The organism is Acidovorax sp. DMC1 (assembly GCF_056314325.1).
In genome coordinates this window covers 57,170-112,571 of record NZ_JBQUYO010000004.1, presented here as the reverse complement: position 1 = coordinate 112,571, position 55,402 = coordinate 57,170, and the positions used below count along the sequence as shown (strand labels likewise).

Here is a 55,402-nt window from a genome sequence, read left to right as displayed (position 1 = left end):
TCAGGACCTGCCTGGCGGCCCTGCAGTCAACCAGCTGAACCTGGCGCCGCCCGTCACCAAGATTGCAGAAGAGCAGCATTTTCTGCACTGGATGATGCTGATCATCTGCACGGTGATCTTTGTTGCAGTGTTCTCCGTGATGTTCTACTCGATCTGGAAGCATCGCCGCTCCAAGGGCGCGAAGGCGGCTAACTTCCACGAGTCGGTGACGGTTGAAGTGGTGTGGACCATTGTTCCGTTCATCATCGTGATCCTCATGGCCTTGCCCGCCACCAAGGTGCTGGTCGCCCAGAAGGACACCACCAACGCCGACCTCACGATCAAGACCACGGGCTACCAGTGGAAGTGGGGCTATGACTACATCACCGGCGAAGGCGAAGGCCTCGCCTTCATCTCCACGCTGGACAGCAGCCACCGTGTGATGTCTGACAGCGGCAACGTCAAGGACGCCCCCGCCAACTACCTGCTCAAGGTGGACAACCCCATGGTGGTGCCGGTCAACAAGAAGATCCGCATCATCACCACGGCCAACGACGTGATCCACGCCTTCATGGTGCCTGCCTTCGGCATCAAGCAGGACGCTATCCCTGGTTTCGTGCGTGACACCTGGTTCCGCGCCGAGAAGATCGGCGACTACTACGGGCAGTGCGCAGAACTGTGCGGCAAGGAACACGCCTACATGCCCATCCACGTGAAGGTGGTGTCCGCCGAGGACTACACCGCCTGGGTGGCCGAACAGAAGAAGAAGGCCGCAGCCAAGCTGGACGACCCCACGAAGGTGTGGGCCCTGGACGACATCCTCAAGCGCGGCGAGAAGGTGTATGCGGCCAATTGCGCTGCCTGCCACCAGGCCAACGGCAAGGGCGCCGGCCCCATCAAGCCACTCGACGGCGCTGCCGTGGTGCTGGATGCCGACCATGCCAAGCAGATCCAGGTCTTGCTCAAGGGCCAGAACAATGGCGCCATGCCTGCATGGGCGCAGCTGAGCGACACCGACATCGCCGCCGTGGTCACCTACACCAAGAACAACTGGTCCAACAAGACCGGCCAGCTGGTGCAGCCTGCTGAAGTTCTGGCCCTGCGTGGCAAGTAATCATCGCCCCATCGTATTGAGGAATTCACCATGAGCGCAGTACTCGACAACCACGGGCACGCTGGCGACCACGCACACGACGGCCACGACCACCATGGCCCCACCGGCTGGCGCCGCTGGGTGTTCGCCACCAACCACAAAGACATCGGTACGCTGTACCTGCTGTTCTCGTTCACCATGCTGATGGTCGGGGGCATCCTGGCCCTGCTGATCCGCGCCGAGCTGTTCCAGCCCGGCCTGCAACTGGTGAACCCTGAGCTGTTCAACCAGCTCACCACCATGCACGGCCTCATCATGGTGTTCGGCGCCATCATGCCGGCCTTCGTGGGTTTTGCGAACTGGATGATCCCGCTGCAGATCGGCGCCTCCGACATGGCCTTTGCGCGCATGAACAACTTCAGCTTCTGGCTGATGATTCCTGCTGCACTGATGCTGGTCAGCTCGTTCTTCATGCCCGGTGGCGCTCCCGCTGCCGGCTGGACGCTGTACGCACCGTTGACGTTGCAAATGGGTCCTTCCATGGATGCCGGCATCTTCGCGATGCACATCCTGGGTGCTTCGTCCATCATGGGCTCGATCAACATCATCGTGACCATCCTGAACATGCGCGCCCCTGGCATGACGCTGATGAAGATGCCCATGTTCGCCTGGACCTGGCTCATCACCGCCTATCTGCTGATTGCCGTGATGCCCGTGCTGGCTGGCGCGATCACCATGACGCTGACGGACCGTCACTTCGGCACCAGCTTCTTCAACCCCGCCGGCGGCGGTGACCCGGTGATGTACCAGCACATCTTCTGGTTCTTCGGTCACCCCGAGGTGTACATCATGATCTTGCCGGCTTTCGGCATCATCAGCCAGATCGTGCCTGCGTTCAGCCGCAAGAAGCTGTTCGGCTATGCCTCCATGGTGTACGCCACTTCGTCCATCGCCATTCTGTCGTTCATCGTGTGGGCCCACCATATGTTCACGACCGGCATGCCTGTGACTGGCCAGCTGTTCTTCATGTACGCCACGATGCTGATCTCCGTGCCCACGGCCGTGAAGATCTTCAACTGGATCGCCACCATGTGGCGCGGTTCGATGACGTTTGAAACCCCCATGCTGTTTGCCGTGGGCTTCATCTTCGTGTTCACCATGGGTGGTTTCACCGGCCTGATCCTGGCCATGGCCCCCATCGACATCCAGCTGCAAGACACCTACTACGTGGTGGCCCACTTCCACTACGTGCTCGTGGCCGGTTCGCTGTTCTCCATGTTTGCTGGCGTGTACTACTGGCTGCCCAAGTGGACCGGCGTGATGTATTCCGAAACTCGTGGTCAGATCCACTTCTGGGGCTCGCTGATCACGTTCAACATCACCTTCTTCCCGATGCACTTCCTGGGTCTGGCTGGCATGCCCCGTCGTTATGCCGACTACCCCATGCAGTTCGCTGACTTCAACGCGATTGCCTCGGTGGGCGCGTTTGGCTTCGGTCTGATGCAGGTGTATTTCTTCCTGGCCGTGGTGTTGCCAGCCATGCGTGGCAATGGCGCCAAGGCCCCTGCCAAGCCATGGGACGGTGCCGAGGGTCTGGAGTGGGAAGTTCCTTCCCCCGCGCCTTTCCACACGTTTGAGAATCCTCCCAAGCTGGACGCCACGGCAACCCGAGTGATTGGCTGAACACCATGTCCATGACCCCAGAGCAAAAGAAGAACAACCTGCGGTTGGCGCTGATCCTGGCGTCCGTGGCGGCGGTGTTCTTTGTCGGGTTCATGGTCAAGGTGGTGTTGCTGTCCCGCTGAGCCACCGGCCGACTCTATGAGCCTGCACCGCGAAAACGCCAAGATGGTCGGCAAGCTGGTCGTTATTGCGGCCGGCATGTTCGCCTTCGGCTACGTGCTGATCCCCATCTACAAGCACATCTGTGAGATGACGGGTATCAATATCCTGTCGCTGTCGGAGCGGCAGGTGCCGGGCAACGGTGTGGCCGGTAAGGACGTGCGCGTACCCGCCAACACCCAGGTGGACAAGTCGCGCACCATCACGGTGGAGTTCGACGCGAACTCGCGCGGACCTTGGGACTTCAAGCCGGCGCAGCGTTCCGTGCAGGTGCACCCTGGTGAGCTGACGACGGTGATGTACGAGTTCCAGAACGTGCAGAACCGCCGCATGGCCGCCCAGGCGATTCCCAGTTACGCGCCCCGGCAGGCCGCTGCGCACTTCAACAAGCTGGAATGCTTTTGCTTCAATCAGTACACCCTGGAGCCCGGTGAAAAGAAAACCTGGCCCGTGGCGTTCGTGATTGATCCGAAATTGTCCAAAGACGTCACCACGATCACGCTGTCGTACACCTTCTTTGAAGTGGGTGGCAAGACACCCGCAGCCCCCGAATCAACGGCTGCAGCCGTGATGCCGGGTGCCAATGCGGCGGCCTTGCAAGGAGCGGGCTCATGAGCGCGCCGCGCGGGCCATCCGCAGACGTGAAGCCGTCGCAACGCAAAGGCTCATTGCTGCGCACGGTGCGCGCGGTGGCATGGTCGCTGATTGGCTTGCGCAAAGGCAGCGAGTACCAGCAAGATGTCGAAAAACTCAACCCGATCCACATCATCGTGGTGGGATTGATGGCAGTTTTTTTGTTGGTCATGGGCCTGATCGGGCTGGTGAACTGGGTCGTGTGAGTGCGTTGGCTGGTTTGTGCGAACAAATACTGAAAACAAAGATTTTGAGAATCAGGAGCTGAAATGAGTGCATCAACCCATGGCGGAACCCCGTACTACTATGTGCCCGCCGAGTCCCGCCACCCGGTGATGGCCGCGGCCGGTCTGTTCTTTGTGATCCTCGGCGCTGGCCAGTGGATCAATGGTCACGACTGGGGCAAATATTCGCTGGCCGTGGGGCTGGTGTGGTGGCTGTTCACGCTGTACCAGTGGTTTGGCGACGCAGTGCGCGAGAGCGAAGGCGGCCTGTACGGTCACAAGATCGACCTGTCGTATCGCTGGAGCATGAGCTGGTTCATCTTCTCCGAGGTGATGTTCTTTGGAGCGTTCTTCACCGCCCTGTGGTGGGCGCGCTCGCACTCGGTGCCTGCGCTGGGCAGCCTGGACAACGCGCTGCTGTGGCCTGACTTCAAGGCCGTCTGGCCCAGCATGGCTGCAGGTGTCACGGCATCGCCCGCCGGCATCATCGAACCCTTCCAGACCGTAGGCCCCTTCTGGCTGCCCACGATCAACACCGCGCTGCTGTTGACCTCGGGCGTGACGCTGACCATTGCCCACCACGCCCTGCGTGAAAACCAACGTGGCAAGACCATCGGCTTCATGTGGGCCACGGTGCTGCTGGGCTTCGTGTTCCTGCTGGTGCAGGGTTACGAGTACTACCACCTCTACACCGACCTGAACCTCAAGCTCAGTTCGGGTGTGTTTGGTTCCACGTTCTTTATGCTCACCGGGTTCCACGGCTTCCACGTGTTCCTGGGTATGCTGATGCTGCTGGTGATCACGCTGCGCCTGCAAAAGGGCCACTTTACGGCCGACAAGCACTTTGGCTTTGAAGGTGCTGCCTGGTACTGGCACTTTGTGGACGTGGTGTGGCTGGGCCTGTACGTGCTGGTCTACTGGATGTAAGCCAGGTCCGGACGCCATCAAAAAAAGCGCCTCGCGGCGCTTTTTTTGTTCTACCGCTCGGTGGTGCGGGTCAGTAGTGGCCTGTGATGGGCGCAGGTTCTCCGGTTGGTGTGTCAAGCCCCAGGGTCAACGGGTGGCGGGCAGCCCGGTGGGCTGGATGTATCCCAGCTGCCAGGCCACCAGAATGCACAAGAACAGCACGATGGACAGCCCCACACGCACCGCCAGCGCCTTGGCCATGTGGTTGCCCTTGCTCTTGTCGTCGCGTCCGTTGCGCATCATGAAGAACAGGGCGGATGCCAGGCTGGCCAAAATGGCGATGAACGCCAGCACTACGAGGTATTTCATGGAGCGCATTATCCTGTGACCCCCCTTCGCCGTCCTGCGGGCCTGCGTTTTTGGCTCATTACCCTGGCTGCCGTGGTGGGCATGCTGGTCACCGCCTCTTTGGGGCGTTGGCAATTGTCGCGAGCCGCCCAGAAAGAGTCGCTGCAGGCGATGCTGGATACGCGGGCCAGCCAGCCAGCCATAGACGGGCGTACGCTGACAGACGCGGCTAGCGCGACTCCCGAGGCGCAACAAGCCCTCGTACACCGTGCTGTGGTGCTGCAGGGGCGCTGGCTGCCTGAACACACGGTGTATCTGGACAACAGGCAGATGCAGGGGCGCCCTGGGTTTTTTGTGCTCACACCACTGCAACTTCCTGGCGATGGCGCTGGGGTGGTGCTTGTGCAACGGGGATGGGTGGCTCGCAATTTCCAGGACCGCACCCAACTGCCTTCCGTGACCACGCCGGCGGATACCGAGGTACGCATTCAAGGCCGTGTGGCCTTGTCGCCCTCGCGGCTGTACGAGTTCCAAGGGGGCGATAGTGCACAGGGGTCTTCCCGCATCCGGCAAAATCTGGACTTGGCAGCGTTCCGCACCGAAACCGGTCTGGCGCTCGCCCCCCTCACGGTGTTGCAGACGGGCCCAGTGGGCGACGCGGGCGATGGCCTGCTGCGCGACTGGCCTGTGGTCGGCGCAGGTGTCGAAAAACACTACGGTTACGCATTTCAATGGTTCGGGCTCTGCGGCCTGCTAGCACTCCTTTATGTCTGGTTCCAAATCGTCCGACGGTTCATTCGCCCGCGCAGCCAGCCTGCCGCCTGAGGCGCGTGCGGAGCACCCGCTGGGGTTGACCGTACACACCTTGCCTGAGGCGGGGGAGGCGGTCGCCACCGCACAACGTGCGCGCCATGGGCGCTGGAAGATGCTGGGCGTGCTGCTGATCTGCGCCGCGCCGGTGGTCGCCTCGTACTTCACCTACTACGTGATCCGCCCGGAGGGGCGGCGCGTTTATGGCGAGCTGATCAACCCCCAGCGCACCGTGCCTGCGCTCACCGCCTCCGCGCTCAATGGCGCGGCCACGCGGCTGGAGTCGCTCAAAGGCCAATGGCTGCTGGTGAGTGTGGCCGGAGGCGATTGCGATCCGGCCTGCCAGAAGCACCTGTACCTGCAGCGCCAGCTGCGCGAGAGCCTGGGCAAGGAAAAAGACCGGGTGGACTGGGTCTGGCTGATCAACGACAACGCCCTGCCACCCGCTGCCCTCACGCCCGCCCTGCAGCAAGCCACTGTCTTGCGGGTCGATCCCAGCGCCCTCAAGGCCTGGCTGGAGCCAGTCCCGGGCCAGCAACTGGCAGACCACCTCTACGTGGTGGACCCGATGGGTAACTGGATGATGCGTTTTCCGGCGGCCATGGACACCAGCGGCGCCGCCAAGGCCAAGCGGGACCTGGAGCGCCTGCTGCGTGCTTCTTCTTCGTGGGACGAGCCGGGGCGGCCGGTCAAGCCATGACCGATACCCAACCGCTGTACGACCTGGCCCCAGTGCTCGAGCTGATGCTGCTCGGCCTGGTGATCGCGCTGGGGCCGCTGGTCTGGGTGTGGGCGCGCAACCGGGGCAGCACGCCCATGCGGCGCCTGCAGGCGCTCACGGTGCTCACGCTGTTCCTCACGTTTGATTTGGTGCTGTTCGGCGCCTTCACACGCCTGACCGATTCGGGCCTGGGTTGTCCCGACTGGCCCGGCTGTTATGGCAGCGCCAGCCCGGTGGGTGCCCGCGCCGAGATTGCGGCCGCCCAGGAAGCCATGCCGACCGGCCCCGTGACGCACGGCAAGGCCTGGATCGAGATGATCCACCGTTACTTGGCGACGGGGGTGGGGGTGCTGATCATTGTGATCACTGTGTCGTCCTGGGTACAGCAACGGCGTGCCCGGCGCGATGGCGGACAGCAGGCGCCGCCGCTCAGCCCCTGGTGGCCCACGGTGACCTTGTTGTGGGTGTGCCTGCAGGGTGCGTTCGGCGCACTCACGGTGACTATGAAGCTCTTTCCCGCCATCGTCACCCTGCATCTGATCGGTGGTCTGGTGCTGCTGGCCCTGTTGTGTGTGCAGGCCGTGCGCCATACCCACAGCGCTCAGGGGCGCTCACCGGTGGCCTTGTCCCCCGTACTGCGCTGGGGGCTGGTACTAACGGCCCTGCTGCTGGCCCTGCAAGTCGTGCTGGGCGGCTGGGTCAGCACCAACTATGCGGTGCTGGCATGCACCACCTTCCCCACCTGCCAGGGCAGCTGGTGGCCCGCCATGGACTTTGCGCAGGGCTTCCAGATCTGGCGCAAGCTGGGCCTGCTGCAAGACGGCAGCCACATCAGCTTTGCAGCGCTCACCGCCATTCATTACGTGCACCGCCTGATGGCCTATGTGGTGCTGCTGGCACTGGGCCTGGTGGCCTGGCGCTTCCATCGCAATGGCGTGTTGCCTACGCAGGCCCGGTGGATTGGCGGTCTGGCCTTGCTGCAGCTGGTGACGGGTTTGTCCAACGTGGTGCTGGACTGGCCCCTGGTGGCCGCGGTGTTGCATACCGGCGGCGCCGCTGCCCTGGTGGTGGTGCTGACCTGGGCCCTGGTGTCCAGCCGCGCGGCACCTGCGCCCCAAGAGTTTTCCGCGCCCACGGGCGCATCGAGAGTATCTGCATGAGTGTTGCCCCCTCCGCCGTTGCTGCGCCGCCCTCGCGGTTCCAGCAGTTTTATGCGCTGACCAAGCCCCGCGTGGTGCAGCTCATCGTCTTTTGTGCGCTGATTGGCATGGTGCTGGCCGTGCCCGGCCTGCCCAACGCTGCGCAACTGGCCCACATGGCGCTGGCGTGCCTGGGCGTGTGGCTGGTGGCCGGTGCTGCGGCCGCGTTCAATTGCATCGTCGAGCAGGGTATCGACGCCAAGATGAAGCGCACCGCTTGGCGTCCGACGGCCAAGGGCGAGCTGTCCAATGCGCAGACGCTGCTGTTCTCAGCCGTACTCTGTGCCGTAGGTTCCGCGCTGCTGTACGTCTGGATCAACCCGCTGACCATGTGGCTCACCTTCGCCACCTTTGTGGGCTATGCGGTGGTCTACACCGTGATTCTCAAACCCCTCACGCCCCAGAATATCGTGATCGGCGGCGCCTCCGGGGCCATGCCACCGGTGCTGGGCTGGGCGGCCATGACCAACGATGTGGGGCCCGAGGCGCTTATCCTCTTCCTCATCATCTTTTTGTGGACGCCGCCGCACTTCTGGGCACTAGCCCTGTACCGGGTGGAGGACTACCGCAAGTCCGGCCTGCCCATGCTGCCCGTCACGCACGGCAACGAGTTCACGCGGTTGCAGGTGTTCCTGTACACGCTGATCCTGCTGGCCGGGTGCATGATGCCGTTCATCTATGGCATGAGTTCCTGGATCTATCTGGCTGCCGCCGTGCTCCTCAGCCTCGGTTTTTGCGGGTACGCGTTCGCGCTGTGGCGCAATTATTCGGACGCTCTGGCCCGTAAGACCTTCCGCTTTTCCCTCATCCACCTGAGCGTGCTGTTTGCGGCACTGCTGGTGGACCACTACGTGCTGTGATGACCTCCATGCAGAAACGAAATGCTCTTCAATTGATAGCTGCTAGCGCACTGTCTCTCTGCGCTACAGGCCTCCTGGGCGCATGTTCCGAGAAAAAGGCCGAATTCCGGGGTGTGGACGTCACCGGCGCTGAATACGCCCGCGACATTCCCCTGACCGACCACAACGGCCAACCCCGCCACATCAAGGACTTTGCCGGCAAGGTGGTGGTGGTGTTCTTTGGCTACACCCAGTGCCCCGACGTGTGCCCCACGTCGATGCAGGAGCTGGCCGAGGTTAAGCAGATGCTGGGCAAGGACGGCGACCGCCTGCAGGGTATTTTTGTGACCGTAGACCCGGAGCGCGACACGCCCGAGGTGCTCAAGGCCTACATGGCCAATTTCGATCCAAGCTTCCTGGCGCTGTATGGCACGCCCGAGCAGCTGGCTGCCGTGGCCAAGGACTTCAAGATTTACTACAAAAAGGTCGATGGCAAGACGCCCACCAGCTACACCATGGACCACTCGGCGGGCAGCTACGTGTACGACCCTGCAGGCCGCCTGCGGGTCTACAACCGCTACGGCAGCGGCGCGCAGGCCCTGGCGGCCGATGTGAAGGTGTTGTTGGCCGAGGCCGGGGGCTAAGCCCCAGCCTCTGGGTGACCCGTGGCCTGTGCCAGGCCGCCGTGTCGCGGGCCGCTGTGCGGCCCCGCATGAGCTGGCGCCCTAGGGCCTTATTCGGCCTTGATACCGCGCATCGCAATCACGCCGCCCAGCAGATTGGTGTCGGCCTTGATGCGGTTGGCCAGGCCTTCAGGCGACGAGCCCACCGTCTGCCACCCTTGCTGGAACAGCTTGCTGCGCACATCCTCGCTGCGGGCGATCTCGCTGAGCAGCGCGGCCAGCTTGGCCTGGATGGGTTTGGGCATGGTGGAGGGCGCTGCGAAGGCGTTCCAGATCTCCAGGTTGAAGTTGCTGATGCCAGCCTCGGCCAGGCTCGGCACATCGGGGGCCAGCGGGCTGCGTCCGGACGAGGTCACACCGATCGCGCGCAGCTTGCCTGCACGCACCTGGGCCTGGGCCAGCGCCGGGGGCAGCAGCGCCATCTGCAACTGGCCGCCCAGCATCGCGTTGGCCACCTGCGGATAGCCGGGGTAGGGCACATGCACGGGGTTGATGTTGCTGCGTGCCTTGAGCAGTTCGGTGCCGATGTGACCCACCGTGCCCACGCCCGGCGTGCCATAGCTCCACTTGTCCCCCCCGTTGCGTGCGGCCACGAAGAAGTCCCGCGCCGTGCCGTTGGCGGCCACGCCAGGCTGGTTGACGGGTGCGGTCAGGATCAGCGGCGAGGTGCCGATCAGGCTCAACGGTGCCAGGTCCTTGATCGGGTCATACGGAACGGCCGGGTTCAGCAGCTTGGCAATCGTCATGTTGCCGTTGATCATCAGGCCGATGGTGTGGTCGTCACGGGCCTTGGCTACTGCGTCGGCGCCAATGTTGCCGCCTGCACCCACCTTGTTGTCCACGATCACGGGTTGGCCCAGGGCCTTGGACAGGGGCTCCGAGAACGTGCGCGCCGTCAGGTCAGGTGACGAACCGGCCGGAAAGCCCACGATGATCTTTAGCGGCTTGGTCGGCCAAGCCAGTGGTGCGGGCGCCGTAGCAGCAGCCTTGACGTTGTTCTGCGCCAGCGCCCAGGGGGATGCGGCAGCCAGGGCGATCAACAGCGAAGCACGACGGGAAACACGGCCGGTAAGGGCGGGACGTGAGGGCATGGGGTGCAATCTCCTTGAAGAATATTCGGGGGCCCAAACGACGCGGGGCCCCAGAACTGGGGCCCCGCGAGGCAACTTCTGCAGCCGGGGATATTAACCCCGCTGCCCGGCCCGGTCAGGCGTATTCGGCCAGGGCCTTTTTCATCTTCTTCATGGCGGCCACTTCGATCTGGCGAATACGCTCGGCGCTCACGCCGTACACGGCGGCCAGGTCGTGCAGCGTCATGCCGCCGCTGCCATCGTCGTTGACCTTGAGCCAGCGCTCTTCCACGATGCGGCGGCTGCGGTCGTCCAGGCTGGCCAGGGCGTTGGCAATGCCGTCGGTGGCCAGCGCGTCGCGCTGGCGCGACTCGATCATGGCCGTGGGTTCGTGCGATGCATCGGCCAGGTAGGCAATGGGGCCAAACGCCTGCTCGCCGTCATCGGCCGGGGCCGGGTCCAGCAGCACATCACCACCCGCCATGCGAGTTTCCATTTCGATGACTTCTTCGCGCTTCACGTTGAGCTGTGCGGCAACGGCGTCGATCTCATGGTCCGACAGGGTGTCACGGTGCGTGGCAACATCAGCGGCCGACGCGTCGGCCTTGAAGCCCTGCTTCATGGAGCGCAAGTTGAAGAACAGCTTGCGCTGTGCCTTGGTGGTGGCCACCTTGACCATGCGCCAGTTCTTCAGGATGTATTCGTGGATCTCGGCCTTGATCCAGTGCATGGCGTAGCTCACCAGGCGCACACCCTGGTCGGGGTCAAAGCGCTTGACAGCCTTCATCAGGCCCACATTGCCTTCCTGGATCAGGTCGCCATGGGGCAGGCCGTACCCCAGGTACTGGCGTGCAATCGAGACCACCAGACGCAGGTGCGACATCACCAGCCGGCCGGCGGCGTCCAGATCGTTGTTGTCCTTGAGTTGGCGTGCGTAGGTCTGCTCTTCTTCGTGCGTGAGCAGGGGCAGTCGGTTGACAGCCGAAATATAGGCGTCCAGGTTGCCCAAGGGGGGCACCAGCGCCCAGGGATTGGCGGGTGCCAGAGACATCGTCGCGGTTCCAGATTGAATGTTCATTCCGGGAATCCTTTCCTCTAAGCCATCATATTAGCACTCTCTCTGATTGAGTGCTAAGCACGGAGTTCCCGTCGGGTTGCTCATTGATACCGTTTGATATTTTCTGAGTCAAATCGGCATCAAGTGTTAGTGGAGAATGCCTTTGAAGCTATCAAAAGCATAGTAATCCACTCTCCATGAGTCGCCTTCAAACGGTCAGGTCCACCTGCTGCACCGTGCCCACGCTGCCGTCTTCCCGCAGATAGGCGCTGGTGGAGCGCACGGTGCCCAGGCTGGCGTTGTCGGCGGTGCGCAGGGCAAAGGGGGTGGCAACGGCGTGGGTGGAGAGGGCGCCCACGCCCACGTCGGCCAGGGTGCGCAGGTTCCCAGCCCCATCGGCGCCATCCGCCGATGGGGTCCACACCTGCAGTTGCTGAAAGACCGGGTCGGCCTCGTCAATCCAGCCGTTGCCGTCGCTGTCATAGACGGCCAGCTCGGCAAAGCCGTTGCCGGTGCCGGGGCCGAACAGCTCCCGGCCGTTGTCGATGCGGCCGTTGTGGTTCAGGTCCAGGGCCAGGTAGCCCCGGTTGCCTGCGAGCAGGGGCACGTTGTCGGTCTGGCCGTCACTGTCCAGGTCAAACGCGAAGCGCAGGTCCTGCAACTGCGCGGCCGAGCCGTCGAAGTTGATGACCAGCGGGTCGACCGCTGCGGCGTCTCCAAGGCGCAGGCTGAAGGACGATGCCTGGCGGTAGCTACGCTGCATGTCCAGCTGCAGGCTGAAGCGGATTTCCTGCCCATCGGCAGTGCGCACCATGCCCTGGGCGGTGAATTGGGTGCTTTCGGTTTCTACGACCACCTCGCGCTGCTCCACCAGCAGGCCCCACACGGAACGCGGGCGACCTGCCTCGGCCGCAGGCGTGGTGGCCGGGCGGCTCGCGGGCAAGGAGGGTGGGGACGGTACGGGTTCCGTCTGGCCGGTGTACACCCGCACCTGTACGCCCGTCATGCGGGCAATCAGGTCGCGGATCATGGCCAGCTGGGGTGTCAGTCCTTCGTCCGGGCTGCTGTCTGTATCGGTGGCCATCGCCGCGTCGGCTTCCCGGGTAGCGCGGGCCAGGCGCGCGGCGCTGGAGATATGGACGGCGGGGGGCGGTCGGGTGAGTCCCGGGGCGCTGGCGGGGCGGCGATCGCCCACCCAGGCCTCCATGCGGCTGCTTTGGGTGTGCACGCGGCTGGCCACATGCTGGGCCTGCATCTGCAGGGTGGACGATTCAATCTTCATGGGACACCTCCACGGTTTCCACGCAGAGATATCGACGCCACAACACAGGAACTTGAACGGCGCCTGGCCCGTTTCCATTCGTCGCTGGTGCCCCCTGGCGGGCGTGGTCGCGTCTCAGCCTCCCTATACGCCCTGCCGCACCCGGTTTTCAAAGTCTTCCAGCGTGAGCGGGCGGCCAAACAAGTAGCCCTGAAAGGCCTGGCAGCCGTGCGCCAGCAGAAACTGATGGTGGGCGGTGGTTTCCACCCCTTCGGCGATGACGGACAGGCCCAGGCTGCCGGCCAGCGCGATGATGGAGCGGGCGATGGCCGCGTCGCTGGCGTCCAGCAGCACGTCGCGCACAAAGCCCTGGTCGATCTTGATCTGGTCGAGCGGCAGGCGCTTGAGGTAGCTGAGCGACGAGTACCCCGTGCCGAAGTCGTCCAGCGAAAACCCCAGGCCATGGGCCTTGAGGGCGCGCATGGTGGCGATCACGCTGTCCACGTTGTCCAGCAGCAGGCTTTCGGTCAGCTCCAGCTTGATCTGTGCGGGGTTGGCGCCGGTCTGCCGCACCAGGGCCAGCACCTGGGCCACAAAGTCGTCCTGCAAGAACTGGCGCGCGCTCACGTTGATGGCCAGGCTCAGGTGCGCAAACAGCGGGTCTTGCTGCCAGCGGGCTTGCTGGCGCAGGGCGGTTTCCATGACCCATTGGCCCAGCGGCAGGATCAGGCCCGACTCCTCGGCCAGCGGGATGAACTCTGACGGTGGCACCATGCCCTGCACCGGGTGCTGCCAGCGCACCAGGGCCTCTGCGCCGGTCACCCGCCCCTGGCTGTCCACCTGCGGCTGGTACAGCAGCAGGAACTGCGAGCGTCGCAGGCCGTTGTGCAGCTCCGTCTCCAGCAGGGCACGGCGATTCACGGACTCTTGCATTTCGGGATCAAAAAAGCGCAGCGTGTTGCGTCCGGCATCCTTGGCGCGGTACATGGCCATGTCGGCCTGCTTGAGCACCTCGTCGACCGAGTCGCGCTGGTGGGTGAGCAGCGTCACGCCAATGCTGGCTGTGAAGTGGTGCTCGTGCCCCGCCAGCTCGTACGGCTGGCGCAACTGCGCCAGGATCAGCTCGCCCAGCGTGCGCGCCTGCGCGGCGGCCTCGGGGGCGTCGCTGCTCAGGTTCTGCAGCACCACCACAAACTCGTCGCCCCCCAGGCGGGCCACGGTGTCCTGCTCGCGCACGCAGCTGCGCAGGTGCTGGGCCACGTCCTTGAGCAGCAGGTCGCCCACCTCGTGCCCCCGGGTATCGTTCAGGGTCTTGAAGTTGTCCAGGTCCACAAACAGCACGGCCGTGGTCAGGCCTGATCGGGCACCGTTGACCAGCACCTGCTGCAGCCGGTCCACCAGCAGGCGGCGGTTGGGCAACTGGGTGAGCGCGTCGTAAAACGCCAGATAGCGGGCCTCGTCCTCGGCGGCCTTGCGGCCTGAGATGTCGATGTCGATGCAGAACATCTCGGGCGGGTGGCCTGGTACCTGGATGTAGGCATGGCTGGAGAACACGTGCACCGGCGTGCCGTCTTTGCGCTGCAGCTGCAGCTCGCCCGCCGGGATCACCTCGCCGGTGGCGAACATGTGCTGCATGTGCGCCCGCACATCGTTGCGCATGGGCGGGGGGATGATGAGGTCGAGCAGATTGGCACCGATGGCCTCCTCGGCGGTGTAGCCGTACAGCTGTTCGGACGCCTGGTTCCAGTAGCTGGTGGTGCCGTCCTGCAGGTAGCCCTGTACCGAGATGGACGGAATATTGCGCAGCAGCGAGCGAAAACGCAGTTCCGACTCGCGCAGCGCACTTTCTGCCTGCTTGCGCTTGGTGATGTCGCGGGCCAGAAACACCACGGCCGCCTGGCCGCCCACCTGCACGCCCAGGGGCTGGGTGCGCCCCTCAAACTGGCGCAGCCCTGACAGGATCTGCATTTCATATTCCACGCTGTGGGTCTGGCCAGACTGCAGCGTGTCCCGGATGAGCTGCATGAACCGTTCGGCCTGCTCGGCGGGCAGCACGTCGTGCAGCCGCTGGCCCACCAGCACCGGGGCGCTGGCCACTAGGGCGGAGTCGTTGGGGGACAGCACCTCGACATACCGGCCCTGGGCATCCAGCACCAGCAGCACATCTGGGATGGCCTGGGTGATGGCATGCAGGCGCGCGGCCGTGCCCGTCAGCGCCCGCTCGGTGGCCATGCGCTGCTCCACGTCGTGCAGCAACAGGCCCAGCACCACGGTGGCGGGGGTGAAGGTCAGCAGATAGGGCAGGGCCAGCGTCTGGTTGATGCGCTGCACGGCCTCGGGGGGCAGCAGCTGGAACAGCGCGATCACCGCCGTGTGCAGCAGCAGCCCGAACAGTGCCAGAGTAACGGGCTCCACACCCAGCCGCCCCCGGGCGCGGCCCACGCGGTACACCAGCCCCATGGCGGTGCACAGCCCGATCACCATCAGCCCCACCTCGGCCCCGGCGCCCCCCAGCCACAGGCGGCCGGTGGCCGCCATCAGCGCCGCAATGCCCGCTACCAGCGGGCCGCCAAACAGGCCGGCCATGCTCAGCACCACCGAGCGTGCGTCAAAGATCACGCCTGGCATCAGCACCACCGGGGTGAGCATGCCCACTACGCAGATGCCGCCGAAGATCAGTCCCGAAAAGACCTGGCCCACCCACGGGTGCTGGCGCCAGACGCGGATATTGAACCCGTGCAGAAAGCACAGCGCCAGTAGCAGCGCAACGCCTTTGACCAGCTCAATGAACATGGGCCTCCGTGCTTTCCAAGGGGAAAGCCCATGATGGAGGAAACGTTGCGATCCGTAAACGTGTAAATGGCCCCGGATGGGGCCATTTCTAAGGGGAAGGTTGTGTTGCTGAGGCTCAGCTCAGCAAGGCCTGGGCAAATTCGCGGGCGTTGAAGGTTTCCAGGTCTTCGAGCTTTTCGCCCACACCGATGAAGTACACCGGGATGGGGCGCTCCTGCGCGATGGCGGCCAGCACGCCGCCCTTGGCCGTGCCGTCGAGCTTGGTGACGATCAGGCCGGTGAGCTGCAGCGCGTCGTCAAACGCGCGCACCTGGGCCAGGGCGTTCTGGCCGGTGTTGCCGTCAATCACCAGCAGCACCTCGTGCGGGGCCGTGGCGTCGGCCTTGGTGACCACGCGGCGGATCTTCTTCAGCTCTTCCATCAGGTGCAGCTGCGTGGGCAGGCGGCCGGCAGTGTCCACTAGCACCACATCCTTGCCGCGCGCCTTGCCAGCGGTCACGGCATCAAAGCTCACGGCAGCGGGGTCACCGCCTTCCTGGCTCACGATCTCGACCGTGTTGCGGTCAGCCCACACACCGAGCTGCTCGCGCGCAGCGGCACGGAAGGTGTCGGCGGCGGCCAGCAGCACGGCGGCACCTTCGTCTGCCAGATGTTTGGTGAGCTTGCCGATGGAGGTGGTCTTGCCCGCACCGTTCACGCCGGCCACCATGATCACGGTGGGGGTGTGCTCGCCAATCACCAGGGCTTTTTCGAGCGGGCGCAGCAGGTCGGCCAGTGCATCGGCCAGCAGGCCCTTGACGGCCGCAGGGTCGGTGGTCTTGCTGTCTTTCACGCGGCGCTTGAGGTCCGCCAACAGGTGCGTGGTGGCCTTCACACCGGTGTCGGCCATCAGCAGAGCCTCTTCCAGCTCTTCATACAGCGCGTCGTCAATCTGGGTGCCGGTGAAGACGGTGGCAATGCTGCTGCCGGTCTTGCGCAGGCCCGCCTTGAGGCGGTCGAGCCAGCCTTTGCGCTCGGGCGCCGGGGCAGGGGGGGCAGCCGACACGGCGGGTGCGGCCACGGGCGCAGGCGGTGGCGTGATGGGCGCGGGCGGGGTCACCGGCGCGGGTGCGGCAACGGGAACCGGGGGCGCGACGGGGGGGAATGCTGGGCTTGCGGCGACTGGACCAGCGGCCGGTATGGTGACTGCAGGCGCGGCAGGGGGCGGTGTGACGATCGGCGCCACCGGTGGCATCGCCACGGGCGCCGGAGCGGGCTCGATGGCGGGCGCGGGTGCGGCGGGGTGCGGCGCAGCGGGCTCGGGGGCTTTGCTGCCAAACGGGTTGCGCAGCCAGCCAAAACCGGCCGGGGCGGGCGCCGCCACGGGCGCGGGTGCGACCGGCGCAGGGGCGGTAGGGGTCGCCACGGGCGGCGTGGCGGGTGGGGTCGGCGCTACGGGCGCCTCCACGGCGGGCGCCGGCGCGCCTACCGGCTGGGCCGGGACGGGCGCATCGGTGGGGGCGGGCGAGGGAGCGGGCTTTTTCTTGAAAAAACTGAACATTGGCGGGTTCTTAGAATCTCCCCATTCTATGAAACGCGCTTTCACCCTTCTGGGCCTGCTGGCCTGCCTCTCGTCCGGGGCTGCCTTTGCTGCCACCACCCCGGTGTCTCAACCCTCCAGCGCGCCGTCTGCCACGGCTTCGGGCGCGCAGCAGTTCACCCTCAAGAATGGCATGCAGCTCATCGTGCAGCCCGACCGCCGCGCGCCGACGGCGGTGCACATGGTCTGGGTGCGTGTGGGCTCGATGGACGAGGTGGACGGCACCTCGGGCGTGGCCCATGCGCTGGAGCACATGATGTTCAAGGGCACCAAGACCTTGCCGCCGGGCGAGTTCTCGCGCCGCGTGGCGGCGCTGGGCGGGCGGGAGAACGCATTCACCAGCCGCGACTACACCGGCTACTACCAGCAGATCCCGTCCAACCGGCTGGAGGACGTGATGAAGCTCGAATCGGACCGGTTTGCCAACAACCACTGGCCAGACGAGGAGTTCAAGAAAGAGATCGAGGTCGTCAAGGAAGAGCGCCGCCTGCGCACCGAAGACCAGCCCCGCGCCATGCTGGCCGAGCAGTTGTTTGCTGCCACCTTCAACGCGTCGCCCTACCGCCGCCCCATCGTGGGCTGGATGAGCGACCTGGACGCGATGACGCCCGACGACGTGCGCGCCTTTCACCGCCAGTGGTACACCCCGACCAACGCCGCCGTCGTGGTGGCAGGTGATGTGGATGTGGCCCAGGTGCGTGCGCTGGCCGAGAAGTATTACGGCAGCCTGCCCGTGCACGCGCTGCCTGCGCGCAAGCCGCGTACCGAGCCCGAGCAGAAGGGCCTGCGCCGCATCGCCGTCAAAGCCCCGGCCGAGCAGGCCTACGTGGCCCTGGCCTTCCGCGCGCCCAGCCTGGACCGCGTGGACAACCTCACCGACGAAGACCGCGACGCCCTCGCGCTGATGGTGCTGTCGGCCGTGTTCAACGGCTACGACGGCGCCCGGCTGGACCGCGCACTGACACAGGGCCCCAATCGCGTGGCCGACAGCGCCAGCAGCTCCGCCATGGTGACGGGGCGCGGCCCCAGCCTGTTCATGCTCAGCGGCGTGCCCGCTGCGGGCAAGACCGCCCAGCAGGTCGAAGACGCGCTGCGCGCCGAGGTGACCCGGGTGGCGAAGGAGGGGGTGAGCGAGGCCGAGCTGAACCGCGTCAAGACGCAATGGATCGCCTCCACCGTGTACGAGCGCGACTCGGTGATGAGCCAGGCGCAGGAGCTGGGCGGCAACTGGGTGCAGGGCTTTCCGCTGGACGCCAACGAGCGCCTGCTGGCCCTGCTGCGCACCGTGACCCCGGCGCAGGTGCAGGCCGTGGCCGCCAAGTATTTTGGCGACGACCAGCTCACCGTGGCCACGCTGCTGCCCCAGCCGCTGGATGCCCCCCGCGCCCGCCCCCAGTTGCCTGCGGGTGCTGTCATCCGCTGAACCCGCCCTGCGGAAACTGCCCATGATTACTATCAAAAACATAGCTGTCCGTGCTTTATGCACTAGCGCTATCGCCCTTTTTTCTTCCAATTCGGCCTGGGCGCTGCTGCCCATCCAGCACTGGACGGAGCCCAATGGAGCCAAGGTCTACCTGGTCGAAAGCCCGGTCATTCCCATGGTGGACGTGCAGATCGACTTTGACGCCGGCACGCGCCGCGACCCGGCGGGCCAGTCCGGCTTGGCCAATGCGGTGGCCGCCATGGCGAGCAAGGGCGTGAAGGCCGGGCGCGATGCGAGTGCCGAGCCGGCGCTGGACGAAAACGGCCTGGGCGAGGCCTGGGCCGACCTGGGCGCCAGCTTTGAAGCCAATGCCGACAACGACACGCTGCACTACGTGCTGCGCTCGCTGACCGACCCGCCGCTGCTCGAGCGCGCCGCACGCCTGGCGGCCCGCCAGATTGCCGAGCCCATGACGACCGAAGACGTCTGGCAACGCGATCGCGCCCGCTGGAGCGCCAGCCTGAAAGAAGCCAACACACGCCCCGCCACCGTGGCCAACCACGCGTTTGCCGCTGCGGTGTATGGCAGCCACCCCTACGGCGTGCGCACCACCGAAGAGACGCTGGCCCGCATCGGCGTGGCCGACATGCAGGGCTTTCACGCACAGTACGTGGCCGCCTGCCGCGCCAAGGTCAGCATCGTGGGCGCTGTATCGCGCGCCCAGGCGCAGACACTGGTGGCCACGCTGCTGTCGCGCCTGCCTGCCACGGCAGGCTGCGCACCGCTGCCGCCCGTGGGCGAGGTGGCGGCGCTGACGGCGCCTGCCGAGAAGGCCATCCCATTTGCGTCGGCCCAGGCCCATGTGCTGATCGGCCAGCCGGGCTTCCAGCGCCGCGACCCGGACTTCCTCGCACTGCTGGTGGGCAACCACATTCTGGGCGGCGGCGGTTTTGTCTCGCGCCTGACCCACGAGGTGCGCGAAAAGCGCGGCCTGAGCTACAGCGTCTACAGCTACTTTGCCCCTGGCCTGCACGCCGGGGCCTTCACCGTGGGCCTGCAGACGCGCCCGGACCAGGCCGCCCAGGCCGTGCAGGTTTCGCGCGACGTGATCGCCCGCTTCGTGGCCGAAGGCCCCACCGAGGCTGAACTGCGCGCCGCCAAGGACAACCTCATCGGCGGCTTTGCGCTGCGCATCGACAGCAACAAGAAGCTGCTGGGCAACGTGGCCAACATCGCCTGGAACGACCTGCCGCTGGACTATCTGGACCAGTGGGCCAAAAAGGTCGAGGCCCTCACGGTGGCCGACGTGCGCACCGCCATGGCCCAAAAGCTGCAGCCCGACCGCATGGTGACCGTGGTGGTGGGAGGCAAGCAGCCATGAGCCGATCCACCCTGCGCGGCAGCGCCATCACCGCCGAAATCCGCAAGGCCCAGGCCGCCGCCGCTACGGCCCCCGTGGACCCCAAGGCCGCCAAGAAAAACGCCAAGGACAAAGCGGCGGCGGCCGCCCCCAAGGGCGCGGGCGAAATCCGCATCATCGGCGGGCAATGGAAGCGCACCCGCCTGCCCGTGGCCCAGCGCCCCGGCCTGCGCCCCACGCCCGACCGCGTGCGCGAAACCCTGTTCAACTGGCTGGGCCAGGACCTGAGCGGTTGGCGCTGTCTGGACGCCTTTGCGGGCACGGGTGCGCTGGGGCTGGAGGCCGCGTCGCGCGGCGCCGCATCGGTGCTGCTGGTGGAAAACGATGCGGCCCTGGTCGCCCAGCTGCAGGTGCTGAAGGCCAAGCTGCAGGCCAGCGCCGTGCGCGTGCAGCGCGGCGACGGCGTGTCTGCACTGAAGCAGGCCACACCCGCCGGCCTGGACCTGGTGCTGCTGGACCCGCCATTCGATGGCCCGTTTTTTGAACCCGCCCTGCAGGCGGGCGCCCAGGCCGTGGCGGCCGGGGGCTTCATCTACCTCGAAGCGCCCCGCGCGTGGACGGACGAGGAACTGGCAAAACATGGCCTGGTGCTGTACCGGCACCTCAAGGCCGGTGCGGTGCACGCGCACCTGCTGCAGCGCGGCTGAACACCTTGGCGCTGCAGACCCAGGGCGGGTGTTCCCCGCGTTTGCGCTGGCTGCTGGGGCGCTGATTTTTGGGGAAAATCGCCTCAAGCGCCGGTGTTGTATGTGCTGGATGCTATTGTTTTTGCGGCGACTGGCTGCTGTCGACGGGGCCAGCCTCCGGTATCACCACCAACTGCAGCGCGCCACCTTCGAGCGCGTAGCTGAAGGTGTAGTGGCCCGGTGCCAGCGTGGCCTGGCCACCGGGGAAGGACTGGTCGGTGACATGCGTGAGCTGGCGCTGGCCGATCTGGATGCGGGTCTTGCGGTAGTGCGCCAGCGTGGCGGGCAGCGCGTGCCTGCGGCTGGTGTCGCCGGGCAGCAGCGGGCCCAGGTCCACATTGGTGCCCTGCTGCGGCAGGCCCTGCCAGACATGGGTGAAGGCCTCCTGGCTGCTGTTGCGCACGCGCAGCCACACGTGGGCGCTGCCTTGCGCGCGGGTAGCGGTGGGGCGCAGCAGTGGCGCCAAGGCGGCAGCCAGCAGGGGCAGGCGCTGCAGCAGTGCGCGGCGCATCATGGCGAATCCTTCAGGCTCTCCAGGTCGTTGGTGAGCACGCACACGCGGGCGCGTCGGCGCTCCAGCGCCGCACCGCCAATGTTCAGCGCGGCCGAGCTACCCTGTTCGGCAAAGATGGCGCTGTCCCACTGGCCCTGGGCGGTGTCAAACGCGAGCCAGGCGCGCTGGGCGGCCCGCAGGGTGTCGCGCCGGCCGGGGCCCGCGGCCTTGAGTACCTGGGCGTAGATGCGGTTCAGCTCCTTGTCCCACGCGGCGTAGGCCGCGTTCTGGGCGTCGATCAGGTCCACCGTCACACCGCCGCTGCGCTCGGAGGCGGCGCCCAGGGCCTTGTCGATGGGGTGGGCGGTGCGCTGGCCGCAGAAATGTTCGGCGGCCTGGGCGGCCTGCGGGCCAGAGGCCAGCAGCAGGAAGGTGGTCAGCAGCGCAAGTGCGGTGCGATTGAGGTTGCGGAGGCGGTGGTGATGGTAGTGGTGCATGTGGGTGTGTCCCTCGGGGTCCGCTGTTGTGCTGGCTTAGAGCGGCTAACAAAACTCTTCTGGCGTCGTTGCTGTGTCTTGTCGTACTACTCGTACTGCCTGCGACACAGCGCCTAGCCAGAACCGCTTCGCTGAGTTTTGTTAGCCGCTCTTAATCGCTTGGGTCTATCCGTTGCGGCGTTGTCCGCTCATGCCCCCACCCACAGCAGCGCCGCCAGGGTGGACACCAGCGCCAGCACGGTGAAGGCGACCACCGCGCCGCCGCTGGCCGCTGCCACGCTGGCCACGGTGGACCAGCCGCGCGCCTGGCACCAGTTCGCCAGGTGGCGGGCCATCCACAGCGCGGCGAGCCAGCCCAGCACCAGCAGCACGGCCAGAGTGACCAGCAGCTTTCCGCCCTGGGTGGAGTTCATGCCGTTGCTGCCCAGCAGTGCCGTGAACAGGAAGAACAGCGCGGGCAGCAGGTTGGCGGCACCTGCGATGAGCAGGGTGACGGCGGTGGATGACATGGATGGGACAGCGGCTTATTCGGTGACGGCGTAGCTCAGCACGTCCAGCGACTGCGTGTCCTTGGGGTTCCACGACAGGGCGGCCGCACGCGCAATGACCGTATAGGTTTTGCCTTGTTCCAGCTTGCCGCCGGGCTGCAGTGCGGCGGTGCGCGGGTCCACATAGAGCATGGTGGTCAGGCCTTCAGCACTGCGCAGCAGCACGGGCTGCTTGCCGCTTTGGACCTTTGCGTCGTTGACCCAGGCGGCCTTGTTGCCAGAGGGAGGGTTCAGGCTTTCCACGGTGCCTGACAGGCGCACGATCTTGCGCCACACCTTGCTGTCGTTGGGGTTGGTGACCTTGCCGTTCTCGGCAGCGTCTGCCTTCTGGATGTCGCCTAGCGACTGGTAGGCGATGGTCCAGTCGGCGCGGCTGGTGTCGCGGCGGATGTGGTCGGCCGCGAGCATCAGGTTCTCGGTCCAGTTGCCGCAGGCGTTCTTTTTCTTGCACAGCGCCCAGGCGGTGTTCATCCAGCGCTTGAGCTGCTCGGTCTTGTCATGGCTGCCCATCTCCAGCGCCACGCCCGCGCCCAGCACGGCGGCGGCCTGGTTCTGCTCGGGCGCCACCACCAGCACGGCGCCGTTGCCCACGTCGAGCTTGCCCACGCGCAGCTGGCGCATCATGGCGTGCGCGTAGTCCTCGGCGCTCTTGCCGTCCAGGTCCTTCACCAGCAGGGTGACGATCTCCACGCCCGTCTTTTGCGCATGCTCGTACATCTGCTTTTCAAATTGGGCGCGGATGGCCGGGTCCAGGATGCCGAACTCGTCGTAGATGAACTGCGTGCCCTTGGACGGGATTGCGGCCACGTCGACCTTGGGCAGGGTTTCGGCGGCGGCAGCTGCCAGGGCCGGGGCCGGCGCCTTGGCCGCAGGGGTGGCTGGCGTGGGGGTGGACGCAGCCGTGGGTGCTGGGGCCTTGGCCACTGGGGTAGCGGGCGCCTGCACTGGTGATGGCGCGGCAGGCGCCGCCGCTGCCGTGCGCACCGGCAGCCCGCCGGAGCATTGTGGCCCGCCGCCCTGCAGCTCGCAGGCTTCCTTCCAGCCCGACTCGATGGCGGCCAGGCGCTTTCTGCGGCCGGGGTGGGTTTCGCCGTCCTTCTCGGGGATCAGCGTGGCGATGGCGCGCTGGGCGTCGGCCAGCGGCGCGCCCATCTTGTAGAGCACAAAGCCGCTGAACTTGTCGGACTCCAGCTCGATGGGCGGCTGGCTGCCGCCGGGCACGATGGTGTGGCCCGAAAGGTGGTGCCCGATCTCGTGGGCCATGATGCTCACGGGCGCCCAGTTGTTGGACTTGGTGGCCTCGATCACCTGGCCCATGAAGGCCGGGTTGTAGGCAATCACGCGGCGTGGCACCTGGTCGGGCCCTTGCATGATCACGGCGGCCGCGTTGGGCACCTTGCCCTCCACCACCACAAAGTTGGCGGGCAGGCCGGTGTATTTCATGATCTCGGCCACCACCTGCTTGCCGGTGCCGCCGCCCTTGGACAGGTCGGGCGGTGAAAACGCCAGCGGGCTGCCGTCGTACGAGCAGGCCTGCAGTGTGGCGGCGAGGTCGGCCACCAGCTGCGCCTTGCTGGGCTTGGCCACGGCGGCGTTCTTTTGGGCCATGGCAAGGCCGCCTACGGCCAGGCCGACGAGGGCGCAGCAGGCCAGGGCGACGGGGCGCAGTTGGCGTAGGTGGGGCAGGTGGGGCAAGGAGTGGCGAGACAAGGTCATGGGCAGGGGCCTTTCATGCGACGCTCGGCGCCGCGCTAGGAATAAAAGAGACAAAAACAGAGAGAAAGAAGTCAGACCACCAGCGCCGCCACGCGCAGCACGCGCTGGGCCAGTTCGGCCTGGCCCCGGGTGCCGGTCTTGGCATACAGGCTGGCCAGCTGCGATCGCACGGTGGGCATCTTTACTTGGCGGGTGTCGGCCATTTCGCGCGGTGTCATGCCTTGCAGCAACAGGGGCAGCAGGGCCGCTTCGGCAGGGGTGAGGCCGTAGAGCGCGCTGCACACCGACACGGTGGCGCCCGCGTGGGGCGGGGTTTCGGGCACCAGGATGAACTGGGCCAGCGCCTCGCCAGTGGCGGGGGCCGTACCGCCGCGCAGGGGCGCGGCCAGGGCCACCAGCGTGGCAGGGGCCCCGGGGTGCTGGGGCTGCAGCCGGGCAGAGACGGGTGTCTGCGTGCTCAGGCTGGTGCCCAGCAGCGGCACCAGCGCGGGGTGGATCTGTGCCAGCTGCAGTGGCTGGCGCGCCTGCCAACCTGTGGCGCTGTGCAGCAGGATGCGGCAGGCGTCCTCAATGCCCAGCCATGTACGGGCGTGTTCGTTCAGGTAGCGCAGCTCACCCCGGCGGTTCACGTGCATCACGCCCAGGGGCAGCTGGTCCAGTGTGCGCTCCAGCGCGCTGGTGTGGCGCTGGGCCTGCTGCAGGCGGCGCTGGGCGCGCATGAGGCTGCGCACCCAGGGCGTGGCGGCGCGCAGGCGGGCAAACTGCTCGGGCGTGAACTCGCTCTGGCCCAGGTCGTTGTACATCGCCAGCACATGCATGCCGACCTCGGGCGAGGCCTCGACGATGCTGTTGACCATGGCATCAATGCCCAGGGGCTTGAGGTAGTCGGCATAAAACGCGCCCCGGCGCAGCGCCGGGGTGCTGACCAGCTGCTGGCTGAGCGAGCCGCCGCGCGCCAGTGCGGCACCCTGCTGCCGTTCCAGCGCCTCGCTCCAGGCGTCGCAGCCCTGGATGAGCTGGGCGTAGCGCGCCAGAAAATCGTCGGGCATGCCCCACTGGTAGGCAGCCAGCGGGTCGTCCGAGCCGGGCAGGGGGCAGAACAGCACCACCTTGTGGCTGCCCAGCGCCTCGCCCAGGCGACGCAGCAGGCGCTCCACCATGCCGGGCTCGCCCAGGGCCTCCAGGCTTTCGGCCATCAAGGCCTCAAAACCTGGGATGCCCGGGTGTTGCCCCATGCGCTGCATATCCCACTCCTGACCGGCCAAGGCGGCCTCCTTTTCGCTGATTTGGTTGAACTGCGGCGGATCGTAGGTGCGTTGCCGCCAGGGCAACATCATTCAGGTGAAGGATGTGGTGGCACTCCGACACACAATCGTGAACTGGTTCACATTTTTCAGCGGGCGCCGGGTGGCTCAGCCGCCCATCTGCCAGAGCACCAGCTCCACCACGCCCCGGGCATAGAGCTGGGTGGCCTGCCACTTGAGCCCGGCAAACAGCGCCCCGGCCAGCAGCAGCCAGCCCGCGTCGCGGCGCGGGTCCAGCAGAAAGAACTGCCGCAGCGCCAGCATGAACATCAACGTCTGCAGCGCCGTCATGTACCAGGGCGACCACTGCTTGTGCCACTTGAGCAGCTCCGGCGAGTGCGCCAGCACCAGGGGCAGCTGGTTCACCATCTGCAGCGCAATGAACACCGCCTGGCAGTACAGCGCCAGCGCCAGCAGCTCCGCCATGTTGTAGCCGCGCCGGCGGAACACCAGCCACATGCTGGCAGAAGCCGCCACCGCCCCCAGCGAAAATGACCACTTTGAGTACGCAGTCACCAGCGCATACATGCGCTGCGCGGCCTCGCTGGGCAGCTCGGGCCGCAGGTAGTCGGTTTGGCCCAGCACGATCAGCAAAAAGCCGATGGACAGGAACAGCAGCGTGAGCGGGTGCGGGTGGTCCTTGCGCTGCCCCAGCACATACTCGCGCGCCATGGTGCCGGGCTGCGGCAGCACCCTCAGCGCGTTGCGGATAGTGCTCCACTCAAACCACCGGAACCGCTCCCAGGCCTCCTTGCGCACCATGCGGGTACCCATGCGCGCGGCCTTTTTCTGCCCACAGTGCGCGCAAAACGGCCCCGTGAGCGGCGCACCACAGTTGAGGCAGGCCGAGGTGTCGAACAGGGCGTCGTGGATCGGGACGGGGGGGGTGGGTGCAGAGGTCACAGGCTGGGCATACCGTGCAGCAAAACGGGCTGCGGATGGTAGGCCGCGAGCCCGCGCCTGGCATCGTTCAGGTGGACGATGCGGCGGCCGGGCGGGGTGGCATCCGGGTTCATGTTGCACTGCACTGCATAATGCGCGCACGCGGCCCGGCGGGCCCTGCGGGGAGCGCCCCGGGGGCCGGGGCCAACGTCAATCGCCAGACAGGAGACAACCAGCCATGGCCCAGAACGTGCTCGCCGTGTACCCCGGAACCTTCGACCCCATCACCCTGGGCCATGAAGATGTGGTGCGCAGAGCCACCCAGTTGTTTGAACGTGTGATCGTGGCCGTGGCGGCGGGCCACCACAAGAAGACCCTGTTCTCGCTGGAAGAACGCATCGACATGGTGCGCGAGGCCGTGAAGATGTATCCCCAGGTGCAGGTCGAGCCCTTCTCGGGCCTGCTGCGCGACTTTGTGGTGTCGCGCGGCGGCAAGGCCATGGTGCGCGGCCTGCGCGCCGTGACGGACTTTGACTACGAGTTCCAGCTCGCGGGCATGAACCGCAGCCTGATGCCGCAGGTCGAAACCGTGTTCCTCACCCCCAGCGACAAGTACCAGTTCATCAGCAGCACCTTTGTGCGCGAGATCGCGGTGCTGGGCGGCGAGGTGACCAAGTTCGTGTCGCCTTCGGTCGAGGAGCGGCTGGCAGTCAAGGTGCGCAGCCTGGCAGCGCCGGGCGGCTGAGGACACGTCCGAAACGCTCCAAGAGCCGCACTTGTGGCTCTTTTTTGCCGGTAGCGATAGTGCAATATGCCTGGGCTGCTATCAAAATCGTAGTTTATAGATCGTGTGGCCTCAGTCCATGGCGGGCGGTAGCCTCTCCGCAATGGCGTGTGCCTGCGCGCGCAGGGCCTCCAGCATGGGCACGACCTCGGGCAACGGTGGGCGGTACAGCGGCAGCAGCGCCGTCACGCTGAACGGGATGGAAAACGCCAGCCGCCGCAGCACCAGTCGCTCGCTGGCGGCTGCCAGGGCGGTGACCGGGTTGACGATGGCGATGCCCAGGCCCTGCTCGACCATGGCGCACACTGCGGCGGCGCTGTGGGTCTCCACGCGAAGCGTGCGCTCCACGCCCGCCTCGGCAAACCGGGCGTCGATCAGGCGGCGGTAGGGGTCTTCGGCCGAGAGGCTCACAAAAAACTCGCCCGCAAAGTCGGCCAGGTCCAGCACCGGCTGGTGCGCGAGTGCGTGGCCTGCGGGCAGCACGGCCACCTCGTCCAGCGTCAGCAGCACCTCCGCCCGCGCGCCGGGCGGGGCGGTGGTCTGCTCGCACAGGCCCAGGTCAAACCGCTGGGCGCTCATCCATTCTTCGAGCAGGGGCGATTCCTGCGGTGTGACCGATAAGCGCGTTGTGGAGTGTGCCTCGGGGTGCGACTGCATCAGCCGCGCCGCCGCGCCCGGCAGCAGCGCATGGGCCAGCGCGGGCAGGCACAGCACCGACAACTGCACGGCTCCCGACCGGCCCAGCGCCACGGCCCGGTCCACCACACGCTCCAGCCCCTGCCAGGACCGCTGCACCTCATCCCACAGCGCCAGCGCCCGCGCGTTGGGGCGCAGGCGACCCTGCACGCGTTCAAACAGCGCATAGCCCAGCAGCGACTCCAGCCGCGCCAGCTCGCGGCTCACAGTGGGCTGCGAGCTGTGCAGCAGGTCGGCCGCGCCGGTGGCGCTGCCTGCGGTCATCACGGCGCGGAAGACCTCGATGTGGCGGTGGGTGATGCGGTGGGTGGTACGGTAATTCAGTGGGGGCTCGGTCATGCCAGTCATGCACAGAGCATATCCATATTGAATGGATGGCGTAAATCAAAGCATTCGACTGAATGCATGGATGGCGGCATCATCCGCGCATCGTTCACGCTGAGAGCGGCTAACAAAACTCTTCTGGCGTCGTTGCGGTGTCTTGTCGTACTGCTCGTACTGCCTGCAACACAGCGCCTGGCCAGAACCGCTTCGCTGAGTTTTGTTAGCCGCTCTTAGTACCCTTGGAGCCTCCCCATGTCCAACCCCTTTTCGCCCGCCCAGCTCTGGGCCCTGGCCGACCAGTTTGGCACCCCGCTGTGGGTGTATGACGCGGCGACCATCCGCCAGCGCATTGCGCAGGTGTCCAACTTCGAGACCATCCGTTTTGCCCAAAAGGCCTGCTCCAACATCCACATCCTCAAGCTCATGCGCGAGCAGGGCGTGAAGGTGGATGCGGTTTCGCGCGGCGAGATCCTGCGTGCGCTGGCGGCGGGTTATGTGGCGGGTGGCGAGCCGTCGGAGATCGTGTTCACCGCCGACCTGTTCGACGCCGCTACGCTCGACTGCGTGGTGGAGCACGGCGTGCCGGTCAACGCGGGCTCCATCGACATGCTGCACCAGCTGGGCGCGCGTTCGCCGGGCCATGCGGTGTGGCTGCGCATCAACCCCGGCTTTGGCCACGGCCACAGCAACAAGACCAACACCGGCGGCGAGCACAGCAAGCACGGCATCTGGCACACCGACTTGTCTGCGGCGCTGGCTGCGATCAAGCAGCATGGCCTGAAGCTGGTGGGTCTGCACATGCACATCGGCTCGGGCGTGGACTACAGCCACCTGCAGGAAGTGTGTGGCGCCATGGTCAACCTGGTGCGCACGGCGCATGCGGCGGGGCATGACCTGCACGCCATCTCGGCGGGCGGTGGCCTGTCCATCCCCTACCGCAGTGGCGACCCGGTGGTGGACACGCAGCACTACCACGGCTTGTGGGACGCCGCACGCCAGCAGGCCGAGGCCATCGTGGGCCACAAGCTCGGCCTGGAGATCGAGCCCGGCCGCTTTCTGGTGGCCGAATCGGGCGTGCTGCTGGGCCAGGTGCGCGCCACCAAGAACGCGGGCAGCAACCACTTCGTGCTGGTCGATACCGGCTTCAATGAACTCATGCGCCCGTCCATGTACGGCAGCTACCACGCCATGAGCGTGCTGCGCCGCGACGGCTCCACGGCCGCCGAGCAGCCCACGGTGGTGGCAGGCCCGCTGTGCGAGTCGGGCGACGTGTTCACCCAAGGCGACGGCGGCGTGGTGTTGCCGCGCGACCTGCCCGCCGCCCAGGTGGGTGACCTGCTGGTGATCCACGACACGGGCGCGTACGGCGCCAGCATGTCCTCCAACTACAACACGCGCCCGCTGATTGCCGAGGTGCTGGTGGACGGCGGCGGCCAGGCCCGCCTGATCCGCCGCCGTCAGACGGTGGACGAGCTGCTGGCGCTGGAGCTGGGGCTGTAATCCCGGCCGCAGCGCTGGCCTCCTACGCTGTGGGGTGGATCTGCCACAGGTCCGGGTAGGTGAGGGCCTACGGGTTTGGGGTGCAAAGCCGGACAAGGGGCGGCCGGGGTGAGAAATACAGTGAAACCACCTGAACTTCTCACCCTTTCAAGGAGATCCCCATGCCTCTCATTGCCTGGCTACTTGGCGTCCCGCTGTCGGTTGTGCTGCTGCTGATGTTGTTTGGGGTGTTCTGAACCCGCATCCTGGCGCGCATGGCATTGACGCCGCCAAACAAAAGGCCCCTGTGGAGTTCCGCAGGGGCCTTTTGTCTTGGGGGATCAGTAGGGGTCACATCAGCTCGGAGGCCGGCCCGCGCCCCATCAGCGTGACAACCGCGTCGGCCGGGGTGAGCTGGCCATCCAGCAGCGCTACCACCGCGCGGGTGATGGGCATGTCCACCCCGAGCGCTGCCGCCCGCTGCGCCACGGTGCGCGCGCTGTAGACGCCCTCCGCCACATGGCCCAGCGACTCGACGGCCTGCGGCAGGGTCTTGCCCTCGGCCAGCAGCATGCCCACGCGCCGGTTGCGCGACAGGTCGCCCGTGGCGGTCAGCACCAGGTCGCCCAGGCCCGACAGGCCCATGAAGGTATCGGGGCGCGCGCCCAGCGCCAAGCCCAGCCGCGTCATCTCGGCCAGGCCGCGCGTGATGAGTGCTGCGCGGGCGTTCAGCCCCAGCGCCAGCCCGTCGCACAGGCCGGTGGCAATGGCCAGCACGTTTTTCACCGCGCCACCCACCTCCACGCCCACGATGTCTTCGTTGGCATACACGCGCACGCTGGGGCTGTGGAAGGCACTGACCAGCGCATCGCGCACCTGCGCATGGGGGCTGGCTGCCACCAGGGCGGTGGGCTGGCCCAGCGCCACTTCTTGCGCAAAGCTGGGGCCGCTGAATACGCCCGCTATCAAATTGGGAGCTATCTGCGCTTGTATTTCGTGCGCTAGCAGCCCAAAAGATGCCGGATCGGCCCCCGCAGGCACGGCTTCAAAACCCTTGCACAGCCAGGCCACCGGCGCGGCGCAGCCGTGCAGGGCCTGCAGCATGCCGCGCAAGGCGGCCATGGGTGTGGCCACGATGACGAGGTCGGCCCTGGTCCACAGCGCAGCAAAGTCGCCATGGGCCAGAGTGAGGGAGGGGGGGAGGGTGATGCCGGGCAGGTAGCGCGCGTTGTGCCGCTGCGTCTGCATCTGGGCCGCCTGGGCGGCATCGCGCGCCCACAAGGTGACGGCATGGCCTGCGGGGTGCTGGGCGGCACTCATGGCCACCGCTGTCCCCCAGGCTCCAGCGCCCAATACTATGATTTTCATAGCTGTATGCGCTTATTCATCCAGCACTACAGGCATAAATGCCTGTGAATGCTTACTGCGTGATGATGGGCGAAGCTTGGCCAGCAGCCTGGGCTTGCTGTTGCTCGTACATGGCCTGGAAGTTGATTTCGGCCAGGTGCACGGGCGGGAAGCCAGCGCGGTTGATCAGGTCGGCCACGTTGCCGCGCAGGTAGGGGTACACGATCTGGGGGCAGGCGATGCCCATGATGGGGCCCATCTGGTCCTGGGGCACATTGCGGATTTCGAAGATGCCGGCTTGCTTGGCTTCGACCAGGAACACGGTCTTGTCCTTGATCTTGGTCTGCACGGTGGCCGTGACGGCCACTTCAAAGATGCCTTCGGCCACGGGGGTGGCTTCCACGCCGAGCTGGATGTCCACGCTGGGCTGCTCTTGTTCGAGCAGGATGGCGGGGGAGTTGGGTTGCTCCAGCGACATGTCCTTGAGGTAGACGCGCTGGATCTGGAACACGGGGTTTTCTTGGTCGGCCATGGTGAAGTCTCTTTGCTCTTACGAAATTGCTAGCAAAACAAAACCCGCCGGGGAGCAGCTCCCGCAGCGGGCACATGGGGCTGCATTATGCAGCGCCCGAAGAGGTGGTCAGGCGCCGAGCAGGAGCATCAGCTCGCCACGGCTGTCCAGTGCCACCAGGTCGTCGTGGCCGCCCACGTGGGTGTCGCCGATGTAGATCTGCGGCACCGTGCGGCGGCCGGTGATTTCCATCATGTGGCTGCGCGCGGCGGGGTCGGTGTCGATGCGGATCTCCTCGATCTGCTCCACGCCCTTGGACTTGAGGATCTGCTTGGCTCGGATGCAGTAGGGGCAGACGGCGGTGGTGTACATCTTCACGGGTTGCATGGCGAACCTTCCTCTTTCTTCCTGTGGGACTGAAAAACCAGTCGCAAGACTAGCGCTGAGCGAATAACTGGGGGCGGATCAGGCTTTTTCCACAGGCAGGCTGGCTTCGCGCCAGGCCTTCATGCCGCCGGCCATGGCCTGGGCGTTGTCATAGCCCAGCTTTTTGGCAATGCCGACAGCGCGATTGGCGCGGGCGCCGCTGGCACAGACCAGCACCACGGGCAGGGCCTTGTTCTTGACCACAGTGGGCAGGCGCTCTTCCAGTTGGGAGACGGGCACGTTCTTGGCGCCGGTGACGTGGCCGGCCGCGAATTCCTCGGCTTCGCACACGTCGATGACCACCGCTTTTTCGCGGTTGATGAGCTGCACGGCGCGTGCGGGTGTCAGCGAGCCGCCACTGGCGTTCTGCAGGACCGGCCACAGCAGCATGCTGCCCGAAGCCAGTGCAACGAGGAACAGATACCAGTTATCAATAATGAATTTCACGAAGCTTCCTTGGGTTGGCGAACCGCGTAATTCTAGAATGCCGGGTTTGGTCTGCTTTTTCTTTAGCCCGTATTTCCTGGGGAAACCATGTACAAGCTCGTTTTGATCCGCCACGGCGAATCCACTTGGAACCTTGAAAACCGCTTCACCGGCTGGACTGATGTGGACCTCACGCCCACTGGCATCTCCCAGGCCATGTCGGCCGGCAAGCTGCTCAAGGCTGAGGGCTACGAGTTCGATCTGGCGTTCACCAGCGTACTCAAGCGCGCTATCCACACTCTCTGGTACACGCTGGACGAAATGGACTGCACCTGGCTGCCCGTGGTCAAAGACTGGCGCCTGAACGAGCGCCACTATGGCGCCCTGCAGGGCCTGAACAAGGCCGACATGGCCAAGCAATACGGCGACGAGCAGGTGCTGGTGTGGCGCCGCAGCTATGACACGCCGCCGCCCGCACTGGAAGCCACCGACCCCCGCAGCGAGCGCGGCGACCGACGCTACGCCGGTGTGGCTGCCGAGAACGTGCCCTTGACCGAGTGCCTGAAAGACACCGTGGCCCGCGTGCTGCCGTTCTGGAACGAGGCCATGGCGCCCGCCATCCGTTCGGGCAAGCGGGTGGTGGTGGCTGCGCATGGCAACTCTATCCGCGCGCTGGTGAAGTACCTGGACAACATCTCCGAGACCGACATCGTGGGCCTGAACATTCCCAACGGGATTCCACTGGTATACGAACTGGACGCCGACCTCAAGCCCATCCGTCACTACTATCTGGGCGATGCCGAAGCGGCGGCCAAGGCTGCAGCTGCCGTGGCATCGCAGGGCAAAGCGTAAATCGCAGGTAAAGAGCGGGGAAAACCCCGCTTATCCCCGCCAAAGTGAGCGTCCATGCGGAACTGCGGCGGGTTTGGCCCTTCCAAGGTGTATATTGGTTTCGAAGCGGTAAAAGGTGTTGTATGGGCCACAAACTCAAGATTGCAGGATGGGTATCGGTAGGTGTGGTGGCGGGTGCGCTCACCACGGTGTCACTGCAAACGGTGGCGCGCGGCGCCATGACACCGCTACCACTTGAGGAAATCCAGCAACTCTCCGCCGTGTTTGGTCTGGTCAAGACCGATTACGTCGAGCCGGTGGATGACAAGAAGCTCATCACCGACGCCATCTCCGGCATGGTGTCCAGCCTGGACCCTCACTCCCAGTATTTCGACAAGAAGTCTTTCAAGGAATTCCGCGAGGGCACGTCCGGCCGCTTTGTGGGCGTGGGCATCGAGATCACGCAGGAAGACGGACTGATCAAGATCGTGTCGCCCATCGAAGGCTCTCCTGCCTTCCGTGCTGGTCTCAAGACCAACGACCTGATCACCAAGATCGACGAGACCGCCGTCAAGGGCTTGGCGCTCAATGACGCCGTCAAGCGTATGCGCGGCGAGCCCAGCACCAAGGTCACGCTCACCATCTTCCGCAAGGACGAGAACCGCACGTTCCCTGTCACCATCACCCGGGAAGAGATCAAGACCCAGTCCGTCAAGGGCAAGGTGATCGAGCCGGGCTACGCCTGGATCCGCCTGTCTCAATTCCAGGAACGCACGGTGGACGACTTTGTGCGCAAGGTGGAAGAGGTTTACAAGCAGGAGCCCAACCTCAAGGGCCTGGTGCTGGACTTGCGCAACGACCCGGGCGGCCTGCTGGATGCCGCCGTGGCAATCTCTGCGGCCTTCCTGCCCGAGAACGTGACCGTGGTGACCACCAACGGCCAGCTGGCCGACAGCAAGGCCACCTACAAGGCCGCGCCCGACTACTACCAGCGCCGGGGCGGCGGTGATCCGCTCAAGCGCCTGCCTGCATCCCTCAAGTCGGTGCCTCTGGTGGTGTTGGTCAATGAAGGCTCTGCCTCCGCCAGCGAAATCGTGGCGGGCGCATTGCAGGACCACAAGCGCGCCACCATCATGGGCAGCCAGACTTTTGGCAAGGGCTCGGTGCAGACCGTGCGGCCTTTGGGCCCTGACACCGGCATCAAGCTGACCACTGCCCGTTACTACACCCCCAGCGGCAAGTCGATCCAGGCCAAGGGCATCGTGCCCGACGTGATGATTGACGAGTCGGAAGAGGGCAATATCTTCGCCGCCCTGCGCATGCGCGAGGCGGACCTGGACAAGCACTTGAACAGCGGCCAGGGTGAAGAGAAGAAGGACGAGGCCCGCGAGAAAGCCCGCGAGGAAGCCCGCAAGCGCATGGAAGAAGAGGCCAAGAAGCCTGCGGCCGACCGCAGGGTGCCCGAGTTTGGCTCCGACAAGGACTTCCAGCTGGTGCAGGCCCTCAATCAGCTCAAGGGCCGCCCTGTGCTGGTCAGCAAGACGCTGACAGAGCGCAAGGAAGAAAAGAAAGAGAATTGAGCCTTTCGCGCTCCGACCCCGGGCTGGATTTCGCGAGGAATCCAGCCTTTTTCATGTCTGCCTGTTTCACCGTTGATTTTTTGGCCACTGCCGGCCAGCCTTCCCATGACCGATGACCAGCTCCTGCGCTATTCCCGCCACATCCTGCTCGACGAGGTCGGCATCGAAGGGCAGGAGCGGGTGCTGGCGGCCCATGCGCTCGTCATCGGCGCTGGCGGATTGGGGTCGCCCGCTGCGCTGTATTTGGCATCCGCTGGTGTGGGGCGCATTACCCTCGTTGATGACGATGTGGTGGACCTGACCAACCTGCAGCGCCAGATCGCGCACACCACAGCCCGTGTGGGCACTCCCAAGGTCCAATCGGCAGCGCAGGCCATGGCCGACATCAACCCCGAGGTGCAGGTCACCTCCCTACAGGCCCGGGTGGATGCTGCGGCTTTGGACCGCCTGGTGCGCGATGCCACAGTGGTGCTCGACTGCAGCGACAACTACGTAACCCGCCAGGCGATCAATGCGGCGTGTGTGCGCCACCACAAGCCGTTGGTAGCCGGCGCTGTGATCCAGTTTGACGGGCAGATCACGGTGGTGGACCCGCGCGATGCGCAGTCGCCTTGTTATGCCTGCATCTTCCCGCCCGACGCGGAGTTCGAAGAAGTCCGCTGCTCAACGATGGGGGTGTTTGCACCGCTGGTGGGTGTGGTGGGCGCGATACAGGCGGCCGAAGCGCTCAAGCTCATCGCGGGGGTGGGGCAGTCGCTTGCGGGTCGGCTGCTCATGCTGGATGGCCGGGCCATGGAGTGGAACACCATGCGGGTGCAGCGCCATGCCGACTGTCCGGTATGTGTTGCGCGGTAGGACTCTTCCTACATGGCCAGCGTGCTGTGGCTGGCAGAATCCGGCGGACAGAGGCCTTAAATTCAAGGCTAGGACAGCGCGATCTGCACTGTCCGTACAGATGGACCCGCCCGTGAAACTGCGCACCTACATTGTTGAAGACAACGCCACCATCCGCGAGAACCTGATTGGAACCCTGGAGGAGTTGGCGTCTGTCGAAGCAGTGGGCGTGGCAGAAACGGAAGACGAGGGCACGAACTGGCTCTCCACCCACCCCGAGGCATGGGACTTGGCCATCGTCGATCTGTTCTTGCGGCAAGGCAGCGGGCTGGGTGTGCTGGCGGCTTGCCGTACGCGTCGGCCGGGGCAGAAGATGGTCGTGCTCAGCAACTATGCCACGCCGGATGTGCGCATGCGCTGTGCGCAACTGGGCGTGGATGCGGTGTTCGACAAGTCCAACGAGATCGATGCCCTGGTGGACTACTGCGTGCAACACAGCAGCGTGTCCCACGCCATGGGCGCCACCAGCAGCGGCGGAGCGCCAGCTGCTTCATCAGGCGCGGCGCAGTGACACCACCCGCCGCCGCGTGCGTAGTTGCATGCGGTGGTCGCGGTGTTTGTTTTTCTTCCCTTTTTTGGAGTGCGGCAGGTGGCCTTGCCCGGGCCCTGCGAGGCAGCAGGGCGCAGGCAGGCGAGGCGATGTCAGTCGATCAGGCGATTCTTGAGCGCGTAGTAGGTCAGGTCGCTGTTGGACGACAGGCTCATTTTTTCCATCAGGCGTGTGCGGTAGGTGCTCACCGTCTTCACGCTCAGCGAGAGCGACTTGGCAATATCCCCCGCCGTCTCTCCCTTGGCCAGCTTGAGAAACACCTGGAACTCGCGCTCCGACAGCTGCTCATGCGGCGGCGCGTCGTCCTTGCGGTTGAGTTGCTGCGCAAGCAGCTCGGCAACGGCAGGCGTCAGGTAACGGCGGCCCAGCGCGATGGTGCGGATGGCTTCCACAATTTCCGACGGCTCGCACTCCTTGTTCAGGTAGCCGCTCGCGCCCTGGCGGATCAGGTTGATCGCATAGTGTTCTTCGGGGTACCCGCTCAGGATCAGGATGCCCATGTCAGGCGCCTTGGCGCGCAGCATGGCCAGGGCATCCAGCCCGCTTTGGCCGGGCATCGACAGGTCCATCAGCAGTACATCGATTTCCTTGTTGCGCACCAGGTCGATGGCCTCACGGCCGTTGGCAGCTTCGCCCTCGACCCGAAGGTCCACATGCTCGGACAGGAACTGCTTGAGCCCGGAACGAACAATCGCATGGTCATCCACAATGCCGATCTTGATCATTGATGCTTCTTTCGAGGCGGCAGCCACAGACTGCCGGTGTGTGTTGAAGTCCAGATGCCCCATCGTGTCATGGCACGGCAGGGGCGTCAAAACGGTAGTCGGTCATTATCCAGAATAAGCGTATGAATCTCCAAGAAAACACCCGGCGTTGGTTACCAAAAGTCCGACAGATGGCCTTGAGCCTGCCCATGGCGCTGCTGGCGGCCATGGTGCTGGTGGGCATCAATGAAACGGGGCACATGCGTTCGCAAGATGCGGTGGAACAACTGGCCCAAGGACTTACCACACGGTCTGATGTGAACAAGCTGTTGCAGAGCATGCTGGACGCAGAAACCGGCCAACGCGGCTATCTGCTCACGGGCAATGAAACCTACCTGGAGCCCTACGACAAGGCCGTGGCCACCGTGCAGACCAATCTCGACAGCCTGCGCATGCGATTCATGGATGCGCCTGCAGACATGCAGGAGTTTGCGCTGCTATCGCGGCAGATATCGCGCAAGCTGGCCGAGATGGAATTGAGCTTGCGCCTGCGCCGCCAGGGCAACGAAGACGCGTGGAAGTTCATCCTCAACACCGATGTGGGCAAGGAACACATGGAGGCGATCCGCCAACATGCGCAAGAGCTCATCGCCCGCAGCGACAAGCGCCTGCAGCAGGGCCGCGAGCAGATCGAGCAGTCGCTGATGCTGTCGCGCATCGGCATTGCCACCGTCACCGCCATCGGCCTGCTGGCCTTTTACATGTACCTGCGCCAGACGCAGGCAGTGCAAACGGTGAACCTGCGCGAGCAAGAGGTGCTGGAGCGCGAGCGCGACCGTCTGGAGGGCCTGGTGCGGGACCGCACCGCCACGTTGTCTGAGCTGGCCAACCACCTGCAGCAGGTGCGGGAAGAAGAGCGCGGCCATCTGGCGCGAGAGCTGCATGACGAACTGGGCGCGTTGCTGACGGCCGCCAAGCTCGATGTGGCGCGCCTCAAGTCCAAGATCGACGCCACCGCACCCGATGTGTCGGAGCGGCTCAAGCACCTGACGGAGACGCTCAACAGCGGCATTGCGCTCAAGCGCCGCATCATTGAAGACCTGCGGCCTTCGTCCCTGTCGAACCTGGGGCTCACGGCCGCGCTGGAGATCCTGACGCGCGAATACGCCGAGCGCGCGGGCATCGACGTGGAGACCAGCCTGGAGCCGGTGCAATTGCCCGATGCAGCGCAGCTTACGGTGTACCGTATGGTGCAGGAGGCGCTGACCAATATCGGCAAGTACGCCAAGGCCAGCAAGGTACTGGTGTCGGTGCACGGCTACCCCACCCATGTGGCGGTGCAGGTGCGCGACGATGGTGTGGGTTTCGACCCGGGCACCGTCCGCCCCACCTCGCACGGCTTGGCTGGCATGCGCCACCGGGTCGAGGCGGCGGGTGGGCGCCTCACGCTCACCTCGCGCCCAGGGAACGGCACGCTGCTATCGGCTGTTTTGCCGCTGCCGCGCAATGCCTCAGATACACGCCGCGACGCCGCTGCGCACGACGCCTGAAAGCCAGGCTTGCGGCTTTTCCCATCCCTATTCTTTCCCTCTCGCCGCGATGCAAGGCAAACCGGGTACGGCCATCACGGGCACAGGGCGCTGCACCTGGGCCGCAGTGTCGCCCTGCGCGGCGCAGCCGTCGGTATCTGCCCGTGCGTGCCGTCCTACACCACCCCCACTGCGCCGCCGACACGGGGGCGCGCCGCACACCGGCATTCAGGGCTGCGGGCGATACCTACAGTTGACCCCAGGCGCTGAGGTTTTGGCGCCACCCGATCTGCCGGCAAGCCGGCCACCCATAAGGAGATGGAAATGTTGCACTACGCAGTTGTTTTTCTGGTGATCGCGCTGATTGCAGCCCTCTTCGGTTTTGGCGGTATTGCTGCCGGCGCCGTGGGCATCGCAAAGATTCTGTTCTTTGTGTTCGTGATCATGGCCGTGGTCACCTTCGTGCTGGGTCTGCTCAAAAAGGGGTAAGCCTGGCCTGACGGCCCGGCCTTCGACCCACCCCCTCGCGCATTCCCCTTTTGCATATCCCAAGGAGTTTTCTGATGAGCCTTCAGACCGCAACCGACAAAGTGACGACGGGCGTTCGCAACCTCACCGATGACGTGCTGCAAAGTGCCCAAGAGGCTGTGCAGACCACGCGTGCTGCCGCAGACCAGTCGCTCGATAAGGCCGAAGCCAGCGTGCGTGCCCTGCGCCGCCAGGCAGACCCCGCCATTGACGACCTGGCGGCCCGTGCCCAGGACCTGGCTGCCCGCAGCATTGACTACTGCGCCGAGACCAGCGCGCGTGCACGCCGCCAGATGCAGCAGGCCGCAGAGGCTACCAGCAAGTACGTGGCCGAGCAGCCCGGCAAGTCGCTGGTGATCGCCGCCGCATCGGGTGCCCTGCTGGCCACCGTGGCGATGTGGATATCGCGCCGCCGCGATGCATACTGAGCGTTGAAGGTGGGTGATGCTGGCGTTCATCCGCCGGTGCCCCGCCAGCGCTGATTTTTTGGCCCCTTTCCCACAGTCCGCCGGTCGCGGAGGGTGCAACAGACCGGTGGATTGAATATGTCCCAGCACCCGCGTTCCCAACCATTCTTGAACAAGGAAAACACCATGAAATACGCACGTGCCCTCGCTTTCGCCGCAGTCGCTGGCATCACCATCGTTACGGCCACGGGCTGCTCGGTGGCTCGCGAACAGCAGACTGTAGGTTCTTATGTGGATGACGCCGGCATCACCGCTGCCGTGAAGGCCAAGATGGCCGAAGACAAGAACGTGTCCGCCACCTCCATCAGCGTGGAAACGCTGAACGGCACGGTCCAGCTGTCGGGCTTTGCCAAGTCACAGACCGAAAAGAACCAGGCTGAAAACATTGCCCGCAACACCAAGCACGTGCGCGAAGTGCGCAACAGCATCGTTGTGCGTCCCTGACCGGACGGGGCTTGCGCCACGCGCATGGGCCTAGCGCTCACGCCCGATGGCGTTACCCCCTGAAGCAGGCTCCGGGCATATCTCGGGGCCTGTTTTTTTGTGGGCTCCTCCGGTGCTGTGTCGGGAGAGCCTGCGCTTGGTTCACTCTCATTGCCCCGACCCACGGGGTATAAGCTCCACACCATGCGGGTATTCAATTGCGACCATTGCGGTCATCTGGTGTTTTTTGACAGCGTGCAATGCCTGCATTGCGGCAGTGCGCTGGCGTTTTTGCCCGATGCGCTGACCATGGCCGCGCTGACCCCTGCGCCGCAGGACGGTGCCGACCTGTGGCGCCGCCGGGGCAGGCAGGGGGGCGCTCATTCCAGCGGGCGCCTGTACCGCATGTGCCGCAACCACACGGACCACCAAGCCTGCAACTTTGCGATACCCGTCCACGATTTCACAGAGCTGTGTGTGTCGTGCCGCCAGACCCGCGTGATGCCCGACCTGTCCGAGCCTGCGAACATGGGGCGGTGGATGCAGATCGAAGCCGCCAAGCGGCGGCTGTTCTACAGCCTGGCCCGCTTGGGGCTGGAGCCTGCGCCCGGCGGCACGAGCCCGGTGTTTGAATTTTTGGCGGAGGTGCCGGGCGGCCCGCCCGTGCTGACGGGCCACAACAATGGCACCATCACCCTCAACGTGGCCGAGGCCGATGACGATGAGCGTGCGCGCCGCCGCATCGCGCTGGGTGAGCCCTACCGTACGCTGATTGGTCACCTGCGCCACGAGTCCGGCCACTTCTACTGGGACCAGCTGGTGCGCGATGGCGAGCGGCTGGATGACTTTCGTCAGATGTTTGGTGATGAGCGCCAGGACTATGCAGCGGCCCTAGAGGCCCACTACGCCAAGGGCAATGACGGCAACGACTGGGCCGACCACCATGTGAGCGCCTACGCCGCCGCCCACCCCTGGGAAGACTGGGCCGAAACCTGGGCGCACTACCTGCACATGATCGACCTGCTGGAAACCTCGGCCAGTTATGCCACCGAGGTCACCATCCCTGGCATCTACGGCCCGCAGCGCAGCAGCGCCATCGACCCCTTTGCCAGTCCGGCGCCCGACTTTCAGTCCATGGTGCAGCACTTGGTGCCGCTGACGCTGCTGCTCAACAGCCTCACACGCAGCCTGGGGCAGCCTGACGCCTACCCGTTTGCGCTGGCGAGCGCGGTGCTGGCCAAACTGCGCTTTGTGCACGACATGGTGCGCGAAGCCGCCTTGCGGCCAGCTCCTGTGGCAGCTCCGGTCCCCGTGCCGCCAGCCGCACCTGCTGCCCATCAAGGGATCAAAAAGAATAGCAAATCAGCCAATAAAGACCGGCGCTAGCAGGCGGTTTGGCTTAAACTCGGCGGCCACGCCGTCCGCAGGGCCTGAAAACGGCCTGGAACTTGCTTGAGGGCTTGCAGGAGATTGGCTCTCATGCAGAAGTTCGACGAGATGGTTACCTGGCTTCCCCTGGCCGGCCTGGACGGTGCGGCAGGCTGGGCGGGCAGCGATGTCCGGCCCCACTATGCGCGGTTTGCGCAATGGCTGGCGCGCCAGAGCGCCGAGTCCATGCAGGCGCGCCGCGCCGAGGCCGAGGTCATCTTCCGGCGCGTGGGCATTACCTTTGCCGTGTACGGCGCCAAGGACGAGGACGGCGCAGGCACCGAGCGGCTCATCCCCTTTGACCTGATCCCGCGCATCATTCCGCAGCAGGAATGGGCGCACATGCAGCGCGGCCTGGTGCAGCGGGTCACGGCGCTCAACCGCTTCATTCACGACGTGTACCACGGCCAGGACATCCTGCGCGCCGGCATCGTGCCCGCCGAGCAAATCCTGCGCAACGCCCAGTTCCGGCCCGAGATGGTCGGCGTTCATGTGCCGCTCGACATCTACTCCCACATCAGCGGCATCGACATCGTGCGTGCGCCGGATGCGTCGGGCGAGGGCGTGTACTACGTGCTGGAAGACAACCTGCGCGTGCCCAGCGGCGTGAGCTACATGCTCGAAGACCGCAAGATGATGATGCGGCTGTTCCCCGAACTGTTCGCACAGCACCAGGTGTCACCGGTGGCGCACTACCCGGACCTGCTGCTGGACACACTGCGCGCCAGCGCCCCGGCCGGCGCGGCCGACCCGACCGTGGTGGTGCTCACGCCCGGCATGTACAACAGCGCCTACTTCGAGCACGCCTTCCTCGCGCAGCAGATGGGCGTGGAACTGGTCGAGGGGCAGGACCTCGTGGTCAAGGACCAGTTTGTGTACATGCGCACCACGCGTGGGCTGCAGCGGGTGGATGTGATCTACCGCCGCGTGGATGACGATTTTCTCGACCCCGACGTTTTCTGCCCCACCTCCACCCTGGGCTGTGCGGGGCTCATGGCCGCCTACCGGGCAGGCAATGTCGCCATCTGCAACGCCGTGGGCACGGGCGTGGCCGACGACAAATCCATCTACCCCTATGTGCCGGACATGATCCGCTTCTACCTGGGGGAGGAGCCCATCCTGCAGAACGTCCCCACCTGGATGTGCCGCAAGCCGGATGACCTGCGGTACGTGCTGGACCACCTGCACGAACTGGTGGTGAAGGAAGTCCATGGCGCGGGCGGCTACGGCATGCTGATTGGCCCTGCAGCCACCCGGGCCGAGATCGACGCTTTCCGCGCCGCAGTCATCGCCAAGCCCGACGGCTACATCGCCCAGCCCACGCTCAGCCTCTCCAGCTGCCCCACCTATGTGGACAACGGCATTGCACCCCGCCACATCGACCTGCGGCCCTTTGTGCTCAGCGGCCAGAAGGTGCAGATGGTGGCGGGCGGCCTCACGCGCGTGGCCCTCAAGGAGGGATCGCTGGTGGTCAATTCGTCGCAGGGCGGGGGCACCAAGGACACCTGGGTGCTGGGCGACCAGCCTGCGGCAGCGCAGGCCTCGTCCCTGCCCACGCAAACACAAAGCCAAGGGAGGGAATGACCATGCTGAGCCGTACTGCCGATCATTTGTTCTGGATGGCCCGTTACACCGAGCGGGCAGAAAAGCCCTGCGCAGCGGGGCTTTCGAAAAAATACGGCAAGCGTGTGCAACACGCTCGGGGTTCTCTGCCCTCGTCCAAGAAGGAGATCACATGCTAAGCCGCACCGCCGATCATTTGTTCTGGATGGCCCGTTACACCGAAAGGGCAGAGAACACCGCCCGGATGCTGGACGTCAATTACCAGAGCGCGTTGCTGCCCCAATCGACCGAGGTCGCCACCCTCGGCTGGCAGGGCTTGCTGTCCATCAGCGAGCTGCTGCCCGCCTACACCGCCCAGCATGGCGAGGTGACGCCCGTCAAGGTGCTCGACTTCATGGTCAAGGACCCGAGCAACCCTTCGTCCATCGTGGCCTGCCTGCAGGCCGCGCGCGAGAACGCGCGGGCGGTGCGCGGGGCGCTCAACACCGAGGCCTGGGAGATCCAGAACCAGACCTGGCTTGAAGTGAACCGCCTGATTGCGAGCGGTGCGTTGGAGCAGGACCCTGCACGGTTCTTCGAATGGGTGAAGTTCCGCTCGCACCTGTCGCGCGGGGTGACGGTGGGCACCCTGCTGCAGGACGAGGCGCTGCACTTCGTGCGGCTGGGCACGTTTCTGGAGCGGGCCGACAACACAGCGCGGCTGCTGGACGTGAAGTTCCACGCGGTGCAAAGCGACTTCAGGGGCGCGGCCGCGGCGCAGGACCAAGACTATGACTTCTATCACTGGAGCGCCATCTTGCTCAGCGTGTCGGGCTTCGAGACCTACCGCAAGGTGTACCGCGATGTGATCACCCCCGAGCGTGTGGCCGAGCTGCTGATCCTGCGGGCCGACATGCCCCGCTCGCTGCACGCCTGCATGAAGGAGGTGCTGGGCAACCTCGACATGCTGGCCAGCGGCCAGTCGGCCGAGACCCAGCGGCACGCGGGGCGGCTGCTGGCGCACCTCAGGTTCGCGCGCATCGATGAAATCCTGACCCATGGCCTGCACGCCTACCTCACCCAGTTCCTGGAGCGGGTGAACGACCTGGGGGCGCGGATCAGCCGGGACTTCCTGGTGCCTGCGGCGGTGTGAGGGGTGCGTCTGACGCAGTCAGTGCAGCGGCCGCAGCACTAGTGGCCGCGGCTTCGGGCACCGGCTCCACCGTCACCCCCACCTGCAGCACATGGTGGTCGCCGCCGTGGATCACACCGCGCAGCGGCGACACATCCGAAAAATCGCGGCCGATGGCTAGCGTCACATAGTCCTCGCCCGCCGGCCGGTCGTTGGTGGGGTCCAGGTCAAACCAGGCGTTCTCGTTCTGCGCGCTGTCTCCACCATCCGCTGAAGGCGACCACACCGACACCCAGGCGTGCGAGGCATCGGCGCCCACCAGCCGGGGCTGTCCGGGCGGGGGCTCGGTCAGCAGGTAGCCGCTCACATAGCGGGCTGCCAGGCCCAGGCTGCGCAGGCAGCCAATCATCACGTGGGCAAAGTCCTGGCACACGCCCCGGCGCAGCCGCAGCGATTCGAGCGCGGGCGTACCCGCATCGGTGGCGTTGGCGGTGTAGGCAAAGTCGGCATGGATGCGCGACATCAGGTGGCTGGCGGCCTGCATCAGCGGGCGGCCTGGCGCAAAGCTCTCGGCGGCATAGGCCGCAAAGTCGGCGTGCCGGGGGATATAGGGCGAGGCAAAGCTGAACTCGGTGGCCGCGTGGTAGGGCTGGCCGCGCCGGTAGCTCAGGCGCTCGCGCACGGCCTCCCATGGCTCGCCGGGCGGTGCGGCGGGCACGGGTCGGGTCTCCAGCAGGCTTTCGGCGCGTACCCGCAGTTGCTCGTGGGTGAAGGGCAGGCTGAAGAACGTGCGGGTGTTGCCAAACACGTCCTGCACCATGTTGCACTGGGTTGGGGCGGGGTCCACCTGCAGGCTGTGGGTTAGCACTCGCTGCACCATGCCGGTGCGCGGGCGCAGATGGGCCATGTGCTGGGCGTTCTGCACCGTGGGGGTGTAGTGGTACACCGTTTCGTGGATGACGCGCAGCTTCATGGTCAAGCTCCTACGCTGTGCCGCAACGCATCGATGGAGTGGGTGAAGTAGCGCGTGGCTAGCACATCCGACAGTCCCAACACACCCCGCACACAGCGGCCCAGATACTCCTCCAGCGCGGCATGGCGGCCCTCGGCATCCTGTGTGCATAGGGCCACCAGCGACAGGTCGGAGGCCTCGGGGATGCCCATGGCGGCGGATTCGCCGGGCGTGCCCGCAGCCGCTTCGATCTTGGCAATGCGCCCGCGCAGCGTCTGCGCCACCCAGGCCAGCGAGCGGGGGTTGTCGCGGTCGATCACCAGCAGGTCCAGCAGCGCGGGCATGTCGCGCCGCTGCTGGTACTGCGCGTGGAACGTGATGGTGCTGTCAAACAGCGCCACCATGGCCTCAAAGCCGCCTTCATCGTGCACGGCGCCGGTCTGCAGGCCGCTTTCCAGTGCCGAGGCCAGAAAGCCCAGGCGCTCCAGATGCCGCCCGATGGACAGCAGGCGCCAGCCGTCGTCGCGGGTCATGCGGTCGGTCTGCTGGCCGGTCATGGCGGCGGTGTGGCCGCTCAGCACTTCCAACTGGCGCAGCGCATCCAGCGGCGAATAGTCGCCGTCGTCTTCGGCCCCGGTGCGGGGCGCAAAAAACTCCGCCTCGGCCCGCACGATGAGGTTCCAGTGCTCTTGCGACAGGCGGTCGCGCACGGCCGATGCGGCGCCCAGAATGCCGCGCAGGTTGAAGCCCACGCTGGTCACCTGAGCGGGCTGCGTCAGCCCGGCGATCAGCGAGCGCTCGAACACGCGCCGCGCCTGCCCCGCCGCCGGCACCGTGGGCAGCACCAGCCCCTGGCTCACTCCCATGGCGCTGAGCCAGGCCAGCAGCGGTTGCGAGGTCTGGTCCTCGCCGTTCAGGCATTGCAGCGTGATGCGCGCCAGGCGCGTGACGTTCTCGGTGCGCTCGGTGTAGCGGCCCAGCCAGAATAGGTTTTCAGCCGCGCGGCTGGTCACCTGGCGGCTGCGCTGCACCACGGCGGGCGCGGCCTGGTTGTGGGCCAGCAGCGTGGTGGTGTCCACGGGGCCATCGGTTTGCACCCACACATCGGCGCTGCTGCCGCCGCGCTGCATGGACGTGATGCCGCTGTCGCCTTGGGCCAGGCGGGCCAGCCCGCCCGGCAACACGCGCCAGGAGCCCGGGCCATCACACACTGCAAACACGCGCAGCATCACCGAGCGGGGGGCGATGGGGCTGCTATTCGGCGCGGCATCCTCCGTGTCCTTCGTGCGCCAGGTGGGCATTTGCGACAGCGGCAGGTGGGCCTGCACGGTGTATTCATCGCCCTGCGCTTCGATGCGCGCAGACCACTGCATCAGGTCTTGCGCCGACAGCGCGCCGCCCAACACAGGCACGCGCTGCGCCATGGGCCAGGTGGGGCGGATCACGCTGTGCGCGAGCTGCGGCAGCACCGCCTGCATGGCCGAGCGTTCGCCACACCACCAGGTGGGCAGCGACGGCAGGGCCAGCTCTTCGCCCAGCAGGTGGCGCGACAGCGCGGGCATAAAGCCCAGCAGCGCCGACGATTCGAGGAACGCCGAGCCCGGCGCATTGGCCACCAGCACGTTGCCCGCGCGGATGGCCTGTAGCAAGCCGGGCACGCCCAGGCGCGAGTCGCTGCGCAGCTCCAGCGGGTCTAGAAACTCGTCGTCCAGGCGCTTCAGGATGCCGTGCACCGGCTGCAGGCCGTGCAGGGTCTTGAGGTACAGGCGCGCGTCGCGCACCGTAAGGTCGTTGCCCTCCACCAGCGTCAGGCCCAGATAGCGCGCCAGGTAGGCATGCTCAAAATAGGTCTCGTTGTACGGGCCGGGCGTGAGCAGCACGATGCGCGCATCGGCCCCCGCAGGGCTCATCTGCCGCAGCCCGTCGAGCAACGCGCGGTAGGTGGCGGCCAGGCGCTGCACATGCATCTGGCTGAACGCCTCGGGGAACAGGCGCGAGATGAGCAGCCGGTTCTCCAGCAAATACCCCAGGCCCGAGGGCGCCTGCGTGCGCTGCGTGACCACCCACCAGTCGCCCTGCGCATCGCGCGCCATGTCGAACGCGGCGATGTGCAGATGGGTGCCGCCCACGGGCTGCACGCCGTGCATGGCGCGCAGGTAGCCGGGGTGCCCCTGCACCAGGGCGCTGGGCAGCAGGCCGCTGCGCAGCAGCTCCTGCGGGCCATACACGTCGGCCATCACGCGGTCGAGCAGGCGGGCGCGCTGCAACACGCCGCGCTCGATGTGCGCCCAGTCGCCCTGCGAGAGGATCAGCGGGAACAGGTCCACCGACCAGGGCCGCTGCGGGCCGTCGGCATCGGCATAGACGTTGTAGGTGATGCCGTTGTCGCGCACCTGGCGCTGCAGGCTCTGCATGCGCCGGTCCAGGTCCTGAAAGCCCTCAGGGCCCAATTGATCAAAAAATTGGGCCCAGGCGCTAGTGATGTTTGGGTTGTTTGCTATTGATTGAGAAGTTGATGCTGCGGTGGCCGTGCTGGATGCGTCCGGCACACGGGCACCCCGCAACTCGTCAAAATGCCCGGCCGCCGCTGCAGGCGCCAGCGCAGCCGCCCATTGGGCCGCGCTGTCGGAAGGGTCGGGGGGGGGAAGGCTGTCGTTGAGATGGTTCACTGCGCTCGATTTTCGGGCATTTGGTCTCGGGCACTCTGCGGGTTACCTGCAGCGTCGAAACTGGCGCGGCCCAGGCCAGGGACGCCGAGCAAGGGCCGTCCCGCAGCGAGGGCGTCGTCCCCCTTCAAGGGGGAAGGCGCCGCAGGCGACTCAGGGGGTGGCTTTCCTACGGCCGCATCTTGCGCCGCAGATCCAGCGTGAACGGAAACTCCCGGCTGCCCGGCAGCTCAATCGTCGCAGGCGGCACCGCCAGCCGCCCCGGCGTGTGGCCCATGCGCGAGAAGCGCGCCAGGCGGCGGCTTTCGGCCTCGTACGCGTTGACCGGGAAGGTGTCGTAGTTGCGCCCACCCGGGTGCGCCACGTGGTACTGGCAGCCGCCCAGCGACCGGTTCATCCAGGTGTCCACGATGTCGAACGTGAGCGGAGCGTGGGCGCCAATGGTGGGGTGCAGGGCCGAGGGCGGGTTCCAGGCCTTGTAGCGCACACCCGCTACAAACTCGCCGGTCGTGCCCGTGCTTTGCAGGGGCAGCGGCTGGCCGTTGACGGTGACCACATGGCGGCTTTCGTTCATGCCCGTCACGCGCACCTCGATGCGCTCCAGCGACGAGTCCACATAGCGCACGGTGCCGCCCGCAGAGCCTTCTTCGCCCATCACATGCCAGGGCTCCAGCGCGTTGCGCAGGGTCAGCTCCACGCCCATCGATTGGACGGTACCGACCATGGGGAAGCGGAACTCGAACTGCGGCGCAAACCAGGCGGGGTCGAACGCATAACCTGCGGCGTTCATCTCGGCCACCACGTCGTGCATGTCCTGCTGGATGAAGGTGGGCAGCATCCAGCGGTCGTGCAGCTCGGTGCCCCAACGGGCGGCGGGGGCGCGGTAGGGCGCCTTCCAGAAGCGCGCAATCAAGGCGCGCAGCAGCAACTGCTGCACCACGCTCATGTGGGCGTGGGGCGGCATCTCAAAGGCGCGCAGCTCCAGCAGGCCCAGGCGGCCGGTGCTGCTGTCGGGCGAGAACATCTTGTCGATGCTGAACTCGCTGCGGTGCGTGTTGCCGGTCACATCCACCAGGATGTTGCGCAGCGTGCGGTCCACCAGCCAGGGCGGCATGTCCTGGCCATAGATCGCGCGGTTGGCCTCGATCTCGCGCAGGGCGATTTCCAGTTCGTAGAGCTGGTCGTTGCGGGCCTCGTCCACACGCGGCGACTGGCTGGTGGGGCCAATGAACAGGCCGCTGAACAGGTAGCTCAGGCTCGGGTGGTTGTGCCAGTACAGCAGCAGGCTGGCCAGCAGCTCGGGCTTGCGCAAGAAGGGCGAGTCCGCCGGGGTGGCGCCGCCCATCACAAAGTGGTTGCCGCCGCCGGTGCCGGTGTGGCGGCCATCGGTCATGAACTTCTCGGCCGACAGGCGGGTCTCCCACGCGGCTTGGTAAAGAAACTCGGTGTGCTGCACCAGCTCCTTCCAGTGGCTGGCGGGGTGGATGTTCACCTCGATCACGCCGGGGTCGGGCGTCACGGCCAGCACCTTCAGGCGTGCGTCGCGCGGCGGCGGGTAGCCTTCCAGCACGATCTTCATGCCCAGTTCTTCGGCCGTGGCCTCGATGGCCGCCAGCAGGTCCAGGTAGTCCTCCAGGCGCGCCAGCGGGGGCATGAAGACGTAGAGCACGCCGTACTTCTCACCCACCTTCTCGGCCTTGGGGCCGCTGGCGCGGCGCGGGTCGCGCACTTCCACACACAGGGCAGTGCGCGACAGGCCTGCGGCCGACTGGAACTTGCCCGGGGGCTGCATGCCCGCATGCGGGTCGGGCTGCCCGGCCTGGCGTGCGTGGTCGCCGCCTGCGGTGCCTTGCACCACGCGGCGTGCTTCGCCCGGTGCGGTGGCGCCCGCCAGGTAGGGCAGGTCACGGTCGCCGGTGACGGGGCCCGCTGGAAGGGAATACCGCGCCCGCAGCGTGGTCGCAGCGGGCAGCGGGCCTTGGGGTGCGGTCGGGTCTTGCGGGATCAGGTGCTCGGTGTCCGACGCCTTCACCCAGGGCAGGGCGTCCAGCGGCAGGCGGTAGCCCATGGGCGAATCGCCGGGGATCAGCAGCATGCGGTCGTCGCGGAAGAACCAAGGCCCCGTGCTCCACGCGCTGCCCGCCCCGACGCCCGCCTGCAGCGGCAGCACATAGCCCACCACGCTGTCGAGCTTTTGCTCAAACACGCGGCGCAGGCGGGCGCGCTCCAGCTCATCGTCCAGGCGCGCGTCGAACGGGTCCACGTTGATGGGCAGGCGCCGCTCGCGCCACAGGTAATAGAAGGTGTCTTCGTAGCCCGGCTGAATGTAGCGGTCGGTGATGCCCAGCTTGCGCGTGAGCGTACGCACAAAACGTTCGGCGTCGGCACTGGTGTAGTGCGATGGGTCACGCTCGTCGGCAAACAGCGCGGGGTTCTGCCACGCGGGCTGGCCGTCGGCGCGCCAGCAGATCGACAGCGCCCAGCGCGGCAACTGCTCGCCGGGGTACCACTTGCCCTGGCCAAAGTGCAAAAAACCGCCCTGGCCGTATTCGGCGCGCAGCTTGTGCGTGAGTTCGGTGGCAAAGCCGCGTTTGGTGGGGCCCAGGGCATCGGTGTTCCACTCGGGCGCGTCGCGGTCGCCCACGGCCACAAAGGTGGGCTCGCCACCCATGGTCAGGCGCACATCGCCTGCTACCAGGTCGGCGTCCACCTGCTCGCCCAGCGCCAGCACGGCCTGCCACTGGTCTTCGGTGTAGGGCTTGGTCACGCGGGGGGATTCGTAAATGCGCGTCACGCGCATCTCGTGACTGAAGTCCACCTCGGCCTTGTCCACGCCGCCTTCAATCGGCGCGGCCCCCGAGGGCTGCGGCGTGCAGGCCAGCGGGATGTGGCCCTCTCCCGCCATCAGGCCGCTGGTGGCATCCAGGCCAATCCAGCCCGCGCCGGGCAGGTAGACCTCGCACCAGGCGTGCAGGTCGGTGAAGTCGTGGTCGGTGCCACTGGGGCCATCTAGCGCCTTCACATCGGGGGTCAGCTGGATCAGGTAGCCCGACACAAACCGCGCCGCCAGCCCCAGGTGGCGCAGCAGCTGCACCAGCAGCCAGCCCGAGTCGCGGCACGAGCCGCTGGCCTTTTGCAGCGTCTCCTCGGGCGTCTGCACGCCGGGCTCCAGGCGGATCAGGTAGCGAATGTCCTGCGACACCTGCTGGTTCAGCTTGACCAGAAAGTCCACTGTGCGCCGTTTGCTGCGGTCGATCTTGTCCAGGTACGCCTGCACCAGCGGCGTCATCGGCTCGGTGGCCAGGTAGGGCGCCAGCTCCTGCTGCACATCGCTGCTGTACTTGAAGGGGATGTGCTCGGCCTCGGGCTCCAGGAAGAAGTCGAAGGGGTTGTAAACCGCCATCTCCACCACCAGGTCCACCGTGACCTTGAACTCGCGCGTCTTCTCCGGGAAGACGAGCCGTGCCTGGTAATTGGCAAACGGATCCTGCTGCCAGTTGATGAAGTGCTGCGCGGGCTCGACCTTGAGCGAGTACGAAATCACATTGCTGCGGCAATGGGGCGCAGGCCGCAATCGGATGGTCTGCGGCCCGAGGCCGACCAGCCGGTCGTATTGGTAATGCGTGACGTGGTGGAGCGCGGCGTGGATGGGCATATGCAGGCCATGCTAGCAAGTCCCGAGCCATCGCGGGCAACTATTCCGGGGGCGGTGACAAGCGGCCATCGGCTGTTCACAATGTGCGGTCCGTGCCCCGCTGCTGGGGCTGTCTGCATGCTTCTCATCGTGCACCAACTTGGTGATGCCTCTTTTCATCCATGTCCCACTCCCCCAACTTCTGCTCCTGCCCGGTCTGGCCGCCGATGAACGCATGTGGCGCGGCGTGCTGCCGCTGCTGCCCGCCGCGCTGCGCCCCGAGGTCGCCACCGCCCACCAGGATGTGAACCTGCATCGCATCGAGGACTTTGCCGCACGGCTGCTGGCACAGCACGCGGGGCCGCTGGTGCTGGCCGGTGCGTCGATGGGCGGCATGATCGCCATGGAGGCCGCGCGCCAGGCGCCGCAGCGGGTTGCGGGGCTGGCCTTGCTGGGCACCACCGCGCGACCCGAGACACCCGACATGCGCGCCCTGCGCGAAGGTGCCATCGAACTGTTTGAACAGGGCCGGGTGCGCGAGGTCATCGAGCCCAACGTGGCCCTGGCCTTCCACCCCGTGAACGCCGCCAAGGCGGAGCTGGTGCAGGCCTATCTGGACTTTGTGCTGGACGCGGGCCCCGACCACCTGGTGCGCCAGAACCGTGCCGTGATCCACCGCCCCGATGCGCGCTTGCACCTGCCTCAGGTAGCTTGCCCCGTGCTGGTGGTGTGTGGCGCAGCCGACCAGCTCACGCCGCCCGAATGCTCGGCAGAGATTGCGGCGCTGGTGCCCGCTGCCGAACACCACCTGCTACCCGACAGCGGCCACATGCTGACCATGGAGCAGCCGGAGGTGGTGACCGGCTTGCTGGTGCAGTGGCTGGGCCGCAATGGATGGATTTGATCTAGTGCTTGAGGTTTTTTTGGCCGCTACCGCGCGATGGGTAAGCTCTGATAGCTATTGAATTAATAGCTAATCAAAACTCCAGGTTGTCAATCAACCGCGTGCTGCCCAGCCGCGCAGCACCCAGCGCCACCAGCGTGCCTGCCGCATCCTCGGCCGTGGCGGGCAGCAAGTCGGCGCGGCGGCGCACCGTGAGGTAGTCGGGCGCCCAGCCCCGCGCGCGCAGCGCGTCCTGCGCCTGGGCCTCCAGCGCGCTGCGGTCGCTGGCATCCAGCCACTGCTGCGCCAGCCGCTTCAGGGCCTGCGACAGGGCCACGGCCTCCTGGCGTTCTTCCAGGCTGAGGTAGCCATTGCGCGAACTCAGGGCCAGCCCATCGGCCGCGCGGCAGGTTTCGCCCGCCACGATCTCGATGGGCAGCGCAAACTGCCGCACCATGTGGCGGATCACCATGAGCTGCTGGTAGTCCTTCTTGCCAAACACGGCCACGCCACCGGTGGCGCCCAGCACGCAGGCAAACAGCTTCATCACCACCGTGCTCACGCCCACAAAAAAGCCGGGGCGGAAGTGGCCTTCGAGCATGTCGGCGAGCTGCGGGTCGGGGTGCACCTTGAAGGTCTGGGGCTCGGGGTACAGGTCCGCCTCGCGCGGGGCAAACAGCACATCGCAACCAGCGGCCTGCAGTTTTGCGCAGTCGGCCTCCCATGTGCGCGGGTAGCTGTCAAAGTCCTCGTGCGGCAGAAACTGCAGGCGGTTCACAAAGATGCTGGCCACGGTCACATCGCCCAGGGGTTGGGCCTGGCGCACCAGGGCGATATGCCCCTCATGCAGGTTGCCCATGGTGGGCACAAAAGCCGGGCGGCGGTAGGGGGCCAGGGCCTGGCGCAGGTCGGCAATGGAGCGGGCAATCAGCATGGGGTGGGAAGGGTCAGAGAGATAGGAAAAAGGCTCACCAGGCGTGCACAGCGTTGTCCGGGAAACGCCCATGCTTCACGGCCTGCACATACGCCTCCATGGCGCCGCGCACGCTGTCCGCGTCCTGCATGAAGTTGTGCACGAACTTCGGCATCTTCCCGAGGTTCATCCCAAGCATGTCGTGCAACACCAGCACCTGCCCGGCCGTGCCGTTGCCCGCGCCGATGCCGATGGTGTGGCAGTGCGGCAGCTCGGCCGTAAGGTCAGCGGCCAGCGCAGCGGGCACCATCTCCAGCACCAGCATGGCGGCGCCTGCGTCCTGCAACTCATGCGCCTCTTTGCGCAGGGTGCGGGCGGCATCGTCGGTCTTCCCCTGCACGCGGTAGCCGCCCAGGGCATGCACCGTCTGCGGCGTGAGGCCCAGGTGGGCGCACACCGGCACGCCGCGCTGCACCAGGAATTCCACTGTCGGCGCGGTCCAGCCGCCGCCTTCGAGCTTGACCATGTGCGCCCCGGCCTGCATCAGCACACAGGCGCTGCGCAGCGCCTGTTCGCGGCTTTCGGCATAGGTGCCGTAGGGCAGGTCGGCCACCAGCCAGGCCGTGCCCTGCACGCGGTGCAGGCCGCGCGCCACGCTGGCCGTGTGGTAGGCCATGGTGTCCAGCGTCACTCCCACCGTGCTCGGCAGGCCCTGGCACACCATGCCGAGCGAATCACCCACCAGAATGCATTCCACCCCCGCCGCATCGGCCACGGCGGCAAAGGTGGCGTCGTAGGCGGTCAGCATGGTGATCTTCTCGCCCGCTGCGCGCATCTGCGCCAGGCGCGGCAGGCTCACAGGGCGGCGCTGGGGCAAGGGCGATGCGGGCGGCAGCGTGCCGTAGGGCGTGGCAGAAACAGGGCTGGTGGCGGTCATGGAGCGCGGTGGTGCCAAAAAATTGCCGCGAGTCTATGCGACCAATACTGGGTGTACTTATTGGTTTCCTGCGCGGGCAGGGTGGGCCTGCGCTGGCACAGTGGCCTTTGCGTTCCCGGTATGCTCGCGGCCCATGACAGCAGCGACACCCCCCGCGAAAAGCACTATGAGAGACAACGATGTAAAGGCCCTGGCCCAGGCCGATGTGGCCCGCGCTCTGGCCGAAGACGTGGGCACTGGCGACCTCACCGCCGGCCTGATCGACCCCGCCCGCCGCGCCCGCGCGCGCATCCTGGCGCGTGAAGAAGCCGTGATCTGCGGCGCCCCTTGGGCCGAAGCCGCGCTGCGCGCCCTCGACCCCACGGTGCAGATCACCTGGCATGTGGCCGAAGGCCAGCGCTGCGCCCCCGACCAGGTGGTGCTGGAGCTGGAAGGCCAGGCCCGCGCACTGCTGAGCGCCGAGCGCACCGCACTCAACTTTCTGCAGCTGCTCTCGGCCGTCGCCACCAAAACCCGCACCTATGTGGATGTGGTGGCGGGCACGCGCGCGCAGATCGTGGACACGCGCAAGACCCTTCCCGGCCTGCGCCTAGCGCAAAAGTACGCCGTGCGCGTGGGTGGCGGCACCAACCACCGCATTGGCCTGCACGATGCGGTGTTGATCAAAGAGAACCACATTGCAGCCGCCGGTGGCGTGACGGCGGTGCTGCGCGCCGCACAGGCCGTGGCCGCGCAGGCGACCTTCATCGAGATCGAAGTCGAAACCCTGGAGCAGCTGACCGAGGCGCTGAATGCGGGTGCCAAGATGGTGTTGCTGGACAACATGCCGCTGCCCATGCTGCGCGAGGCGGTGCGCATCAATGCGGGCCGCGCGATTCTGGAAATCTCGGGCGGTGTCACGCTCGAAGGCCTGCGCGAACTGGCCGAGACCGGCGTGGACCGCATCTCCATCGGCACGCTGACCAAAGACGTGAAGGCCACCGACTTTTCGATGCGCCTGCAGGAGCTGGCATGAGCACCGCAACCCTGAACCGCATCGACGTCGAATACGAGCAGCCCGACGAGGCGACATCGGGCGCCGTCTGTTCCACCAAACACGCCTGGGCGCGCGTGCCGCCCGAGCCGTCGCAGGCAGAACGCGCCGCGCTCAAAGACAAGATCCGTCGCCTGCTCAAGGAAAAGAATGCGGTCATGGTGTCGCACTACTACGTGCACCCGGACCTGCAGGACCTGGCCGAGGAAACCGGCGGCCTGGTGAGCGACTCGCTGGAGATGGCCCGCTTTGGCCGGGACCACGCGGCGCAGACCCTGGTGGTGAGCGGCGTGCGCTTCATGGGCGAGACGGCCAAGATCCTGAGCCCGGAAAAGACCGTGCTCATGCCCGACCTGGACGCCACCTGCTCGCTGGACCTGGGCTGCCCCATCGACGAATTCAGCGCGTTCTGCGACCAGCACCCCGACCGCACTGTGGTGGTCTACGCCAACACCAGCGCGGCCGTGAAGGCGCGCGCGGACTGGCTCGTCACATCGAGCTGCGCGCTCGACATCGTGAGCGCCCTCAAGGCCGCAGGCCAGAAGATCCTGTGGGCGCCCGACCGCCACCTGGGCGCATACATCCAGCGCGAGACAGGCGCCGACATGGTGTTCTGGAACGGTGCCTGCATCGTGCATGACGAGTTCAAGGCGCTGGAGCTGGAGCTGCTGAAAAAGCAGCACCCACAGGCCAAAGTGCTGGTCCACCCCGAAAGCCCCGCCGACGTGGTGGCCCTGGCCGATGCCGTGGGCTCCACCAGCGCCATCCTCAAGGCCG

General features: G+C 66.1%; 53 protein-coding genes and 1 pseudogene (2 of these 54 cut by a window edge). 31 read left to right on the top strand and 23 right to left on the bottom strand.

The window, feature by feature from the left end:
• The 6 genes from coxB to ACT531_RS10575 all read left to right on the top strand — a co-directional run.
• Positions 1 to 1,093, top strand: the 3' portion of a protein-coding gene (gene coxB / locus ACT531_RS10600; protein ID WP_015015506.1) for a cytochrome c oxidase subunit II. Its footprint begins 77 nt before the window's first position; only the last 1,093 of its 1,170 coding nucleotides appear in the window; the start codon falls outside the window, past its left edge; it ends in the stop codon at positions 1,091 to 1,093.
• 30 nt (positions 1,094 to 1,123) lie between these two features.
• Positions 1,124 to 2,755: a cytochrome c oxidase subunit I gene (gene ctaD / locus ACT531_RS10595; protein ID WP_015015505.1), complete on the top strand. Its 1,632-nt coding sequence runs from the start codon at positions 1,124 to 1,126 to the stop codon at positions 2,753 to 2,755.
• An 11-nt stretch (positions 2,756 to 2,766) separates the two neighbouring features.
• Entirely contained in the window at positions 2,767 to 2,877 is a 111-nt protein-coding gene (locus ACT531_RS10590) for a cytochrome oxidase small assembly protein (protein WP_209819187.1), read from the top strand.
• A gap of 16 nt (positions 2,878 to 2,893) precedes the next feature.
• Positions 2,894 to 3,529, top strand: coding sequence for a cytochrome c oxidase assembly protein (locus tag ACT531_RS10585; protein ID WP_422847585.1), 636 nt, complete (start codon positions 2,894 to 2,896; stop codon positions 3,527 to 3,529).
• Positions 3,526 to 3,753, top strand: coding sequence for a DUF2970 domain-containing protein (locus tag ACT531_RS10580; protein WP_422847584.1), 228 nt, complete (start codon positions 3,526 to 3,528; stop codon positions 3,751 to 3,753). Before ACT531_RS10585 ends, ACT531_RS10580 begins: the two co-directional genes overlap by 4 nt.
• Positions 3,754 to 3,816: 63 nt before the next feature.
• Positions 3,817 to 4,698: a cytochrome c oxidase subunit 3 gene (locus tag ACT531_RS10575; RefSeq protein ID WP_015015501.1), complete on the top strand. Its 882-nt coding sequence runs from the start codon at positions 3,817 to 3,819 to the stop codon at positions 4,696 to 4,698.
• A gap of 126 nt (positions 4,699 to 4,824) precedes the next feature.
• Here the strand turns inward: ACT531_RS10575 and ACT531_RS10570 are convergent, their stop codons facing one another.
• Entirely contained in the window at positions 4,825 to 5,046 is a 222-nt protein-coding gene (locus ACT531_RS10570) for a twin transmembrane helix small protein (protein ID WP_015015500.1), read from the bottom strand.
• A gap of 15 nt (positions 5,047 to 5,061) precedes the next feature.
• Here ACT531_RS10570 and ACT531_RS10565 point away from each other — a divergent pair, with 15 nt between their 5' ends.
• The 5 genes from ACT531_RS10565 to ACT531_RS10545 are packed head-to-tail and all read left to right on the top strand — an operon-like array spanning position 5,062 to position 9,238.
• Positions 5,062 to 5,850 (top strand): SURF1 family protein, encoded by a 789-nt coding sequence (locus ACT531_RS10565; RefSeq protein WP_476017395.1) that lies wholly within the window; start codon positions 5,062 to 5,064, stop codon positions 5,848 to 5,850.
• Positions 5,792 to 6,535: an SCO family protein gene (locus ACT531_RS10560; protein ID WP_476017394.1), complete on the top strand. Its 744-nt coding sequence runs from the start codon at positions 5,792 to 5,794 to the stop codon at positions 6,533 to 6,535. Before ACT531_RS10565 ends, ACT531_RS10560 begins: the two co-directional genes overlap by 59 nt.
• Positions 6,532 to 7,716, top strand: coding sequence for a COX15/CtaA family protein (locus ACT531_RS10555; protein ID WP_476017393.1), 1,185 nt, complete (start codon positions 6,532 to 6,534; stop codon positions 7,714 to 7,716). The genes ACT531_RS10560 and ACT531_RS10555 overlap by 4 nt, the downstream gene beginning before the upstream one ends.
• A complete protein-coding gene (cyoE, locus tag ACT531_RS10550; RefSeq protein WP_422847580.1) occupies positions 7,713 to 8,615 on the top strand; it encodes a heme o synthase in 903 nt (300 codons plus the stop codon). The genes ACT531_RS10555 and cyoE overlap by 4 nt, the downstream gene beginning before the upstream one ends.
• Positions 8,616 to 8,623: 8 nt before the next feature.
• Positions 8,624 to 9,238: an SCO family protein gene (locus tag ACT531_RS10545; RefSeq protein WP_476017392.1), complete on the top strand. Its 615-nt coding sequence runs from the start codon at positions 8,624 to 8,626 to the stop codon at positions 9,236 to 9,238.
• A gap of 89 nt (positions 9,239 to 9,327) precedes the next feature.
• Here the strand turns inward: ACT531_RS10545 and ACT531_RS10540 are convergent, their stop codons facing one another.
• From ACT531_RS10540 to ftsY, 5 genes are all read right to left on the bottom strand, one after another.
• The gene (locus ACT531_RS10540; protein WP_476017391.1) at positions 9,328 to 10,368 is read right to left on the bottom strand and encodes a Bug family tripartite tricarboxylate transporter substrate binding protein; all 1,041 of its coding nucleotides are present in this window, start codon (positions 10,366 to 10,368) and stop codon (positions 9,328 to 9,330) included.
• 115 nt (positions 10,369 to 10,483) lie between these two features.
• Positions 10,484 to 11,425 carry an RNA polymerase sigma factor RpoH gene (gene rpoH / locus ACT531_RS10535; protein WP_043565643.1) on the bottom strand — a complete coding sequence of 314 codons (942 nt, stop codon included), beginning with the start codon at positions 11,423 to 11,425 and terminating at the stop codon, positions 10,484 to 10,486.
• A 187-nt stretch (positions 11,426 to 11,612) separates the two neighbouring features.
• Positions 11,613 to 12,686 (bottom strand): FG-GAP repeat domain-containing protein, encoded by a 1,074-nt coding sequence (locus ACT531_RS10530; RefSeq protein WP_476017390.1) that lies wholly within the window; start codon positions 12,684 to 12,686, stop codon positions 11,613 to 11,615.
• 123 nt (positions 12,687 to 12,809) lie between these two features.
• Entirely contained in the window at positions 12,810 to 15,458 is a 2,649-nt protein-coding gene (locus tag ACT531_RS10525; RefSeq protein ID WP_476017389.1) for an EAL domain-containing protein, read from the bottom strand.
• A gap of 115 nt (positions 15,459 to 15,573) precedes the next feature.
• Positions 15,574 to 16,998, bottom strand: coding sequence for a signal recognition particle-docking protein FtsY (gene ftsY / locus ACT531_RS10520; protein WP_476017388.1), 1,425 nt, complete (start codon positions 16,996 to 16,998; stop codon positions 15,574 to 15,576).
• 28 nt (positions 16,999 to 17,026) lie between these two features.
• Between ftsY and ACT531_RS10515 the strand changes: the two genes are divergently transcribed.
• The 3 genes from ACT531_RS10515 to rsmD are packed head-to-tail and all read left to right on the top strand — an operon-like array spanning position 17,027 to position 20,527.
• Positions 17,027 to 18,460 carry a M16 family metallopeptidase gene (locus ACT531_RS10515; RefSeq protein ID WP_209818391.1) on the top strand — a complete coding sequence of 478 codons (1,434 nt, stop codon included), beginning with the start codon at positions 17,027 to 17,029 and terminating at the stop codon, positions 18,458 to 18,460.
• A gap of 22 nt (positions 18,461 to 18,482) precedes the next feature.
• On the top strand, positions 18,483 to 19,841 hold the full coding sequence (locus tag ACT531_RS10510) for a M16 family metallopeptidase (RefSeq protein WP_476017387.1): 1,359 nt from the start codon (positions 18,483 to 18,485) through the stop codon (positions 19,839 to 19,841).
• On the top strand, positions 19,838 to 20,527 hold the full coding sequence (gene rsmD, locus ACT531_RS10505; RefSeq protein WP_476017386.1) for a 16S rRNA (guanine(966)-N(2))-methyltransferase RsmD: 690 nt from the start codon (positions 19,838 to 19,840) through the stop codon (positions 20,525 to 20,527). Before ACT531_RS10510 ends, rsmD begins: the two co-directional genes overlap by 4 nt.
• 112 nt (positions 20,528 to 20,639) lie before the next feature.
• Here the strand turns inward: rsmD and ACT531_RS10500 are convergent, their stop codons facing one another.
• The 6 genes from ACT531_RS10500 to ACT531_RS10475 all read right to left on the bottom strand — a co-directional run bounded on the left by ACT531_RS10500 (position 20,640) and on the right by ACT531_RS10475 (position 26,027).
• Complete coding sequence (locus tag ACT531_RS10500) at positions 20,640 to 21,080, bottom strand: hypothetical protein (protein WP_476017385.1); 441 nt, start codon at positions 21,078 to 21,080, stop codon at positions 20,640 to 20,642.
• Complete coding sequence (locus tag ACT531_RS10495) at positions 21,077 to 21,556, bottom strand: lysozyme inhibitor LprI family protein (RefSeq protein WP_476017384.1); 480 nt, start codon at positions 21,554 to 21,556, stop codon at positions 21,077 to 21,079. The genes ACT531_RS10500 and ACT531_RS10495 overlap by 4 nt, the downstream gene beginning before the upstream one ends.
• Positions 21,557 to 21,744: 188 nt before the next feature.
• Positions 21,745 to 22,065 carry a hypothetical protein gene (locus ACT531_RS10490; protein WP_476017383.1) on the bottom strand — a complete coding sequence of 107 codons (321 nt, stop codon included), beginning with the start codon at positions 22,063 to 22,065 and terminating at the stop codon, positions 21,745 to 21,747.
• Between the two features lie 15 nt (positions 22,066 to 22,080).
• Positions 22,081 to 23,820, bottom strand: coding sequence for a TPM domain-containing protein (locus ACT531_RS10485; protein WP_476017382.1), 1,740 nt, complete (start codon positions 23,818 to 23,820; stop codon positions 22,081 to 22,083).
• A 71-nt stretch (positions 23,821 to 23,891) separates the two neighbouring features.
• On the bottom strand, positions 23,892 to 25,157 hold the full coding sequence (locus ACT531_RS10480; protein WP_476017381.1) for a helix-turn-helix transcriptional regulator: 1,266 nt from the start codon (positions 25,155 to 25,157) through the stop codon (positions 23,892 to 23,894).
• Between the two features lie 75 nt (positions 25,158 to 25,232).
• Complete coding sequence (locus tag ACT531_RS10475) at positions 25,233 to 26,027, bottom strand: DUF3667 domain-containing protein (protein WP_476017380.1); 795 nt, start codon at positions 26,025 to 26,027, stop codon at positions 25,233 to 25,235.
• A 217-nt stretch (positions 26,028 to 26,244) separates the two neighbouring features.
• On the opposite strand from ACT531_RS10475, the gene coaD reads away from it, so the two are divergent.
• Positions 26,245 to 26,751 (top strand): pantetheine-phosphate adenylyltransferase, encoded by a 507-nt coding sequence (coaD, locus tag ACT531_RS10470; protein WP_015015486.1) that lies wholly within the window; start codon positions 26,245 to 26,247, stop codon positions 26,749 to 26,751.
• 111 nt (positions 26,752 to 26,862) lie between these two features.
• On the opposite strand, the gene ACT531_RS10465 is transcribed toward coaD, so the two are convergent.
• The gene (locus tag ACT531_RS10465; protein ID WP_476017379.1) at positions 26,863 to 27,825 is read right to left on the bottom strand and encodes a LysR family transcriptional regulator; all 963 of its coding nucleotides are present in this window, start codon (positions 27,823 to 27,825) and stop codon (positions 26,863 to 26,865) included.
• Between the two features lie 237 nt (positions 27,826 to 28,062).
• Between ACT531_RS10465 and lysA the strand changes: the two genes are divergently transcribed.
• Positions 28,063 to 29,310 carry a diaminopimelate decarboxylase gene (gene lysA, locus ACT531_RS10460; protein ID WP_476017378.1) on the top strand — a complete coding sequence of 416 codons (1,248 nt, stop codon included), beginning with the start codon at positions 28,063 to 28,065 and terminating at the stop codon, positions 29,308 to 29,310.
• Positions 29,311 to 29,640: 330 nt separating this feature from the next.
• On the opposite strand, the gene ACT531_RS10455 is transcribed toward lysA, so the two are convergent.
• From ACT531_RS10455 to ACT531_RS10440, 4 genes are all read right to left on the bottom strand, one after another.
• Positions 29,641 to 30,657, bottom strand: a complete 1,017-nt coding sequence (locus ACT531_RS10455; protein WP_476017377.1) for an NAD(P)H-dependent glycerol-3-phosphate dehydrogenase — start codon at positions 30,655 to 30,657, stop codon at positions 29,641 to 29,643.
• 52 nt (positions 30,658 to 30,709) lie between these two features.
• The gene (gene secB / locus ACT531_RS10450; RefSeq protein ID WP_295938023.1) at positions 30,710 to 31,168 is read right to left on the bottom strand and encodes a protein-export chaperone SecB; all 459 of its coding nucleotides are present in this window, start codon (positions 31,166 to 31,168) and stop codon (positions 30,710 to 30,712) included.
• Positions 31,169 to 31,276: 108 nt separating this feature from the next.
• A complete protein-coding gene (grxC, locus tag ACT531_RS10445; protein WP_476017376.1) occupies positions 31,277 to 31,534 on the bottom strand; it encodes a glutaredoxin 3 in 258 nt (85 codons plus the stop codon).
• Positions 31,535 to 31,612: 78 nt separating this feature from the next.
• Entirely contained in the window at positions 31,613 to 32,020 is a 408-nt protein-coding gene (locus ACT531_RS10440) for a rhodanese-like domain-containing protein (protein WP_110960116.1), read from the bottom strand.
• A gap of 87 nt (positions 32,021 to 32,107) precedes the next feature.
• On the opposite strand from ACT531_RS10440, the gene gpmA reads away from it, so the two are divergent.
• The 4 genes from gpmA to ACT531_RS10420 all read left to right on the top strand — a co-directional run bounded on the left by gpmA (position 32,108) and on the right by ACT531_RS10420 (position 35,815).
• Positions 32,108 to 32,851, top strand: a complete 744-nt coding sequence (gpmA, locus tag ACT531_RS10435) for a 2,3-diphosphoglycerate-dependent phosphoglycerate mutase (protein ID WP_476017375.1) — start codon at positions 32,108 to 32,110, stop codon at positions 32,849 to 32,851.
• Positions 32,852 to 32,973: 122 nt separating this feature from the next.
• The gene (locus ACT531_RS10430) at positions 32,974 to 34,410 is read left to right on the top strand and encodes a S41 family peptidase (protein ID WP_343733476.1); all 1,437 of its coding nucleotides are present in this window, start codon (positions 32,974 to 32,976) and stop codon (positions 34,408 to 34,410) included.
• A gap of 105 nt (positions 34,411 to 34,515) precedes the next feature.
• Positions 34,516 to 35,265, top strand: a complete 750-nt coding sequence (locus ACT531_RS10425) for a HesA/MoeB/ThiF family protein (RefSeq protein WP_476017374.1) — start codon at positions 34,516 to 34,518, stop codon at positions 35,263 to 35,265.
• Positions 35,266 to 35,377: 112 nt separating this feature from the next.
• Positions 35,378 to 35,815, top strand: coding sequence for a response regulator (locus ACT531_RS10420; protein ID WP_476017373.1), 438 nt, complete (start codon positions 35,378 to 35,380; stop codon positions 35,813 to 35,815).
• Positions 35,816 to 35,946: 131 nt separating this feature from the next.
• Here ACT531_RS10420 and ACT531_RS10415 read toward each other — a convergent pair whose 3' ends face one another.
• On the bottom strand, positions 35,947 to 36,579 hold the full coding sequence (locus tag ACT531_RS10415) for a response regulator (protein WP_015015475.1): 633 nt from the start codon (positions 36,577 to 36,579) through the stop codon (positions 35,947 to 35,949).
• A gap of 122 nt (positions 36,580 to 36,701) precedes the next feature.
• Between ACT531_RS10415 and ACT531_RS10410 the strand changes: the two genes are divergently transcribed.
• The 8 genes and pseudogenes from ACT531_RS10410 to ACT531_RS10375 all read left to right on the top strand — a co-directional run bounded on the left by ACT531_RS10410 (position 36,702) and on the right by ACT531_RS10375 (position 43,628).
• Complete coding sequence (locus ACT531_RS10410; protein ID WP_051022589.1) at positions 36,702 to 38,108, top strand: sensor histidine kinase; 1,407 nt, start codon at positions 36,702 to 36,704, stop codon at positions 38,106 to 38,108.
• A 303-nt stretch (positions 38,109 to 38,411) separates the two neighbouring features.
• On the top strand, positions 38,412 to 38,576 hold the full coding sequence (locus ACT531_RS10405; RefSeq protein WP_010463174.1) for a DUF1328 domain-containing protein: 165 nt from the start codon (positions 38,412 to 38,414) through the stop codon (positions 38,574 to 38,576).
• Positions 38,577 to 38,650: 74 nt separating this feature from the next.
• A complete protein-coding gene (locus ACT531_RS10400) occupies positions 38,651 to 39,043 on the top strand; it encodes a hypothetical protein (RefSeq protein ID WP_476017372.1) in 393 nt (130 codons plus the stop codon).
• Between the two features lie 165 nt (positions 39,044 to 39,208).
• The gene (locus tag ACT531_RS10395; protein ID WP_015015472.1) at positions 39,209 to 39,526 is read left to right on the top strand and encodes a BON domain-containing protein; all 318 of its coding nucleotides are present in this window, start codon (positions 39,209 to 39,211) and stop codon (positions 39,524 to 39,526) included.
• Positions 39,527 to 39,709: 183 nt separating this feature from the next.
• Positions 39,710 to 40,891, top strand: coding sequence for a zinc-binding metallopeptidase family protein (locus ACT531_RS10390; protein ID WP_343733471.1), 1,182 nt, complete (start codon positions 39,710 to 39,712; stop codon positions 40,889 to 40,891).
• 93 nt (positions 40,892 to 40,984) lie between these two features.
• Positions 40,985 to 42,517 (top strand): circularly permuted type 2 ATP-grasp protein, encoded by a 1,533-nt coding sequence (locus ACT531_RS10385; RefSeq protein ID WP_476017371.1) that lies wholly within the window; start codon positions 40,985 to 40,987, stop codon positions 42,515 to 42,517.
• 2 nt (positions 42,518 to 42,519) lie between these two features.
• Positions 42,520 to 42,579: pseudogene (locus ACT531_RS10380) on the top strand (alpha-E domain-containing protein); the annotation flags it as partial.
• 89 nt (positions 42,580 to 42,668) lie between these two features.
• Positions 42,669 to 43,628 (top strand): alpha-E domain-containing protein, encoded by a 960-nt coding sequence (locus tag ACT531_RS10375; protein WP_476017370.1) that lies wholly within the window; start codon positions 42,669 to 42,671, stop codon positions 43,626 to 43,628.
• On the opposite strand, the gene ACT531_RS10370 is transcribed toward ACT531_RS10375, so the two are convergent.
• The 3 genes from ACT531_RS10370 to ACT531_RS10360 all read right to left on the bottom strand — a co-directional run bounded on the left by ACT531_RS10370 (position 43,594) and on the right by ACT531_RS10360 (position 50,880).
• Positions 43,594 to 44,580, bottom strand: a complete 987-nt coding sequence (locus tag ACT531_RS10370) for a transglutaminase family protein (protein ID WP_476017369.1) — start codon at positions 44,578 to 44,580, stop codon at positions 43,594 to 43,596. The two genes, ACT531_RS10375 and ACT531_RS10370, sit on opposite strands and share 35 nt — an antisense overlap.
• A 2-nt stretch (positions 44,581 to 44,582) precedes the next feature.
• Positions 44,583 to 47,228 (bottom strand): circularly permuted type 2 ATP-grasp protein, encoded by a 2,646-nt coding sequence (locus ACT531_RS10365; RefSeq protein WP_476017368.1) that lies wholly within the window; start codon positions 47,226 to 47,228, stop codon positions 44,583 to 44,585.
• 166 nt (positions 47,229 to 47,394) lie between these two features.
• Positions 47,395 to 50,880 carry a transglutaminase family protein gene (locus ACT531_RS10360; protein ID WP_476017367.1) on the bottom strand — a complete coding sequence of 1,162 codons (3,486 nt, stop codon included), beginning with the start codon at positions 50,878 to 50,880 and terminating at the stop codon, positions 47,395 to 47,397.
• A gap of 145 nt (positions 50,881 to 51,025) precedes the next feature.
• On the opposite strand from ACT531_RS10360, the gene ACT531_RS10355 reads away from it, so the two are divergent.
• Entirely contained in the window at positions 51,026 to 51,763 is a 738-nt protein-coding gene (locus ACT531_RS10355; RefSeq protein WP_476017366.1) for an alpha/beta fold hydrolase, read from the top strand.
• 73 nt (positions 51,764 to 51,836) lie between these two features.
• Here ACT531_RS10355 and panC read toward each other — a convergent pair whose 3' ends face one another.
• Positions 51,837 to 52,676, bottom strand: coding sequence for a pantoate--beta-alanine ligase (gene panC, locus ACT531_RS10350; protein ID WP_015015462.1), 840 nt, complete (start codon positions 52,674 to 52,676; stop codon positions 51,837 to 51,839).
• A gap of 34 nt (positions 52,677 to 52,710) precedes the next feature.
• Complete coding sequence (gene panB / locus ACT531_RS10345; protein ID WP_060984400.1) at positions 52,711 to 53,592, bottom strand: 3-methyl-2-oxobutanoate hydroxymethyltransferase; 882 nt, start codon at positions 53,590 to 53,592, stop codon at positions 52,711 to 52,713.
• Positions 53,593 to 53,758: 166 nt separating this feature from the next.
• On the opposite strand from panB, the gene nadC reads away from it, so the two are divergent.
• On the top strand, positions 53,759 to 54,607 hold the full coding sequence (nadC, locus tag ACT531_RS10340) for a carboxylating nicotinate-nucleotide diphosphorylase (protein WP_422847550.1): 849 nt from the start codon (positions 53,759 to 53,761) through the stop codon (positions 54,605 to 54,607).
• On the top strand, positions 54,604 to 55,402 hold the 5' portion of the coding sequence (gene nadA / locus ACT531_RS10335) for a quinolinate synthase NadA (protein WP_060984398.1). It continues 332 nt past the right edge of the window; 799 of the gene's 1,131 nt are visible here — the first part of the coding sequence; the start codon lies at positions 54,604 to 54,606; its stop codon lies off the right edge, out of view. The genes nadC and nadA overlap by 4 nt, the downstream gene beginning before the upstream one ends.

What these genes read in the sequence shown, in the direction of transcription:
- grxC (WP_476017376.1), bottom strand. Translation starts at nt 31,534, where the DNA reads ATGCAACCCGTGAAGATGTACACCACCGCCGTCTGCCCCTACTGCATC.
- ACT531_RS10385 (WP_476017371.1), top strand. Translation starts at nt 40,985, where the DNA reads ATGCAGAAGTTCGACGAGATGGTTACCTGGCTTCCCCTGGCCGGCCTG.
- ACT531_RS10540 (WP_476017391.1), bottom strand. Translation starts at nt 10,368, where the DNA reads ATGCCCTCACGTCCCGCCCTTACCGGCCGTGTTTCCCGTCGTGCTTCG.
- cyoE (WP_422847580.1), top strand. Translation starts at nt 7,713, where the DNA reads ATGAGTGTTGCCCCCTCCGCCGTTGCTGCGCCGCCCTCGCGGTTCCAG.
- nadC (WP_422847550.1), top strand. Translation starts at nt 53,759, where the DNA reads ATGAGAGACAACGATGTAAAGGCCCTGGCCCAGGCCGATGTGGCCCGC.
- ACT531_RS10370 (WP_476017369.1), bottom strand. Translation starts at nt 44,580, where the DNA reads ATGAAGCTGCGCGTCATCCACGAAACGGTGTACCACTACACCCCCACG.
- ACT531_RS10495 (WP_476017384.1), bottom strand. Translation starts at nt 21,556, where the DNA reads ATGCACCACTACCATCACCACCGCCTCCGCAACCTCAATCGCACCGCA.
- ftsY (WP_476017388.1), bottom strand. Translation starts at nt 16,998, where the DNA reads ATGTTCAGTTTTTTCAAGAAAAAGCCCGCTCCCTCGCCCGCCCCCACC.
- ACT531_RS10510 (WP_476017387.1), top strand. Translation starts at nt 18,483, where the DNA reads ATGATTACTATCAAAAACATAGCTGTCCGTGCTTTATGCACTAGCGCT.
- ACT531_RS10525 (WP_476017389.1), bottom strand. Translation starts at nt 15,458, where the DNA reads ATGTTCATTGAGCTGGTCAAAGGCGTTGCGCTGCTACTGGCGCTGTGC.
- ACT531_RS10555 (WP_476017393.1), top strand. Translation starts at nt 6,532, where the DNA reads ATGACCGATACCCAACCGCTGTACGACCTGGCCCCAGTGCTCGAGCTG.
- ACT531_RS10410 (WP_051022589.1), top strand. Translation starts at nt 36,702, where the DNA reads ATGAATCTCCAAGAAAACACCCGGCGTTGGTTACCAAAAGTCCGACAG.
- coaD (WP_015015486.1), top strand. Translation starts at nt 26,245, where the DNA reads ATGGCCCAGAACGTGCTCGCCGTGTACCCCGGAACCTTCGACCCCATC.
- ACT531_RS10395 (WP_015015472.1), top strand. Translation starts at nt 39,209, where the DNA reads ATGAAATACGCACGTGCCCTCGCTTTCGCCGCAGTCGCTGGCATCACC.
- lysA (WP_476017378.1), top strand. Translation starts at nt 28,063, where the DNA reads ATGTCCAACCCCTTTTCGCCCGCCCAGCTCTGGGCCCTGGCCGACCAG.
- ACT531_RS10480 (WP_476017381.1), bottom strand. Translation starts at nt 25,157, where the DNA reads ATGATGTTGCCCTGGCGGCAACGCACCTACGATCCGCCGCAGTTCAAC.
- ACT531_RS10490 (WP_476017383.1), bottom strand. Translation starts at nt 22,065, where the DNA reads ATGTCATCCACCGCCGTCACCCTGCTCATCGCAGGTGCCGCCAACCTG.
- ACT531_RS10360 (WP_476017367.1), bottom strand. Translation starts at nt 50,880, where the DNA reads ATGCCCATCCACGCCGCGCTCCACCACGTCACGCATTACCAATACGAC.
- ACT531_RS10515 (WP_209818391.1), top strand. Translation starts at nt 17,027, where the DNA reads ATGAAACGCGCTTTCACCCTTCTGGGCCTGCTGGCCTGCCTCTCGTCC.
- ACT531_RS10590 (WP_209819187.1), top strand. Translation starts at nt 2,767, where the DNA reads ATGACCCCAGAGCAAAAGAAGAACAACCTGCGGTTGGCGCTGATCCTG.
- gpmA (WP_476017375.1), top strand. Translation starts at nt 32,108, where the DNA reads ATGTACAAGCTCGTTTTGATCCGCCACGGCGAATCCACTTGGAACCTT.
- ACT531_RS10425 (WP_476017374.1), top strand. Translation starts at nt 34,516, where the DNA reads ATGACCGATGACCAGCTCCTGCGCTATTCCCGCCACATCCTGCTCGAC.
- ACT531_RS10575 (WP_015015501.1), top strand. Translation starts at nt 3,817, where the DNA reads ATGAGTGCATCAACCCATGGCGGAACCCCGTACTACTATGTGCCCGCC.
- ACT531_RS10530 (WP_476017390.1), bottom strand. Translation starts at nt 12,686, where the DNA reads ATGAAGATTGAATCGTCCACCCTGCAGATGCAGGCCCAGCATGTGGCC.
- ACT531_RS10560 (WP_476017394.1), top strand. Translation starts at nt 5,792, where the DNA reads ATGTCTGGTTCCAAATCGTCCGACGGTTCATTCGCCCGCGCAGCCAGC.
- ACT531_RS10455 (WP_476017377.1), bottom strand. Translation starts at nt 30,657, where the DNA reads ATGAAAATCATAGTATTGGGCGCTGGAGCCTGGGGGACAGCGGTGGCC.
- panC (WP_015015462.1), bottom strand. Translation starts at nt 52,676, where the DNA reads ATGCTGATTGCCCGCTCCATTGCCGACCTGCGCCAGGCCCTGGCCCCC.
- ACT531_RS10400 (WP_476017372.1), top strand. Translation starts at nt 38,651, where the DNA reads ATGAGCCTTCAGACCGCAACCGACAAAGTGACGACGGGCGTTCGCAAC.
- ACT531_RS10545 (WP_476017392.1), top strand. Translation starts at nt 8,624, where the DNA reads ATGCAGAAACGAAATGCTCTTCAATTGATAGCTGCTAGCGCACTGTCT.
- ACT531_RS10430 (WP_343733476.1), top strand. Translation starts at nt 32,974, where the DNA reads ATGGGCCACAAACTCAAGATTGCAGGATGGGTATCGGTAGGTGTGGTG.
- ACT531_RS10485 (WP_476017382.1), bottom strand. Translation starts at nt 23,820, where the DNA reads ATGACCTTGTCTCGCCACTCCTTGCCCCACCTGCCCCACCTACGCCAA.
- ACT531_RS10415 (WP_015015475.1), bottom strand. Translation starts at nt 36,579, where the DNA reads ATGATCAAGATCGGCATTGTGGATGACCATGCGATTGTTCGTTCCGGG.
- ACT531_RS10390 (WP_343733471.1), top strand. Translation starts at nt 39,710, where the DNA reads ATGCGGGTATTCAATTGCGACCATTGCGGTCATCTGGTGTTTTTTGAC.
- ACT531_RS10375 (WP_476017370.1), top strand. Translation starts at nt 42,669, where the DNA reads ATGCTAAGCCGCACCGCCGATCATTTGTTCTGGATGGCCCGTTACACC.
- rsmD (WP_476017386.1), top strand. Translation starts at nt 19,838, where the DNA reads ATGAGCCGATCCACCCTGCGCGGCAGCGCCATCACCGCCGAAATCCGC.
- panB (WP_060984400.1), bottom strand. Translation starts at nt 53,592, where the DNA reads ATGACCGCCACCAGCCCTGTTTCTGCCACGCCCTACGGCACGCTGCCG.
- ACT531_RS10585 (WP_422847585.1), top strand. Translation starts at nt 2,894, where the DNA reads ATGAGCCTGCACCGCGAAAACGCCAAGATGGTCGGCAAGCTGGTCGTT.
- ctaD (WP_015015505.1), top strand. Translation starts at nt 1,124, where the DNA reads ATGAGCGCAGTACTCGACAACCACGGGCACGCTGGCGACCACGCACAC.
- ACT531_RS10465 (WP_476017379.1), bottom strand. Translation starts at nt 27,825, where the DNA reads ATGACCGAGCCCCCACTGAATTACCGTACCACCCACCGCATCACCCAC.
- ACT531_RS10500 (WP_476017385.1), bottom strand. Translation starts at nt 21,080, where the DNA reads ATGATGCGCCGCGCACTGCTGCAGCGCCTGCCCCTGCTGGCTGCCGCC.
- rpoH (WP_043565643.1), bottom strand. Translation starts at nt 11,425, where the DNA reads ATGAACATTCAATCTGGAACCGCGACGATGTCTCTGGCACCCGCCAAT.
- secB (WP_295938023.1), bottom strand. Translation starts at nt 31,168, where the DNA reads ATGGCCGACCAAGAAAACCCCGTGTTCCAGATCCAGCGCGTCTACCTC.
- ACT531_RS10580 (WP_422847584.1), top strand. Translation starts at nt 3,526, where the DNA reads ATGAGCGCGCCGCGCGGGCCATCCGCAGACGTGAAGCCGTCGCAACGC.
- ACT531_RS10570 (WP_015015500.1), bottom strand. Translation starts at nt 5,046, where the DNA reads ATGAAATACCTCGTAGTGCTGGCGTTCATCGCCATTTTGGCCAGCCTG.
- ACT531_RS10355 (WP_476017366.1), top strand. Translation starts at nt 51,026, where the DNA reads ATGCCTCTTTTCATCCATGTCCCACTCCCCCAACTTCTGCTCCTGCCC.
- ACT531_RS10405 (WP_010463174.1), top strand. Translation starts at nt 38,412, where the DNA reads ATGTTGCACTACGCAGTTGTTTTTCTGGTGATCGCGCTGATTGCAGCC.